The sequence below is a fragment of the Geobacter sp. OR-1 genome, assembly GCF_000813145.1.
Classification (GTDB): Bacteria; Desulfobacterota; Desulfuromonadia; order Geobacterales; family DSM-12255; genus Geoanaerobacter.
The window spans coordinates 173,015-230,125 of record NZ_BAZF01000001.1 but is presented as its reverse complement, the minus strand read 5'-3'; the positions used below and the strand labels follow the sequence as shown (position 1 = coordinate 230,125).

54 protein-coding genes, 2 pseudogenes and 2 riboswitches (2 of these 58 only partly in view) are annotated in these 57,111 nt (G+C 56.8%); of the genes and pseudogenes, 34 read left to right on the top strand and 22 right to left on the bottom strand.

Annotated features, from left to right (window positions below):
• The 3 genes in view from OR1_RS00955 to OR1_RS00945 are tightly spaced (at most 56 nt apart) and all read right to left on the bottom strand, a layout consistent with a single transcriptional unit that may run on beyond the window.
• A protein-coding gene (locus OR1_RS00955) for a glycosyltransferase family A protein (protein WP_041969391.1) crosses the window boundary here: on the bottom strand, positions 1-646 show its 5' portion. The gene continues 332 nt to the left of window position 1, outside the view; the window shows 646 of its 978 coding nt (coding positions 1-646); it begins with the start codon at positions 644-646; the stop codon falls past the left edge of the window.
• A complete protein-coding gene (locus OR1_RS20500) occupies positions 643-1,767 on the bottom strand; it encodes a glycosyltransferase family 10 domain-containing protein (RefSeq protein WP_052440178.1) in 1,125 nt (374 codons plus the stop codon). The genes OR1_RS00955 and OR1_RS20500 overlap by 4 nt, the downstream gene beginning before the upstream one ends.
• Positions 1,768-1,823: 56 nt before the next feature.
• Complete coding sequence (locus OR1_RS00945; RefSeq protein ID WP_041969390.1) at positions 1,824-2,987, bottom strand: glycosyltransferase family 4 protein; 1,164 nt, start codon at positions 2,985-2,987, stop codon at positions 1,824-1,826.
• Positions 2,988-3,213: 226 nt separating this feature from the next.
• On the opposite strand from OR1_RS00945, the gene waaC (OR1_RS00940) reads away from it, so the two are divergent.
• From waaC (OR1_RS00940) to OR1_RS00860, 17 genes are all read left to right on the top strand, one after another.
• Positions 3,214-4,290 (top strand): lipopolysaccharide heptosyltransferase I, encoded by a 1,077-nt coding sequence (gene waaC / locus OR1_RS00940; RefSeq protein WP_237754189.1) that lies wholly within the window; start codon positions 3,214-3,216, stop codon positions 4,288-4,290.
• Positions 4,287-5,300 (top strand): lipopolysaccharide heptosyltransferase I, encoded by a 1,014-nt coding sequence (gene waaC, locus OR1_RS00935; protein WP_041969389.1) that lies wholly within the window; start codon positions 4,287-4,289, stop codon positions 5,298-5,300. Before waaC (OR1_RS00940) ends, waaC (OR1_RS00935) begins: the two co-directional genes overlap by 4 nt.
• Entirely contained in the window at positions 5,297-6,256 is a 960-nt protein-coding gene (locus OR1_RS00930) for a hypothetical protein (protein WP_041969388.1), read from the top strand. The genes waaC (OR1_RS00935) and OR1_RS00930 overlap by 4 nt, the downstream gene beginning before the upstream one ends.
• Positions 6,249-7,715: a D-glycero-beta-D-manno-heptose-7-phosphate kinase gene (gene rfaE1 / locus OR1_RS00925; RefSeq protein ID WP_041969387.1), complete on the top strand. Its 1,467-nt coding sequence runs from the start codon at positions 6,249-6,251 to the stop codon at positions 7,713-7,715. The genes OR1_RS00930 and rfaE1 overlap by 8 nt, the downstream gene beginning before the upstream one ends.
• A gap of 83 nt (positions 7,716-7,798) precedes the next feature.
• Positions 7,799-8,155 (top strand): hypothetical protein, encoded by a 357-nt coding sequence (locus OR1_RS21895; protein ID WP_152609768.1) that lies wholly within the window; start codon positions 7,799-7,801, stop codon positions 8,153-8,155.
• Between the two features lie 129 nt (positions 8,156-8,284).
• The gene (locus OR1_RS00910) at positions 8,285-9,397 is read left to right on the top strand and encodes a TolC family protein (RefSeq protein WP_272946182.1); all 1,113 of its coding nucleotides are present in this window, start codon (positions 8,285-8,287) and stop codon (positions 9,395-9,397) included.
• Positions 9,285-9,572, top strand: a complete 288-nt coding sequence (locus tag OR1_RS22975; protein WP_272946183.1) for a TolC family protein — start codon at positions 9,285-9,287, stop codon at positions 9,570-9,572. The genes OR1_RS00910 and OR1_RS22975 overlap by 113 nt, the downstream gene beginning before the upstream one ends.
• Positions 9,573-9,668: 96 nt before the next feature.
• A complete protein-coding gene (locus OR1_RS00905; protein ID WP_082002743.1) occupies positions 9,669-11,006 on the top strand; it encodes an efflux RND transporter periplasmic adaptor subunit in 1,338 nt (445 codons plus the stop codon).
• Entirely contained in the window at positions 11,006-14,110 is a 3,105-nt protein-coding gene (locus OR1_RS00900) for an efflux RND transporter permease subunit (protein WP_041969384.1), read from the top strand. Before OR1_RS00905 ends, OR1_RS00900 begins: the two co-directional genes overlap by 1 nt.
• A gap of 49 nt (positions 14,111-14,159) precedes the next feature.
• Positions 14,160-14,501 (top strand): P-II family nitrogen regulator, encoded by a 342-nt coding sequence (locus OR1_RS00895; protein ID WP_041969383.1) that lies wholly within the window; start codon positions 14,160-14,162, stop codon positions 14,499-14,501.
• 67 nt (positions 14,502-14,568) lie between these two features.
• Positions 14,569-15,162, top strand: a complete 594-nt coding sequence (locus OR1_RS00890; RefSeq protein WP_041969382.1) for a hypothetical protein — start codon at positions 14,569-14,571, stop codon at positions 15,160-15,162.
• 336 nt (positions 15,163-15,498) lie between these two features.
• Positions 15,499-16,308 carry a transporter gene (locus OR1_RS00885; protein WP_041969381.1) on the top strand — a complete coding sequence of 270 codons (810 nt, stop codon included), beginning with the start codon at positions 15,499-15,501 and terminating at the stop codon, positions 16,306-16,308.
• Between the two features lie 215 nt (positions 16,309-16,523).
• Positions 16,524-17,759, top strand: a complete 1,236-nt coding sequence (locus tag OR1_RS00880; protein ID WP_052440177.1) for an alginate export family protein — start codon at positions 16,524-16,526, stop codon at positions 17,757-17,759.
• Positions 17,760-17,876: 117 nt separating this feature from the next.
• The gene (gene lpxC / locus OR1_RS00875; protein WP_041969380.1) at positions 17,877-18,704 is read left to right on the top strand and encodes a UDP-3-O-acyl-N-acetylglucosamine deacetylase; all 828 of its coding nucleotides are present in this window, start codon (positions 17,877-17,879) and stop codon (positions 18,702-18,704) included.
• 30 nt (positions 18,705-18,734) lie between these two features.
• Positions 18,735-19,031, top strand: coding sequence for an HNH endonuclease (locus OR1_RS00870; RefSeq protein WP_041969379.1), 297 nt, complete (start codon positions 18,735-18,737; stop codon positions 19,029-19,031).
• The gene (locus OR1_RS00865; protein ID WP_041969378.1) at positions 19,028-19,663 is read left to right on the top strand and encodes an HAD family hydrolase; all 636 of its coding nucleotides are present in this window, start codon (positions 19,028-19,030) and stop codon (positions 19,661-19,663) included. The genes OR1_RS00870 and OR1_RS00865 overlap by 4 nt, the downstream gene beginning before the upstream one ends.
• 100 nt (positions 19,664-19,763) lie before the next feature.
• Positions 19,764-20,369, top strand: a complete 606-nt coding sequence (locus OR1_RS00860) for a transglutaminase family protein (protein WP_041969377.1) — start codon at positions 19,764-19,766, stop codon at positions 20,367-20,369.
• A gap of 190 nt (positions 20,370-20,559) precedes the next feature.
• On the opposite strand, the gene OR1_RS00855 is transcribed toward OR1_RS00860, so the two are convergent.
• Complete coding sequence (locus OR1_RS00855) at positions 20,560-22,671, bottom strand: bacteriohemerythrin (protein ID WP_052440176.1); 2,112 nt, start codon at positions 22,669-22,671, stop codon at positions 20,560-20,562.
• 327 nt (positions 22,672-22,998) lie between these two features.
• Positions 22,999-23,958 (bottom strand): 6-phosphofructokinase, encoded by a 960-nt coding sequence (gene pfkA / locus OR1_RS00850; protein WP_041969376.1) that lies wholly within the window; start codon positions 23,956-23,958, stop codon positions 22,999-23,001.
• Positions 23,959-24,091: 133 nt separating this feature from the next.
• Here pfkA and OR1_RS00845 point away from each other — a divergent pair, with 133 nt between their 5' ends.
• On the top strand, positions 24,092-24,922 hold the full coding sequence (locus OR1_RS00845; RefSeq protein WP_041969375.1) for a PstS family phosphate ABC transporter substrate-binding protein: 831 nt from the start codon (positions 24,092-24,094) through the stop codon (positions 24,920-24,922).
• Positions 24,919-27,087: a bifunctional diguanylate cyclase/phosphodiesterase gene (locus tag OR1_RS00840; RefSeq protein ID WP_041969374.1), complete on the top strand. Its 2,169-nt coding sequence runs from the start codon at positions 24,919-24,921 to the stop codon at positions 27,085-27,087. Before OR1_RS00845 ends, OR1_RS00840 begins: the two co-directional genes overlap by 4 nt.
• A gap of 54 nt (positions 27,088-27,141) precedes the next feature.
• Here OR1_RS00840 and OR1_RS00835 read toward each other — a convergent pair whose 3' ends face one another.
• From OR1_RS00835 to OR1_RS00825, 3 genes are all read right to left on the bottom strand, one after another.
• Complete coding sequence (locus tag OR1_RS00835; protein WP_082002741.1) at positions 27,142-27,735, bottom strand: cytochrome c3 family protein; 594 nt, start codon at positions 27,733-27,735, stop codon at positions 27,142-27,144.
• A 60-nt stretch (positions 27,736-27,795) separates the two neighbouring features.
• Positions 27,796-27,872: riboswitch (cyclic di-GMP riboswitch) on the bottom strand.
• A 107-nt stretch (positions 27,873-27,979) separates the two neighbouring features.
• A riboswitch (cyclic di-GMP riboswitch) is annotated at positions 27,980-28,056 on the bottom strand.
• A 73-nt stretch (positions 28,057-28,129) separates the two neighbouring features.
• Positions 28,130-29,497 (bottom strand): replication-associated recombination protein A, encoded by a 1,368-nt coding sequence (locus OR1_RS00830; protein ID WP_041969372.1) that lies wholly within the window; start codon positions 29,495-29,497, stop codon positions 28,130-28,132.
• 14 nt (positions 29,498-29,511) lie between these two features.
• Positions 29,512-32,022, bottom strand: a complete 2,511-nt coding sequence (locus OR1_RS00825) for a glycogen/starch/alpha-glucan phosphorylase (protein WP_193377079.1) — start codon at positions 32,020-32,022, stop codon at positions 29,512-29,514.
• 166 nt (positions 32,023-32,188) lie between these two features.
• On the opposite strand from OR1_RS00825, the gene OR1_RS00820 reads away from it, so the two are divergent.
• The 3 genes from OR1_RS00820 (at position 32,189) to OR1_RS00810 (ending at position 35,304) form a co-directional block, all read left to right on the top strand.
• Complete coding sequence (locus OR1_RS00820) at positions 32,189-33,046, top strand: NAD(+)/NADH kinase (RefSeq protein ID WP_041969370.1); 858 nt, start codon at positions 32,189-32,191, stop codon at positions 33,044-33,046.
• Between the two features lie 145 nt (positions 33,047-33,191).
• Entirely contained in the window at positions 33,192-34,874 is a 1,683-nt protein-coding gene (gene recN / locus OR1_RS00815) for a DNA repair protein RecN (protein WP_041969369.1), read from the top strand.
• Entirely contained in the window at positions 34,852-35,304 is a 453-nt protein-coding gene (locus tag OR1_RS00810; RefSeq protein WP_041969368.1) for an N-acetyltransferase, read from the top strand. Before recN ends, OR1_RS00810 begins: the two co-directional genes overlap by 23 nt.
• Here the strand turns inward: OR1_RS00810 and OR1_RS00805 are convergent.
• Genes OR1_RS00805 through OR1_RS00795 form a run of 3 tightly spaced genes read right to left on the bottom strand, consistent with a single transcriptional unit; the run spans position 35,288 to position 36,312 of the window.
• Entirely contained in the window at positions 35,288-35,599 is a 312-nt protein-coding gene (locus OR1_RS00805) for a hypothetical protein (protein WP_041969367.1), read from the bottom strand. The two genes, OR1_RS00810 and OR1_RS00805, sit on opposite strands and share 17 nt — an antisense overlap.
• 25 nt (positions 35,600-35,624) lie before the next feature.
• Positions 35,625-35,831, bottom strand: coding sequence for a hypothetical protein (locus tag OR1_RS00800; protein ID WP_041969365.1), 207 nt, complete (start codon positions 35,829-35,831; stop codon positions 35,625-35,627).
• A gap of 43 nt (positions 35,832-35,874) precedes the next feature.
• Positions 35,875-36,312, bottom strand: coding sequence for a hypothetical protein (locus OR1_RS00795; protein WP_041969364.1), 438 nt, complete (start codon positions 36,310-36,312; stop codon positions 35,875-35,877).
• A gap of 471 nt (positions 36,313-36,783) precedes the next feature.
• Between OR1_RS00795 and OR1_RS20495 the strand changes: the two genes are divergently transcribed.
• A complete protein-coding gene (locus tag OR1_RS20495) occupies positions 36,784-38,358 on the top strand; it encodes a diguanylate cyclase (RefSeq protein ID WP_160295189.1) in 1,575 nt (524 codons plus the stop codon).
• A gap of 32 nt (positions 38,359-38,390) precedes the next feature.
• Here the strand turns inward: OR1_RS20495 and OR1_RS00785 are convergent, their stop codons facing one another.
• The 3 genes from OR1_RS00785 to OR1_RS00775 all read right to left on the bottom strand — a co-directional run bounded on the left by OR1_RS00785 (position 38,391) and on the right by OR1_RS00775 (position 39,500).
• A complete protein-coding gene (locus OR1_RS00785) occupies positions 38,391-38,723 on the bottom strand; it encodes a hypothetical protein (protein WP_041969362.1) in 333 nt (110 codons plus the stop codon).
• A gap of 184 nt (positions 38,724-38,907) precedes the next feature.
• A complete protein-coding gene (locus tag OR1_RS00780; protein ID WP_041969361.1) occupies positions 38,908-39,228 on the bottom strand; it encodes a type II toxin-antitoxin system RelE/ParE family toxin in 321 nt (106 codons plus the stop codon).
• Entirely contained in the window at positions 39,225-39,500 is a 276-nt protein-coding gene (locus tag OR1_RS00775; protein ID WP_041969360.1) for a type II toxin-antitoxin system Phd/YefM family antitoxin, read from the bottom strand. Before OR1_RS00775 ends, OR1_RS00780 begins: the two co-directional genes overlap by 4 nt.
• A gap of 181 nt (positions 39,501-39,681) precedes the next feature.
• Between OR1_RS00775 and OR1_RS23135 the strand changes: the two genes are divergently transcribed.
• The gene (locus OR1_RS23135) at positions 39,682-39,870 is read left to right on the top strand and encodes a type II toxin-antitoxin system HicA family toxin (protein ID WP_041969546.1); all 189 of its coding nucleotides are present in this window, start codon (positions 39,682-39,684) and stop codon (positions 39,868-39,870) included.
• Between the two features lies 1 nt (position 39,871).
• Entirely contained in the window at positions 39,872-40,273 is a 402-nt protein-coding gene (locus OR1_RS00765; protein WP_041969358.1) for a type II toxin-antitoxin system HicB family antitoxin, read from the top strand.
• An 8-nt stretch (positions 40,274-40,281) separates the two neighbouring features.
• Here OR1_RS00765 and OR1_RS00760 read toward each other — a convergent pair whose 3' ends face one another.
• Together OR1_RS00760 and OR1_RS00755 are read right to left on the bottom strand one after the other, a co-directional pair.
• A complete protein-coding gene (locus OR1_RS00760; protein ID WP_202812023.1) occupies positions 40,282-40,605 on the bottom strand; it encodes a hypothetical protein in 324 nt (107 codons plus the stop codon).
• Between the two features lie 177 nt (positions 40,606-40,782).
• Positions 40,783-41,760, bottom strand: a complete 978-nt coding sequence (locus OR1_RS00755; protein WP_052440174.1) for a hypothetical protein — start codon at positions 41,758-41,760, stop codon at positions 40,783-40,785.
• Here OR1_RS00755 and OR1_RS00750 point away from each other — a divergent pair.
• The 4 genes from OR1_RS00750 to OR1_RS00735 all read left to right on the top strand — a co-directional run bounded on the left by OR1_RS00750 (position 41,750) and on the right by OR1_RS00735 (position 43,198).
• Positions 41,750-42,031 (top strand): hypothetical protein, encoded by a 282-nt coding sequence (locus tag OR1_RS00750; protein ID WP_082002739.1) that lies wholly within the window; start codon positions 41,750-41,752, stop codon positions 42,029-42,031. The genes OR1_RS00755 and OR1_RS00750 overlap by 11 nt on opposite strands.
• A 29-nt stretch (positions 42,032-42,060) precedes the next feature.
• Complete coding sequence (locus OR1_RS00745; protein WP_041969355.1) at positions 42,061-42,594, top strand: hypothetical protein; 534 nt, start codon at positions 42,061-42,063, stop codon at positions 42,592-42,594.
• Between the two features lie 61 nt (positions 42,595-42,655).
• Positions 42,656-42,883, top strand: a complete 228-nt coding sequence (locus tag OR1_RS00740) for a hypothetical protein (protein ID WP_152609766.1) — start codon at positions 42,656-42,658, stop codon at positions 42,881-42,883.
• 36 nt (positions 42,884-42,919) lie between these two features.
• A complete protein-coding gene (locus OR1_RS00735) occupies positions 42,920-43,198 on the top strand; it encodes a hypothetical protein (protein ID WP_041969352.1) in 279 nt (92 codons plus the stop codon).
• 536 nt (positions 43,199-43,734) lie between these two features.
• On the opposite strand, the gene OR1_RS00730 is transcribed toward OR1_RS00735, so the two are convergent.
• Complete coding sequence (locus OR1_RS00730) at positions 43,735-44,088, bottom strand: hypothetical protein (RefSeq protein WP_041969351.1); 354 nt, start codon at positions 44,086-44,088, stop codon at positions 43,735-43,737.
• 170 nt (positions 44,089-44,258) lie between these two features.
• Here OR1_RS00730 and OR1_RS21320 point away from each other — a divergent pair.
• The 5 genes and pseudogenes from OR1_RS21320 to OR1_RS00710 form a co-directional block, all read left to right on the top strand.
• A pseudogene (locus OR1_RS21320) lies at positions 44,259-44,375 on the top strand (integron integrase); the annotation flags it as partial.
• Between the two features lie 124 nt (positions 44,376-44,499).
• The gene (locus OR1_RS00725) at positions 44,500-45,837 is read left to right on the top strand and encodes a TldD/PmbA family protein (RefSeq protein WP_041969349.1); all 1,338 of its coding nucleotides are present in this window, start codon (positions 44,500-44,502) and stop codon (positions 45,835-45,837) included.
• Positions 45,834-46,858: pseudogene (gene ltaE, locus OR1_RS00720) on the top strand (low-specificity L-threonine aldolase). Before OR1_RS00725 ends, ltaE begins: the two are co-directional and overlap by 4 nt.
• A gap of 143 nt (positions 46,859-47,001) precedes the next feature.
• Positions 47,002-47,280, top strand: a complete 279-nt coding sequence (locus OR1_RS00715) for a DUF2442 domain-containing protein (RefSeq protein WP_041969347.1) — start codon at positions 47,002-47,004, stop codon at positions 47,278-47,280.
• A gap of 41 nt (positions 47,281-47,321) precedes the next feature.
• Positions 47,322-50,000, top strand: coding sequence for an MMPL family transporter (locus OR1_RS00710; protein ID WP_041969345.1), 2,679 nt, complete (start codon positions 47,322-47,324; stop codon positions 49,998-50,000).
• A 41-nt stretch (positions 50,001-50,041) separates the two neighbouring features.
• Here OR1_RS00710 and OR1_RS00705 read toward each other — a convergent pair whose 3' ends face one another.
• From OR1_RS00705 to OR1_RS00685, 5 genes are all read right to left on the bottom strand, one after another.
• Positions 50,042-50,548, bottom strand: coding sequence for a TlpA disulfide reductase family protein (locus OR1_RS00705; RefSeq protein ID WP_041969344.1), 507 nt, complete (start codon positions 50,546-50,548; stop codon positions 50,042-50,044).
• Complete coding sequence (locus OR1_RS00700; protein WP_041969342.1) at positions 50,545-53,811, bottom strand: efflux RND transporter permease subunit; 3,267 nt, start codon at positions 53,809-53,811, stop codon at positions 50,545-50,547. Before OR1_RS00700 ends, OR1_RS00705 begins: the two co-directional genes overlap by 4 nt.
• Positions 53,808-55,376 (bottom strand): efflux RND transporter periplasmic adaptor subunit, encoded by a 1,569-nt coding sequence (locus OR1_RS00695; RefSeq protein ID WP_041969341.1) that lies wholly within the window; start codon positions 55,374-55,376, stop codon positions 53,808-53,810. Before OR1_RS00695 ends, OR1_RS00700 begins: the two co-directional genes overlap by 4 nt.
• A 59-nt stretch (positions 55,377-55,435) precedes the next feature.
• Positions 55,436-55,915, bottom strand: a complete 480-nt coding sequence (locus OR1_RS00690; RefSeq protein ID WP_041969340.1) for a hypothetical protein — start codon at positions 55,913-55,915, stop codon at positions 55,436-55,438.
• Positions 55,916-56,082: 167 nt separating this feature from the next.
• On the bottom strand, positions 56,083-57,111 hold the end of the coding sequence (locus OR1_RS00685; protein ID WP_041969338.1) for a multicopper oxidase family protein. The gene runs 1,335 nt beyond the window's last position; only the last 1,029 of its 2,364 coding nucleotides appear in the window; the start codon falls outside the window, past its right edge; it ends in the stop codon at positions 56,083-56,085.

The window sequence follows — 57,111 nt, the reverse complement described above, 5'->3', positions numbered from 1 at the left end:
CCTGTTTGTCATGGCTCCGGTATTTCACATATCGATCGAGCATGACCAGGGCGCTGCCGGCCTTGGCCGCATCGATCACGAACGGGCGGTCAGCGATCTTGCCGTAGGTCTCATATTCGAATCGCCCTTGCCGCAGGACATCGGTGCGATAGACCGCCGAGCAGAACGGCATCGGGAACCCGCCATACAGAAGTGCTGCCAGCTGTCGCGCCGTCAGGTTGCGGTAACGGTCGGACCGTACCCGTTCCCACCCCACGTTCTCCGGATCCCGGTGCACGCGCATGGCCGACACTGCCACCGTGGCGTGCGGTTCATTGACAAGCGCCGCGGACAGGTCGCGCAGATAGTCCGGATGCAGGAGATCATCGTCATGGAACAGCATGGTCCAGGGTCCGCGGGCCATGTCCTGCAGATCAGACCAGCATGCGCGCGGATCATTCGAGCCCCGGCAGACCAGTTCCACTCCGCGCCCTGCAAACGACCGTACCACCTGCGCCGTGTCATCGCTGCTGCCGTTGTCGAGCACGCAGATCCGGCTAGCCGGATGCGACTGGGCCAGCAGCGACTCGATCGTGGCAGCGAGGAGTGGCGCCCGGTTGTAGGTGAGGACCAGGACCTCGATAGCGCAGGGGGTAGTGCCGCTCATTCGGTCGGTGCCTTTCCAGCGGCAAGCGCCACGACCCACTCGGCGAAACCCTCGTAGGTATGGCGTTGGCCGGCCGGAGAGCGGAGGAACTCCTGGCCAGAAGCTATCATTGCCCCGGCCTCGGACTCGGTCACCTGCTCCAGGTAGGCGGCGATCGCCTCGGTAGAACTGAATGTCCGAGCATCGATAAACGCCTCGCCTGGCAACTGCTCGGCAATATCCGGAGCGCCCAGATACACCGGAATCGAGGCTCCTACCAGGGCGTCGATCGGTTTTTCGGTCACATAGCCCGGGTACTCAGTGTTTTCAAAGGCAATGGTGAACTTGTAGCGGCTCAGAAGCTCGTGCTTTTCCCCGCATGGCCCCTTGAATACTGCATGAATCGCGGCGAGCCGCGCGGCCTGGTGTGGCGGCAAGTTCCCGGTGTCGTCCCAGCCGCGGCCGAAGACCTCGACCTGGCCGCGCCTGCCGAGAACATTGAGGAGCTCGAGCCGCGTATCATGCAGCTGTAACCGTTTGCAGGACTGATAGGTCGGGGAGAGCCGTTTCCGGATGCCGTGCCGCACGATGCGCAGCACATCCTTCGTGCTTTCCACCTGCGCCCATTTTTGTTCGCACCAATACTTGTTCGCCGCAACCAGCACGGCGTGCCGGCGTTGTTGCCACGGCACCGGTGAGGGGAATTGGCCGCGCCAGTAACTCGGGAACCAAAGCCGCCAGTGGCGGGCATCCCGTAGCGCCGGCGCCCGTTCGAAGATTCCCCGCGGCCCGATGCAGTGGCTGAACCTTACGCCTGAGCGGATCAGGCGGTCAACGCTGCGGTATGCCACGAGCGGGGATTCGAGCATGGTGAGAACCGACGGCACTGCGCCCAGACGGCAGAGTTCCCGGCCATGGCGAGCGTCCATTTCCTGGATCACATGGACATCGGCTGCCCGCCATTCGCCGGACTGCACCCGCTGCAGAGCCACATCGCCGGATGCCACCTCGATCCCAAGTTCCGTCTGGCGCTCGTAGAGACTGGTCATCCATGACGAACCCAGGAACTGCTGCGACCAGTTGCGGTCGCTGAGACGGTCGAGATGGAACTGGCCGATATCGGCGCAGACAGCGATTTTCATAACCCCTTCAGGGTTGCGGCACTATTCATGACTGCTTCTTCCGCGGATAAGGTGTTTCATCTGTTTTCGAGAAACTGCTCGTAGTACTGGTTCAATCTCTCGACCAGCCGTTCCCAGTCATGGCCGGAAGCGGTCTCTGCCGCAGCTTTGGCCATCCGGTCACGCCTTGACTGGTCCAAGAGCTGCAGGATCGCATTGGCAGCGGTGTCGCTGTCTTCCGGCGCCGAGGTGATATAGCCGTTTGTCCCGTTGACCACCAGGTCTTTTGCCCCGACATTGGGGGAGAGCAGCACCGGCAAACCGGCGGCCATCGCCTCCAGCACCACCATGCCGAAGGTATCGAACCTGGAGAGCATGACAAAGGCGTCGGCTCCCCGGTAATACCGCTCGATGCAGGCTGTCCGGGGGCCGGCGAACACGATGTCGCTTGCTACGCCGTTGCTGGCGGCAATGGCACGGTATTTGGCCTCATTCCCCCGACCGACGACCAGCAGGCGGATCGCTGCTCCCGGCCGGGCCGCTTTTGCCTTTGCCAGGGCGGCGATGATCGTGTCCAGCCCCTTGACCTCGAAGTTCATCCCGACAAAGAGCAGCAGGAAGTCGTCCGCCCCGATGCCATGCCCGGCGCGGACCTCTTTACGGCAGGAATCGCGGTCCGGGCTGTTGAAGCGCTCAAACTCCACCCCTGGATGCATCAACTCCCAGCTGCCGGGGAGCTGGCCGTAACAGTCGCGGAATTTGTCGGTCGCAATGGCAGATACCGGCAGAAACAGGCTGCTGCCGCCGTTTTTCAGCATCTGCCGTTCGATCGCGATCGCTCCCCGGTCCGACAGGCTGGGAAACCGCTTCTTCCGGACCTCGCGCACCCAGAACTCATGCGGGGTGCCGTGCAGGGAGACGATGTCGGCACGGAAAATCCGCTCATGGGTGTGGATCAGGTCAAAGCTGCCACGCTCGATCATCCGTTGTGCGAACCAGGGGAAGACATAAGGGCGCAGGGATCGCGGAAAGCTGATGAACGGGACCTTGTGGAATTTTACCGGTGAGCCGGGCGCCGTTTCCCATCGATTGGCAAAGACATGGAATTCGTAGCGCCCCTGGCGTGCCAGCCGCTCGGTAACCTCGAAAACAAACCGCTCCCCGCCGCCGACCAGGCCGTATTTCGGAACCACGACCGCGATTCTCGGTTTTTCGCCATATGAATTGAGGATAGTGCCCATAAAATTGAGGCCTTATAAATACACGCGCTGTGGCGGCAAGTCAATCTTATTGCACGGTCCCGGTAGCGGTTCCATGGGGTAACTCCCTGGATTGGCACGGTTTGTCGCCGGCCGAAACGAGTAACTTGGCAAGAAGCGCCCGGTTCTGATATAGTTGGCACCCTGCAGTTTTCGGAAGAGGTTCAACGCTCCGTTGCTGCTGGCATTATCGATGGTCGGAAAGATCGTGAAACATCCTAAGGTATTGATCGTAAAAATGAGCGCCCTCGGCGATGTGGTGCACGCCCTGGCGGTGCTGGATTATCTGCACCAGGTCCGCCCCGGTATCGAGATCGGGTGGGTGGTCGAGGAACGGTTCCGGGAGTTGCTGGAGGGGAATCCGCTGCTGGCCCATCTCCATCTGATCCGGACCAGGGAGTGGAAAAAGCGGCCGTTGGCCCTCAAAAACTGGCGTGAGGCGAGCCGGCTCCGCGAAGAGATCATGGCCTGCGAATATGATATCGCCTTTGATCTGCAGACCAACACCAAGAGCGGCATCGTTGCCTGGCTTTCCGGGGCGCCGCGCCGGGTGGGGGTTGCGCCGGATCAGGCCCGGGAACCGCTGAACCGCTATTTCATGACCTCGTCGGTTGCAATAAGAAGGCAGGACTACCACGTGACGGACCGGTGCCTGCGGATCGTCTCTTCGGCATTCGGCCGCGATTACAGCGGGATGCAGTTCTCGACCGATATTCATACAGGGGTCGAGGAGGAGCGGGAGGCCGAGGCGTACCTGGCAACCCTTGGTGACGGCTTCGTGGTCCTGATTCATCCGGGCACCACCTGGGGAACCAAGATGTGGCACGAGAGCGGGTGGATCGAGCTGGGACAGAAGGTGCTTGGAGAGTTCAGCGACAGCTCCATCCTGCTGTCGTCGGCCGGAGAAGCAGAACGAGCCATGGCGGAACGGGTTGCCGCCGGGATCGGGGGGCAGACCAGGGTTCTCCCGGCCATGTCGCTGAAACGGCTGGCCGCAATCATGCGCAAGGTCGATCTGGTCGTTGGGTGTGACAGCGGGCCGGTCCATATGGCCGCGGCAGTCGGCACCCCGACGCTTTCGCTTTACCGGGCCACGGACGGCCGGCGTACCGGCCCGCGCGGCGAATCGCATCTTACGGTGCAGTCGCCGCTCAAATGCACCGACTGCCTGAACAAGCAGTGTGATAGCGATCAGGATTGCCGTTCGAGTATTTCGGTCGACACGATGATCGCAGGGGTGCGAAAACTGTTGCTGCGAACCGCATCTCCCGGGCCGCAGGCATGAAGATCGCCATTGTCCGGCTCTCGTCGCTGGGAGACATCGTCTTCTGCATGGCGTCGCTCCAGCTGATCCGGAGCCGGTTCCCGGACGCGGAGATCACCTGGGTGGCGGACGCCAAGTTTGCCGACATCCTTGATTACAATCCGGATATCCAACGGGTGGTCAAGCTCGGTCTGAAAGGGCTGAAAGGGCGCTTCACCTGGGGCGCGTTCCGGGGGGAACTGCGAAAACTGCAGGGCCTCGGCCCGTTTGACCTGGTGATCGACATGCACGGGATGCTGAAGTCGGCCCTGGTCTCCAGGATGCTTGGCGGACCGGTTACCGGGCTGCACCCGGCCGTTGCCAAGGAGCCGCTGGCAACGCTAGCCTACGGGCGGCGCGTGCGGGTTCCAGATGATCTTATCGGCGTCGGCAGGTATGCAACTCTGACCGCCGCTGCCCTCGGTTTCGAGGTGACGCCGGAGGAGCTGGCAAACCGCTCGCCATACCTGTTTGCAGGTGAGGATGATCAGGCGTTTGTCAGGCAATATTTCTCTGGTCCCGCCCCCCATCTGCTGCTGGTGGCCGGGACCAGCATCGGTTACAAGAACTACCCGGCCGGCTCTTTTGCCGCGGTCGCGCAAGGGGTGAATGCCAAGGTGCTTATCTGCCACGGCAACGACCGGGAAGAGGAGACGGCCAGGGAGATTGCTCGACAGGCGTCTAATGCCGCGCTTCTTCCCAGGCTGACCATCAACCGGCTCAAGGCGGCCATCGGGCAGGCAGACCTGGTCATCGGCGGGGATACGGGGCCGACCCATATCGCCTGGGGGATGAACGTCCCGTCCATCGCCCTGTTCGGCGCCACGCCGGCCAACTGCATAATTCCGACGGACCGGAACCGGGTCATTGCCTCTGGCCGCAATCACGGCAGACCGGACCCGGCCGACCTTTCGGTACAGAACATCCCCCCTGCCGATGTTGTAGCGCTGGCACGGGAACTTCTGGCAAAATACTCACTGGAGCACCAATGAAACCGAAGCGTATCGATCTTTCCGGGGTCAGGACCTACCCCCTTTCCGAGCGGAAAAACAAGACAGTCATGACCCGGGACAAGTCCGGCGAGATTAGGGGCGGGATGACCGTTGCCGAGCTTCTCGCCGCCATGCCTGACCAGCTCGGGTCCCAGGCGCTCAATGGGGTCATAGACGCCATCGTTGCGGCGCGGCAGAAGGGGAAGCCGGTCATAATGGCCATGGGCGCCCATGTCATCAAATGCGGCCTGCAGCCGGTGCTGAAAAGCCTGGTCGAGGCCGGCGCCATCACCGCCTTTGCCTTGAACGGCGCCGGTTCGATCCATGACTACGAGATCTCACTCATCGGTGAGACCAGCGAGGATGTCGGTGCGGTCCTGCATGCCGGGCTGTTCGGCATGGCCGAGGAGACTGGCCGCGACATCAACGGTGCGCTGAAAGAAGGGGTGGCGGCCGGGTTGGGGTACGGCGAGGCGGTCGGCAGGTTCATCAATGCCCACAAAAATCCCCATCGGGACTGGAGTCTCCTGGCGCTCTGCGAGGAGCGCGGGGTACCGGTCACGGTCCATGTCGCAGTCGGCACCGACATCATCCATCAGCATGCCGCGGCAGACGGCGCCGTCATCGGCGAGGCGAGTTTCCGGGATTTCCGGCTCCTGACCGCCATCGTAGCGGAACTGGGGGACGGCGGCGTCTATCTCAACGTCGGGAGCGCGGTGCTGCTGCCGGAGGTGTTCCTCAAGGCGCTTTCCATAGCCCAGAACCTGGGGCATCACGTGGACAACTTCACCACGGTCAACATGGATATGCAGCAGCATTACCGCCCCCTGCAGAACGTGGTCAAGCGCCCCACGGCAGGCAAGAGCATGGGGTACACCATCACCGGGCACCACGAGATCATGCTGCCGCTGCTGGCCGCCGGAGTATTGGATAGAATCGGAGGTAACCGTGGATAGACGAGCGGTCGAATCGCTGTTTGCCGGCGCAGGGGAGATCCGGGCCCTGGTAATCGGGGATCTGATGCTGGACGAATATCTCTGGGGGGTTACGGATCGGATTTCGCCCGAGGCGCCGGTGCAGGTGGTGGACGTCAAGCGGGAGGAGTTGCGGCTCGGCGGCGCCGGGAACGTCGTCAACAACCTGGTGGCCCTGGGGTGCCGGGTGACGGCCTGCAGCATCATCGGCGACGACGAGAACGGCCGGCTGCTGCTGGACGAGTTTGCCGCCAGGGGGGTCGATACTGCCGGCGTGTTCGTCGATCCGGCGCGCAAGACCAGCAAGAAGACCCGGGTCGTTGCCTCCAACCAGCAGATCGTCAGGATCGACCGGGAGACGCGCGGGGCAATCAGCAGCGAGAGTGAGCGCCGGCTCGTGGAGTTCATCCGGAGCGCCGCCGGGGAATGCCGGGTCATCCTGGTCTCCGACTACCTGAAAGGGGTGCTGACTCCCGGCGTCCTAGGGGCTCTGGCCGATTTCGGCAGGGAGGCCGGCATTCCGGTGGTGGTTGACCCCAAGGGGACCGATTACGGCCGGTACAGCGGCGTTACCATCCTGACCCCGAACCGCAAGGAGGCCGAAGCAGCCACCGGGATCGCAATTACCGATGACGGGTCTCTTTGCACCGCTGCCCGGCAGCTGCTCGATGGCGCCGCCCTGGACGCGCTGCTGATCACCCGCAGCGAGCAGGGGATGTCGCTGTTCATGGGGGACGGCCGGACCGAGCATATCCCGACCGTTGCCCGCGAGGTCTTCGACGTCACCGGCGCCGGGGACACGGTGCTGGCAATGCTCGGCCTGGCTCTGGCCGGCGGCATGCCGTTCAGCGAGGCGGCGCGGCTCGCCAATGTCGCCGCCGGCATTGCAGTCGGCAAGGTCGGGACATCGACCGTCACCCCGGGCGAGATCATTGCCGAGGTCGGCAGGGGGCATCTCGACAGCGATGCCAAGATCAAGAACCTGGATGTCATGAAGAGGGTGGCCGGCGAGGCCAGGAACCGGGGCCAGCGGATAGTGTTCACCAACGGCTGCTTCGACCTGATCCATGTCGGCCATGTGAAATACCTGCAGAAGGCGAGATCACTCGGCGATCTGCTGGTGCTCGGGCTGAACAGCGATGCCTCGGTGCGGCGGCTAAAAGGGGAGAAGCGGCCGCTGATAAACCAGGACGAGCGGGCGCACCTGCTCGCAGCACTCGACTGCGTCGATTACGTCGTGATCTTCGACGAGGATACCCCGCTGCAGCTGATCGAGGCGGTCCGGCCTGATGTGCTGGTCAAGGGTGGCGACTACACCCGCGAAGGGGTAGTGGGTCACGAACAGGTGGAGTCGTGGGGCGGCCGGGTGGAACTGGTGGAGTTCGTGGACGGCCGGTCGACCAGCGGGATCATAGAGAAAATCGTGGAGCGGTACAGCTGAAAAATTAAAGTAAGTTGACAATCCGTTTGATACTCTAGTATCTTCACCGTATACGTCTGGACAGGGTTGGACCAATTCATTTCATGCACAAAGCCTTAATCGCACTGATCATAACCGTATTTGTCCTGAGTTCCGCTATCGGCAACCTTTGCTCCGACGTCCATGCCGGCTCGGTCTGCTCGCCTGCGGCAATCAGCGCCTGCGACGACAATGCTGATACCCCATCCGATAACGCGCCGGCTGATCCCGACCATGACGATCACTCCGACGGCGGTCATTGCGACGACTGCTGCGGCTGCTCATGCAACAGATCCGCTGTCAACAACCTCATCTCTCTCAAGTACTCACCCCTGGTAGTATCCCTTTCATGTATTGAGCCTGTGTCACAGTTTCCTGAAGTGTTTCTTCCAAAGTTTGTTCCGCCTGAAAGTCTCTCCTGATCAAAAGTGAGGCCTAACTGCGCCTTGTGCCGGGGACGAGCTCCGTTCTCCGGCAGAGCGTGCCTACTTTGCCTCGATCCATCCATCTTCATCGCAATCAAGAACCAATGTCAGAAGGAGGTTATTCCCTTGGGAACAACTGCATTTGCACGGGGGGCTTTGCTCCTGGTGCTCGGAAGCGGGTCTGTTTTATCGTCAACACCGGTGCTGGCAGAGGAGCAGACGCTGTCACTCTCCCGGGTCATCGAATATTCGCTGCAAAATAATGGCGACCTCAAAGCCTTTCGCGAGGGAAAAGGTATCCGTGATAGCGGTAAGGTCAGGGCGGGACTATTGCCGAATCCAACGTTCGATTTGGAAGCAGGCACCGGCGCCTTGACCGGCAGCAGCGATGAGAGCAGCCTGTCCATCGGGGTGTCCCAGGAGTTTCTCCTTGCCGCTAAAAGGGAGAAGCGCCGGCTAGTCGCTGATCACGAGCTGGAGATCTATCGCTGGCAGCTGGCCGACCGGGAACGGCTGATCCGCGCAGAGGTGCAGGCGGCATTCTATGATGTCATTCTGGCCGAACAACGGATCGCCTTGGCAGACCGCGCCATCGCACTCAATCGCCAGCTTCTGGATGTGACCAGGGAGCGGCTGGCTGCCGGGGATATACCGGAACTGGAGATGAACCTGGTAAAGGTCGAGCTGGCGCGGAGCGAAGGGGCCAGAATCGATGTTGCGAGGGCACTGAATCAGAATCGGGCGAAGCTCCTGTCGTTTATGGGGGTCCCGATCGGGGAGCAATATACGCTTTCCGGAAAACTCGAGTCCGCACCAATCCTGACAAAAACAGCGGCCAGCCTGAAGGAACTCGCTCTCAGTCAGCGCCCCGACCTGAAGGCGCTGGAAGCGGAAAAATACAGGGGCGAAGCAGAGATCGCCCTGGCCCGGGCCGAGGGGGTTCCAAACCTCACAGCCGGGGTGGCGGTCAGGCGCGATACGACAGCCATGGAGATCGGCGGGGCGGAGGGGAAGGATACGGCCTACACCATCGGTTTGAAGCTGTCGATCCCCATTCCCCTGTTCGACAGAAACCAGGCCGGGGTGCAGGAAGCCCAAGCAAGACGGAGCAGCGTTGAAACCCCGTTTGCTGGCCGCCGGCAGGGATGTCGAACGGGAGATCGAAACTGCCTGCGCCAACCTTCAGAACAGCGAAAAAATCCTGTCCCTGTACACGACCAGTATTATCCCCCAACTTGAAGAAAACCTGCAGCTGACCCGGGAAGCCTATAGTCTTGGCGAGGTCGGCATTCTGGCCGTCATCCAGGAGCAGAAAAAATTCTTCGAGATCAATGAAGGTTATCTGTCGGCGCTGCATGACCGGCAGACAGCCATGGTCAGGCTGGAGGCGGCGGTGGGGAGCGCGTTGGAATAATGAACTCGTAGGGGCGCTGCTTGCCGCGCCCAATGTTTTGAGCCGGGCGCAGCAAGCAGCGCCCCTACAGAATCGTCAACAACATCGGAGGCATCAGTGAACAAAAAGTCAATCATCATCGGACTCGTCCTGGCAGTCGCGCTGGGCGGTGGCCTTTACTATCGCTCTACCCAGACCGAAAGAGGCGGGACTGAGCATGCGGAACATAAGGAAGCCGGTCACAAGGAAGAAAAGGGCGGCGAACATGGCGAACACAAGGGCGAGAAAGAAGGGGATGCAGGCCACTCCGAGCATGGCGAGGCGGGGTGTGTCGAGATGACTGCCGAGGTGCAGAAACAGAATGGTGTGGTTGTCGTTTCGGCAAAAAAACAGAGGCTGGCAGGCGTCATTAGCGTTACCGGCAAAGTTGAGGCCAATGCCGACCGGATCGCCCATGTTTCACCACGTATCAGCGGCAAGATCGTCAGCGTCAAGGCTTCTCTGGGTGACAGCGTGGCTGCCGGACAATCCCTGGCGACCCTGGACAGCGTTGAACTGGGCGAGGCCCTCAACCGTTACCAGCAGTCCAGGACCAAACTGGCCCTGGCCCAGTCCAACATGGACCGGATCAAGGCCCTGGTGGAGAAGAAGATTGCGGCACGCAAGGATATCCTCCAGGCCGAGACCGATTACAAGACCAGCCAGACCGAGCTGCATACCGACGAGGAACGGCTGTCGATGTATGGCGTCGCGCCGGCCGAGCTTAAAGGCGATGGCCGCAAAAAGCCGCTGCTGCCGGTCCGCTCCCCCATCAGTGGCATCATCACCGAGAAGCACGCCATTGTCGGCGAACTTGCCGACCCATCCAAGAGCCTCTATACCGTGGCCGACCTCTCTTCGGTCTGGGTCATGGTTGACATCAACGAAAAAGACCTGGCCAAGGTGCACAAGGGGCAGGCGGCAACCGTTACGGTCGGCGCCTTTCCCGACCAGAAACTGAAAGGGCGCATCACCTACATCGCCGACCTGGTCAACGAGGCGACCCGCACGGTCAAGGCAAGGGTCGAGGTCGCCAATCCCGGGAGAAAATTGAAGCCGGAGATGTTCGCCACGGTCGAACTGGCGCTGGCCGCTGATGCGCCGCCGGTCCTGGCCGTTCCCGAAGATGCGGTACAGGATCTGGATGGCAAGAAGGTGATCTTTGTCGCGGAAAGCGCAGCCGAGTTTGCGGTCCGCCAGGTTCAGCCGGGCCGGTTGGCAAGCGGCATGGTCGAGATTGCTTCCGGCCTGAAGGAGGGGGAGCGCTACGCCGTCAAAGGCGCGTTCATTCTCAAATCGGAACTGAAGAAGGGCGAAGTTGTCGGTGATACCTGCGGGAGTGAAAAAAAACTGACGAATGATGCCATTGCTCCATTCCAGCTGTTTTTCTATTTCAGAACAGAAGCGAGGTATTGATGCTAGAGAAACTGATTGCCTATACCTTACGGCAGAAGGGGATGATCCTATTCCTGTCGCTGCTGATAATTGCGTTCGGATTATACTCGTATCTGCGCTTGCCGATTGACGCCTTTCCGGATGTCACCAACATCCAGGTCGAAGTGGTAAGCCACGCCGATGGCCTGTCGGCAATAGAGATCGAGCGGAACGTGACCTACCCGATCGAGATGGCGATGCGCGGCCTGCCGGATATCGAACAGTTGCGTTCGGTCACCAAGTTCGGCCTGTCGATTGTCACCATCGTCTTCAAGGACAATGTGGATATCTATTTTGCGCGGCAGCTGGTGTTCGAGCGGTTGGCAGAGGCGCGGGAAAAGGTTCCCAAGGGGGTCGAGGTCGCCATGGGGCCGATCGGCACTGCCATGGGGGAGATCTACCAGTACACCCTCGAAGGAAAGATGCCGCAAGATCCGCAAGCCAAGCTGGCTTGGCTGACCGATCTGCGCACAATCCAGGAGTGGATCGTCACCCCGCAGTTGAAGAGCGTCGCCGGAGTGAACGAGATCAACTCCTTTGGCGGTTATTTCAAGCAGTATCAGGTGATAGTGGCCCCGGAGAAGCTGCTGAAGTACGGGATAACCGTTGATGATGTCTATTCCGCCATCGGCAGCAACAACGAAAATGTCGGCGGCAATCTCCTGGAGCGGGGCACTGACCAGTACATTGTCCGCGGGGTCGGTCTGATAAAGGATGTCAGCGACATCGAAAGCATTGTCCTCAAATCCGCAGGCGGCAGTCCGACGTATATCCGCGACGTGGCACAGGTGAAGGTCGGCGAGGCGGTTCGGATGGGCGCGGCCATGAAGGACGGCAAGGATGAGTGTGTCGGCGGCATCGTCATGATGCTGCGGGGCGAAAACAGCCGCGACGTTGTGCGGAGGGTCGCGGCAAAAGTCAAAGAGATGAATGAAAACAACGTGCTTCCCGAAGGGATCAAACTGGTTCCCTATTACGACCGGAGCGACATTGTGAAGGCGAGCGTCAACACGGTCAACAAGGCGCTGCTGGAAGGCTCCATCCTGGTGCTGATCGTGCTGTATCTGCTCTTGAACAGTTTCCGGGGGAGTGTTGTCGTTCTCATCGCATTACCGCTATCGCTTCTGGCCACCTTCATCGTGATGAAACTGGCCGGCATCACCGCCAACCTGATGTCGCTCGGCGGACTGACGATCTCCATCGGCATGATCATCGATACGACCATCATCCAGGTGGAAAACGTCCAGCGCCATCTGAGCGAAGAGGGGGGGCGGCATCCGAAATTGCTGACCGTGCTGAAAGCGGTCATGGAAGTCCGGAAACCGAGCATCTTCGGCGAGCTGATCATTGCCCTGACCTTTGTCCCGATTCTATCCCTGGAAGGTATCGAAGGAAAGATGTTCAGCCCGCTGGCCATAACCGTGGCGATTGCCCTGCTGGCGTCGCTGTTCCTGTCGATATTCGTCATCCCGGTCCTCTGCATTTTATTCCTGAAACCGCACCCGGAAAAAGAGAGCTTTATCATGCGGCATGCCAGCAGGCTCTACCTGCCGCTGCTGGACTATGCCATGAACAGAAAGCAGATAGTGCTGGGTGTTGCCGCTATGCTGCTGGTTGTTTCGCTCTTTCTGGTAACCCGGCTGGGAACGGAGTTCATCCCGATCATGGATGAAGGCTCGTTCGACATGGATGTTGCCATGCTCCCCGGTGTCTCCCTGGCCAAGGCCATGGAAGTAAACCAGATGGCTGCTGCCAGGCTGAAGCAGTTTCCGGAACTTGATACTATCGTGGGGCGGACCGGCCAGACCGGGGTCGCCCTGGATACCAGGGGTTCGGACAAGACCGGCTATGTGGGGATATTCAAGCCGAAGAGCGAATGGAAACGGGACATATCGAAAGAAGAGCTGACCAACGAAATGCGCAAGTCCCTGGAATCGGTCGCCGGGATCACCTTCGGCTTCAGCCAGCCGATCCAGTGCCGGATCGACGAACTCGTTGCCGGTACCCGGGCCCAGTTGATCCTCAAACTCTTTGGCGAAGATATAGACGTGCTCAGCGAAAAATCGGCCGAGATCGCCAGGGTGCTCGCCACCGTAAAGGGGGGGACCGACCTGAATGCGGAAAAGGTAACTGGCCAGCCGTACCTGACCGTAAACATCGACCGGTCGCGAATTGCCCGGTATGGCCTCAATATCAGCGATGTCCAGAAGGTGATCGAAATTGCGGTTGCCGGCAAAGCGGCATCGCAGCTGTTTGAGGAAAACCGCAGCTTTGACATCTCGGTCCGTCTGCCGGAAGAGAAAAGGAATTCCCTGGAAGCGATCAGGAATCTGCTGATCACCACCAAGACCGGGATCAATGTGCCGCTCGAACAGCTGGCAGAGGTGAAGATGATCGAGGGGCCGGCCCAGATCAGCCGCCAGGACGGGGTGAGACGGATCGGGATCGAGATGAACATCACCGGCAGGGATATCGGCAGTTTCGTCAGCGAGGCCAAGCAGAAGATCAGGGCGCAGGTCAAGCTGCCGGCCGGGTATTACCTCACCTGGGGGGGGCAGTTCGAGAATCAGCAGCGGGCCATGAACAAACTGATGATCATCGGACCGGTCGCCATCGGCTTGATCCTGCTGCTTCTCTACATTACCTTCAGATCGATCCGGCTGGCGCTGCTGGTCATTTCCAACCTGCCGTTTGCCTTGATCGGCGGGGTCTTTGCCCTTTTCATCTCCGGCCAATATCTGTCGGTTCCGGCGTCGGTCGGGTTTGTCGTCCTGTTCGGCGTTGCCGTGCTGAACGGGCTGGTCCTGGTCTCACGCATTGCGCAACTGCGTGACGAGGGGCTCGGCCTGGAAGAGGCGATCAGGAAGGGAAGCCTGGACCGGTTGCGTCCGGTAATGATGACTGCATCCATCGCGATCTTCAGTCTGATACCGATGCTTCTTGCAGGTGGAGCCGGGTCTGAGATCCAAAAGCCGTTGGCGACCGTCGTGGTTGGTGGTTTGGTAACATCGACCTTGCTTACTCTGCTGATCATCCCGTCGGTGTACGGCTGGTTTGAAAAGAGAAAAATCGAGGAAGAGATGTAATTGCATTGCATTACATTGCGGGATCACAACAAAGGTTAGGGAGAGTTCCATGAAAGAGATAAAAGCCATTATAAGACCTGCGAAATTACTGGAAGTAACCGAGGAGCTTCATGAAATTGACGGGCTGCCGGGTGTGACGATCTCGGAGATCAAAGGATTTGGCAAAAGCAGGGCCAGAAATGCCGCAGATAAAGTCATGTATGAGATGGTGGAATTCATTCCGCGGATTCAACTGGAAGTCGTTGTCGATGACGAGATGGTTGACGATGTTGTCAACGTGATTCAGAAATATGCCCATACCGGTAATACCGGTGACGGAAAAATATTCGTCTCAACGATTGATGAGATAATTAAGATCAGAACAAATGAGCGGGGCAAAGATGCAATTTGAACATTGCGCCCTATCTCAAGTTCGGCCTTTGGTTAAACATATTGCGACATCGGACAAGGAGAAGAAAATGAAAAAGGTAATGACGCTCTGTGCAATTACTCTCTGCATCCCGATTTTTGCAGGCTGCGCAACCAGCCTCTGCAAGCAGGCAGCGACAAGCAGCCGTAGCGATGTATTCATTGAGGTCAGTGACAGTACGCCGGTCGCGGCAGGGGAGTCGGAGCTGAGCATGTCTGCAAGCCTGAAAACCCACAGGGAATTTGATTGCCCGATCAATCCGGAGCATTCTCACGGTACGCCGGACTACAGGCTGCTGATCAATATCGATGGCCAGGCGCTTCCCATAACCGGGGAGTTTAAGGAGGAAAACCTTACCGGTTCCAGTATCGGCGATCCGGAGAGTGGCATTGGCATCAGGTACACCTTCAGGAAGAGGTTACGTCTCTCAGCCGGTCAACACCGGCTGATCGTCAGCCTCCCGGATGACGGCATTGCCGTAACCAGAGATATCCAGCTTGATGCAAAGTCCGTCAACAGTCTCGGTATTGAACCGGTCTATAATTTAAGATCCGGTGCCCGGCGTTCGGCAGCTCTCCCTGCCGCATGCTTCAATGAGGGGATCAAATCAATCAGGCTTAACTTGAATGGCCGGGAGATTTAGGGTTGCTGATTCTTCCCGAAACAAAATGTTGCATCCGAGCGGCAGAAAGTTCCCTGGTCACTTCTGGCCGTTTATGCCGTTCACCTGAGCGTACTGGTCATTTTATCGGTGCCATCATCGGTTAATTCGTAAGGGGGCGATTTAAGCCTCCTTTTTATTGCACTTTGTCTGGAGCGCAGAATAGAAATTGACAAACCGTAAATTGATAATTATTATCAATTTCAATTTACGGCACTAGAGGGACAGCTACGCTTTTACATGTAGTTTTCGCCGATGATTTCAACATGTTTATTAAAGTTAGATGCCCAAGCTAAATTAACCACATAGGAGGGATTCATGAAGTTGTCTAAAGCGCTGCCCTGTTTGATTCTCGCTGGCTTGTTGCTCGCAAGCAAACCCGGATTCGCGGAAGAGGTGAAGAAGATTCAGGACAACTCTTTCTTGCTGGAAGAGGCTTACAATCAGGAGGACGGCGTCATACAACACATTCAGGTCTTTCAGTACATGAAGAAATCCAAAGACTGGCTGTATTCATTCACCCAGGAGTGGCCCGTTCCAAAACAGGCGAATCAATTATCGTATGTCATCCCGGTAAATCATCTGCATGAGGGGGACGGTACAGGCATCGGCGACGTACTTCTGAATTATCGTTATCAAGCGATAATGCAGGACAGAATTGCATTGGCTCCCCGTTTTTCGCTCATTCTACCAACCGGCGATTACAAAAAGGGACTTGGCACCGACACGGTAGGATACCAGGTGAACATGCCGCTGAGCGTGGAGCTTTCCGACAAACTGGTGACCCATTGGAACATGGGGGCGACCTATACCCCTCGCGCCAAGGATGCTGCCGGTGACAAGGCGAATGTCCGCAGTTTCAACTATGGAGCCAGTCTTATTTACCTGATGAATGAGAACTTTAACCTGATGCTGGAAACGGCCGGAACCAGCACGGAAACATCCCGGGTAAATGGTATGAAGACAACCGAAAGCACGTTTTTTATCAACCCCGGGGTGCGTTTCGCAATAAACTGCAAGTCAGGTCTGCAGATTGTTCCGGGGCTCTCAGTGCCAATCGGTGTTGGCCCTTCGGAAGGCGAATACGGAGGGTTACTTTACCTTTCCTTTGAACATCCATTGTTTTAATACGGTCATGCCTGGTTGATGGAGGGAGGTAGCCAGAAGGCAATCTCCTTTCTTTGTGCTGGTTAAAAATGAGGGAATCAATGAACTGTTTTATCCGGCATTTGGTCTGTTTTTTCATAATAAGCTGCTTCTCAACGCCATTGTGGGCGGGGACGGGTGAAGATTCAATCCAGGAGCAGGCAGCTGGAAGTCATTTGCCGGGCAAGGAGATTGAAATGTTGCCGGCTGAATCGGAAGAGCCGGCTTTCCTCTACAAAATCGGCTTGTCCGGATTTGGCAGAGGGGAGGCTGCCGGTAACTTCTCTCTGTCTGATGCAGCCTTTGTGGGTGATCATGGCGAAGGACGCTTCATTTATCGGATAATGCCATATCTGTATTGGCACCCTACCGACTATTTTAATCTCCATGTCGAAGGGCAGGGGTTTGGCTTTGCCGGCGGCGCTAACCAGGACTCCGATAAATATTCCCTTTATCAGGGGTTCGCTGATGTCAGATGGCCGGGAAGTGAAATCCTGTCGGTGAGACTCGGCAGACAGGAGTTCAATTACGGCAGCGGCTTCATTCTCGGCAATGATGAGTTTAATGACGGGCTCTCGTTCGATGCCGTGCAATTGCGGATCAAACCGATTGATCCGATCAAAATCGATCTACTTGCTGGTTCGTATGCGAAGCCGTTATCCAACGGAGTCGACGGAAACCTGGCCGGAATCTATGCTACCTATTCTTTGTCATCTGGAAATGATATTGAAGCGTACTTTTTCCGGGATACCGGCTCAGAAAATCACAGATCCGGTGAAAAGCTGTATGTCTGGGGTAGCCGGTTCACGGTCAGGAATGAGCCGATTTCAGTCGAATTTGAACCTGTTTACGAGTCTGGCCTGCAATTCAACGAAAATACGGGTGGCTACGATAGAATCAGCGCTTATGGCGGCCATTTCGATTTGAATGTCGAGTCGGCATTACAAGGCTTCAAGAACACGTTTATTTTGAGTTACGCCTATGGTTCCGGGAGCAGGGACGCGGCTAATGGCTCCAGATTCAACAGGGAATTCCGTAATCCCAACAATTATGCGTCATTCCTTGAGTACATAAGCGTTGTGGGAGACCTGTCGGGAATTGATGCCGGAGATCACCATGCCAGCGGCCTGCAGGTTTATACTCTTGGCTGGGGGGTCGACCTGTCCAAGAGGTTCAACTTTGCAATCACTGGTCACTATTATCAGGCCAACAACGTTGAAGAAGGATTCAGCCGCAATCTTGGCCTGGAAACGAATTACCGGCTCACCTGGAATGTTCTGGACAGCCTGTCTGTTATCCTTTCCTACGACCGTTTCTTTACCGGCGGTTTTTTCCGTGATGCCGGCGCCAGCGGCGATGTTGACATCTGCTACCTTATGGCACAATTCGACATCTCTTCCGCAAAGCCTGTGAAGGGGAACCTGCCGAAATAACAGCAGAGATTGAGGCTGCAATAACGGGCAAAGTCGGACAGGCTACTGCCGGCACGGTAATAAATTCTTGCCGCCGGCACCTTGACGCGCCGCTGCTTCTGTGCCATAAACAGCATCATGATAAAGCGCCAGACGACAATCAACAGGATCTTCAAGATTACCGGCATCGGGCTACACAGCGGGAAGGATGTCACGCTGGAATTCCTCCCGCGGCGTGAGCCCGGGATCGCGTTTGTCAGCAATGGCAGCCTCATCCCGGCGCGCTACGACCATGTTGCCGATACCCGGCTCTCAACGCAGATCGCCTCTGAAAGCGCTTCCATTGCCACCATTGAGCATCTGATGGCGGCTTTTTATTTTGCCGGGGTTACCAACTGCCTGATTTATATCGACGGTCCGGAAATCCCGATCCTGGACGGTTCGGCCTGGGAGTTTTACCACGAGATGTGGCGTGCCGGGGTGTATGAATTTCCGGAAACCGGGGTTTACCTCCAGGTGCTGAAGCCGGTGGAGGTCCGCAATAACGATGCCTGGATCCGGGTCAAGCCGCTCAATACCCTGGATATTACCATGTCCATTGATTTCCGGGAGCCTGTTGGTAAGCAGAAGAAGCGGGTGACGGATGTTGAAAACGCCTTTTCCATTATAAACTCCCGCACCTTTGGCTTCCTTGAAGAACTTGAGGCGATCCAGAGAGCAGGTCTGGCAAAGGGGGCGTCCCTTGACAATGCTGTGGCTATCGGCGAGGACAGCATCGTAAATCCTGATGGCTTGCGTTACAAGAAGGAGCTGGTAAACCACAAGATCCTCGACTGTATCGGCGATCTCTATACCAGCGGCTATAGAATCCTGGGCAAGGTCGAGGCGTTCAAGACCGGTCATTACCTGAACAACCTCCTGCTACGCGAGATATTCGCGTCTTCCGATAACTACGCAATCTATTGAAATAAATATCTCAGTACCGTTGGTTTTCAAGTGCCATTCATAATCGAAGTAACCGAACAGGATATCCGCCGGGAGAAGGACAAGGCGCGCGAGCTGCGGAAAACCCGCTGGTGGCAGAACATAATTGCCAAAGGGGTCTGTCACTGGTGCGGCGAGAGCTTTCCGAAAGAGGAACTCACCATGGACCATGTGGTTCCGATTACGCGCGGCGGCTCGAGCAGCCGCGGGAACCTGGTGCCTGCCTGCAAGGAGTGCAACAGCCGGAAGAAATACCTCCTGCCCCTGGAGTGGGAGGAATGGCTTAACAGTGCAAAGGATGAAAAATGAGGGGTGGAATAAGCACAAAGCCCTATAAAGCGGTGATTTACGACTGCGACGGGGTAATGTTCGACTCCTTTGACGCCAACCTGAGGTTTTACCAGCGGATCATGGCGATCATGGGGCGCCAGCCCCTGGACACCGCGGATTCTGAGCATATGCGGGTGCTGCACACCTTTGCCAACAGGGAGGTTCTTGCGTATTTCTTTCCCGAACCGGCCGAGTTCATGGCTGCGGTGGCAGCGGCGGCAGCCATTGATTACCGGGAACTGGTGCCGTTCATGATCATGGAAGAGGGGTTTCGCGAGACTCTCGATCAACTGAGCGGAAAGGTGGCGCTGGCGGTCTGCACCAACCGCTCCACCTCAATGGACATGGTGCTCGAATCTTTCGGCCTGACCGGGTATTTCGGCTGCGTGATGACCGCCAGCAAGGTCTCCAGGCCGAAACCGCATCCTGAGCCACTTTTCAAGGTGCTGGACCATTACGGCATCGCTCCTGACGAGGCGCTGTTCGTGGGGGACTCCGAGGTGGACCGCATGGCTGCGGAGTCCGCCGGGGTCCCATTTATCGCCTACAAAGCCGGTTTCCCGGCCGTTGCCCGCATAGACCGTCATATCGATATCCTGTCATTTCTATAGTTAGCTTCATTAAAGCGTATTAGCTCTTGCCTTAATTTTCTTAGAGGCCTATAATCCCCTCTGCCCCCATGTATATACGGCATGGTCGGGCGGAGGGGTTATGCAAAGAAGATTCATTCTCCTGATCGCAGTTGCGCTGGCATTTTGTTGCGGTTTTTTCGCGGCTGAGCGCAAGAAAACCTCCGAAGCTTCATTCCACGACATGATTGTGTATCACCCCACGTCGCTTACCGGCCTGATCACCCCGAAGGACAAGCGGATCCGGAGCCTTGCCGCCCAGCTGAAGACCCCGGAAAACGCCTATGCCTATGTCCGCGACCGGATCGTCAATGACGCATCTCTGCCGGCTGCTTCTGCCGGAGAGATCCTGGCCGAAGGCAAGGCCAGCTGTATCGGCAAGGCAGTGCTGCTCTGCACCCTCTACCGTGCCATGGGAGTGCCGGCAAAGGAGGTCAGGGTAGTTACCGGCGAAGTGGATTATCCGGACGGCATCGTGGATCATGCCTGGGTCGAGACCGAGCTCGGCGGGGTCTGCATCCAGCAGGATGCGTCCAACCTGCTGGGGTTGTTCATGTTCGATCAGTTCAAGGACGTCCTTTACACCCGCACCTTTATCCGCAAGGAAGGGTATGCCTTCAACGACAAGCATTTTGCCGTTATTTCCCGCCTCAACCAGCTGAAAGGTTCCGGCCACCCGGCGATGTAACCTGCCTGACAAAATCCCCTGTTATTTTTGCTGGTTCACTGGCCATGCTGGGCTCTCTTGTGGATCTTCCTGATGGCTGGTGTGATTTACATCTGTTTCATGCAAGTTGTCTGGCTCCACGGAAAAAAAGACAGGCACCGGCAATGAGTTGCAGGTGCCTGTGTCGTAAGACTCCACGCCGGCGCGGACCTTATGCAACTCCCTTTGCGTTGAAGAAGTCGCCGTACTTCTTGTCGGTCTTGAGGATATGGGTCATGAGCCAATCGCTGAGCAGGTTCATGATCTGGGATGGGGATATCTTGTGCTCGTGATAGTCCCGGATCACCTCGCCCACCTTGCTGATGAAGGTGTCGTGCACCTGTTTGTGTTCCTGGAACGTGGGATAGCCGTGTTTCTCCATGAGACGCTCCTCCTCGGCGAAGTGTTCCTTGCAGTAAGCGGCCAGCGCCTGGAGTATCTCCTGGATCACCGCTTCCGTCTTGCCGTGCTGGAGGGCATCGTTCAATTGGCCGATCATGCCGATCAGCTTCTTGTGGGCTTCATCGAAACTGGAAACCTGGACCGTCATCCAGTTGTTCCATTTGATTATGGTCTGGAACCGGTTGACAGAACTGATCATCTCCTCTGCCAGACGGTTGAGTTGAGCGGCGGCGTCTGCCATGCCGCCCGCCTGGCCGCATTCCTTGGTGGCTTCATTCGTGATGCACTCAATGCTTGAACTGATCTCATTTGTCGTGGTGGTTTGCTCTGCCGCTGCTGTGGCAATCTGGTTGATCTGGCTCGTCACCTGTTCCACCTGGCTGCGGATCTGCTCAAGCGACGCCCCCGACCGTGACGCCTCCTGGGTACCTTCCTCCACCCGGTGGACCCCCTGGTTCATGGTCTCCACCGCTTCACAGGTCTCCTCACGGATGGCCGTAATCATGGCGGTTATCTCCTTGGTGGCTTTGGTAGTTCGCTCCGCCAGGGCGCGCACCTCGTCGGCCACCACCGCGAAGCCCCGCCCCTGCTCCCCGGCACGTGCGGCCTCGATGGCTGCATTGAGGGCCAAAAGGTTCGTCTGGTCGGCGATATCCTGGATGGTGCCGATGATGTCGCCGATCTGGTCGGACTTAGCCCCCAGGTTAGCCACCGTGGCCGCCGTGGCATGGACCTGCTCGGAAATCTGATTCATGACGGAGATCGTGTGCTGCACCACCGAGACACCCTCGTTGGAAAAGGTGGTGGTCAATTCGGAGGCATCCGCCGCTGAAACGCAGTTGTTGGCGATGACCGTAGCGGTGGCGGCCATCTCCTCGCCAGCAGTGGCAATGGCTGCGGCGTTTGCGGCGACCTGCTCGGAGCTGTGTGCCATCTCTCCGGCGCGCTGCTTGATGTCGAACGACGCTTGCGCCACGTTGCTGGCACTGTTGCGGATCGCTCCGATGACCTGTTGGAGGTTGTCGAGGAAGCCATTGAAGACCCCCGCCAAGACCCCCGATTCATCGTGCCGCGAGGTTTCGATACGTTGCGTCAGGTCTGCGTGACCGGCCGTCATGTCCTTCAGTTGCTTGATAACCGCATTCAGGGGTCTGGTGATGCCGACTCCCACGGATGCGGCCAGCGCAAGCATAAACAGCAGCATGACAGCGGTGGCGCCGTATACCCGCCATCGGACCGCAGCCACTTCTTCCGTGATGTAGTCCACATAGACGCCGCTGCCCAGGACCCACCCCCATGGTTTGTACTGCTTCACATAAGAAATCTTCTTGAACGGCTCATTGGTCACACCGCCGCTTGCTTGCGGTTTCGGCCATTCGTAGATTACGAAACCGTGCCCCATACGTGAGCAGACCTCGTTGAAGGCGACAAACAGATTCTTGTTGTCCAGTTTCCGGAACGGGCCGGTCAACCCCTCACACATGCCCGTTGCCTTGTTGAACCTCGGATCGTCCAGCTTCCTTCCGTCAAGGCTTGGCACTGTGGGATGCATGATCATCGTGGGAATCGGTGTGGATGGGTCGTTGATCCAGAGGTACTCCTTCTGCTCATACCGCATCCTTGATATGCTGCTTGCCGCACTCTTCTGGGCGGTTTCCAGGGTCATCCTGCCGGACCTGGCCTCTGCGTCGTGCCACTCAACGATGCCCATGCCCAGTTCAACAATGTGCCGGATGGCTTTCTGGTTTCCTTCCAGGATCTTATTTTCGATAAACGGAATGGCCAGCAGCTCCACGCACACCATAATCACAATTGCCGTAACGACCGGGATGGCCATGATCTTGGGCATGATGTTCCAGTCTCTGTAACGCTTGAGGGGCATAAACAGTCTCCATGGGTGGGGATATGCAGGTATGGCTTATATGTGTAGAATACTACCAAGATTAAATAATGCAAATGTTGTGGCAGGGGGGTAGGGGCTGGACGAGTGGGAGGGGCATCGACATTTTTCCCAATCAGCCGGTAACTTGAATTCGATCTTGAGCTTGTGATTGCGGTAAAGGCTTCAGCTATCGTTTGCCGATGTCGTCCCAGGTCCTGAAGCGAGGCAACTCACCAGGTGAGGAAAAATCCGATCCATTGCTTTTGCCATGACTCTATCAAATGCCGCGAGTCTCCAATCGGGAACGGGCAAGGTGTAAGGGGGCGCTTATATCCCCAACACCTCTGCCAGCCGCAGCATTTCGTCCTGGGGGCGCTTTTCCCCCTTGATCACGTCCTCGATCGGCACCGCCAGGACGGTGTTGCAGGAAAGCCCGACCATCATGCCGTGCTGGCCCGCGACCAGCAGCTCAACCGCTTTTTTGCCGAACCTGCTCGCAATGAGCCGGTCGAAGACCGTCGGTGCACCGCCGCGCTGGTAGTGTCCCAGTACCGTAACCCGCGTCTCGAACCCCACGGCATCCTTGACCGCGTCGGCAATATCCTGGGCCTTGCCCGCCCCCTCGGCAAGGATGATGATGGCATTATCCCGCCCCTCTTCGTACCTGGCCCGCAACTGCTGACAGATATCGGACAGGTCGAATTCCCTTTCCGGGACCAGGGCAAACTCGGCGCCGGTAGCTATGGCGGCAATGCTGGCCAGGTAGCCCGAGTGCCTCCCCATCACCTCGATCACGAAGGCCCGGGCATGGGAGCTGGCGGTGTCCTTGATGCAGTCGACTGCGTACAATATGTTGTTCAGGGCAGTATCAACACCCAGGGACATGTCGGTATAGGGGATGTCGTTATCGATGCTGGCAGGAATCCCGACCACCGGGAGCCCTTTCCTGCTCAGGGCCAGCGCTCCAGTCAGCGAGCCGTCGCCGCCGAGAACCACCAGTCCGTCCACTTCGAGCGCCTTCAGGTTGTCAAGCGCCTGCTGCTGTCCTTCGGGGGTCTTGAATTCCAGAGAGCGGGCCGACTGGAGGAATGTTCCCCCACGGTGCAGGATGCCCGAGACCGCCTTGGTGTCCAGAGGGATACAGTCCCCCTTCATGAGCCCCAGATATCCCTTGCGAAAACCGACAATATCGATATTCATCCGGATTGCGGTCCGCACCGCGCTCCTGATGCAGGCGTTCATCCCCGAGCAGTCGCCGCCGCTGGTAAGTATTCCGATCTTTTTCATTCTTCCCCCCTGTAAACGGATGCAAACCTGATGAGGATTTTACCGGCAACCGCGCTGATTGCAACCGTTCAATTTTCCCACTAAGATACCGATATGAAATATGTTATGAAAAAATCTTTATAACGAGGTTGATATGACGGTGATAAGAGCGATACTGACAGTAATATTGATCTTCGGGGCGTTCCGAACCGCGGAAGCTGCGGATGTCATTCGGATCAACGGGTCAGGGAGCGCGCTGGACATGATGACGCCTATTGTCGCCGCCTACCGGAAGGCTAATCCAAAGGTCGAAATACGGATGGCCAAGCCGCTTGGCAGCTCTGGTGCTATCAAGGCCCTGCTGGCGGGTGTTCTGGACATAGTTGTCAGCAGCAAGCCCCTGAAGCCCGAGGAGGCCCACCAGGGAGCAGTTGGCCGCGAATACGGCAAAACGCCGCTGCTGTTCGTGACCAACATGGATGTGAAAAAGGACAACATCACCTTGCAGGAGCTGAAAGATATCTATAAGGGGAATACGATCACCTGGCCCGACGGCAAGCCGCTTCGACTCATCCTCAGGCCCGAGGGGGATATTGACACGCAGATCATCCGGGGACTGTCCAGCGGCCTCGATGCCGCAGTCAGCGCGGCCACGAAGCGGAGAGGGATGGTAATCGCCGTTACAGATCCCGATCTGGTCGAAACCGTTGCGAAAACATCCGGGGCGCTCGGTGCTGCCTCTCTCAGCACAATGCTGGTGACCAAACCCAGGCTCAACCCGCTCTCCTTTAACGGAACCAGGGCAAGCACTACGGCTCTTGCCGCCGGCAGTTATCCCCTGGCCAAAGAGATACGGTTTATCACAACTTCCCGGACCTCTGCGGCAGCGGCAAAATTCCTCGCATTTGTCTACTCGGCCAAGGGACGGGCCATTGCGGAAAAGTCCGGCGTACTTCTTGATCCTTCGGTAAAGGGAGCAAAGTGAAAAACCCCCGCTCCATAGTTCGGGTTACTTCAATCATTGCCGGCGTATTTGCGGCATTTGTCGCCATCATCATCCCGTTGGGGCATTTTGCGGTTTCTTATCAGTTTCTGCTGGGGAGCCTCGATGCTCAGGCCGATCTCAGTTCCAGAACTATCAGCAGGATTGTCAGTGACAACCCGGGTATGTGGAAGTTCGAACAGGTCCGCCTTGCCGAACTGCTGGAACTGCGCCCGTTGCAGAACATCCCGGAACAGCGCCGGATTATCGACCTCTCCGGAAATGTGATTGCCGAAAGCGTGGACCGGCTCCTTCCCCCGATTGCCAGCATGAGCCACGATATTTACGACGCCGGGCAGATGGTCGGCAGGGTGGAGATCTGCCGGTCGCTGTATCCGATTCTCTCCCAGACCGTGATCCTGGCCATGGTCTCGATGGCCCTGGGAGTCGTTGTCTTCATAACGGTCCGGACGGTCCCGCTGCGCGCAGTCAGGAATGCCTACTCTTCTATGCAGGAAAGCGAAGCCCGCTACCGCTCGCTGTATGAATCGATGAACGAAGGGGTTGCCCTGCACAGGATCGAACCGGGCAATGCTGCCTTCACGGTAATTGACATGAATGCGGCGGCGGAACTGATTCTGGGAGTCAAGCGGGACCATGCCATAGGGAGCGATGGCGCTGCGATTTTCGGGGAAAAGATCAACGCCCATCTGCCGGATATCATTGCCGCTGCCGGGCGTTCCGAAACGTTCTCGTTCGAGTACCAGCTGGAGTCGATAACAAGGGTGCTCAATATTTCGATCTTTTTCCCGGGCCGGGACAGTTTTGCCACTCTGATAGAGGATGTTACGGACAAGAAGAAGTCTGAGGAACAGATCAGGAGACTAGCCTATTACGATGTCCTCACCGGCCTCCCCAACCGGCAGCTGCTGCAGGACCGCCTCGATCAGGCCCTGGCGCGCTCGGCCAGGGAAAACGGCAAGCTGGCCCTGATGTTCATCGACCTCGACCGGTTCAAGTTCATCAACGACACCATGGGGCATGCCTATGGCGATCTCCTGCTGGTGCAGGTTTCGCTCCGGCTGCGCGACTGTATCCGGAGCACCGATACCATTGCCCGGCTGGGGGGTGACGAGTTCGTCATCCTCCTTTCCTACATGGGAGAGGAGTTGAATGCGGCGCATGTTGCCCAGCACATTCTGGAACAGGCTGCCATGCCGTACGACCTGGGTACCAGGGTCGTCACCACAACGGCCAGTATCGGGATAACGATATTCCCGGACGACGGGCTCAACGGCCAGACCCTTCTCAGTTCCGCGGACATGGCGATGTATGCGGCAAAGGAGCGGGGGAGAAACATGTACAACTTCTTCTCCCCCGAGATGAACCGCAAGGCGCATGAGCGGATGGCACTGGAAACCAACCTTATGATGGCGCTCGAACGGAACGAGTTTTATCTGGAGTACCAGCCGATCATAAATGTCAAAACCGGCATGGTCGTTGCCGTCGAGGCCCTGGTAAGATGGGATCATCCGGAACTCGGCCGGACCATGCCCGGCGCGTTCATCCCGGTGGCTGAAGAGTCCGGTCTGATCGTCGCGTTGGGGGATTGGGTGCTCAGGACCGCCTGCGGCAGGATCAAGGCATGGACTGAGGCCGGAATCCGGCCGGTGCGGATCTCGGTGAACGTTTCCGGCATCCAGTTCCGGCAGACCAATTTTGTGGAACAGGTGGCCAAGGTTTTGGCGGAAACCGGCGTGAATCCCAACCTGGTGGAGCTGGAGCTTACCGAGACATCTCTGATGGAGAATGCGGATTCGACCGTGAAGAGCCTGTTCAGTCTCAAGGAACTCGATGTCGGGATCGCCCTCGACGATTTTGGCACCGGCTACTCTTCTCTGGCATATCTCAAGAATTTCCCGATCGACCGGGTCAAAATCGACCGGTCGTTCATCAAGGATGTCTGCGAAACCCCTGATGACAGGGCGATAGTGGAGGCGATCATTGCCCTGGCCCGAAGTCTCAACCTGTTCATCATTGCCGAGGGGGTGGAGACCTCCGAGCAGTTGGCCTTTCTCCAGGCTCGTGATTGCGATGAGATCCAGGGGTTCTACTTTTTCAGACCGATGCCCGAAGAGAAACTGCTGGAACTGCTGACATCGAAATGACTTGCCCGGTAAACGGTGGACAGGCTCCCGTTTTAGAGAGCCTGTCCGGCATCATCACAGGATGTGGCACGTGAAGCAGAGAGAAGCGTTGGCAGCTGCAACCGACAGGTTGTAACGTTGGGCGTTCAGCGGGTTGTGGCAGGTTACGCAGGCGATTTTCCCATTGATTAAAATCATGCTGGACGGAAGCGCATTGGCCTTGCGCAGGTTCGGGATTATCGAGCTGGCACGGATGTAATCGGTCCCGATCGCGTGGGTTACGGAAATGGCCGCCATCCCCGGATGATTCTTGTCTTTGATGTCGTCGGCGGCATTACGCCCCTTTTGTTCATGGCAGGATATGCACTCCTTGGAATTGTCGTCAAGTTCTCTGGGGTTGTCTGATGATCCAAATGTCCAGGTACTTTCACCTTTGGCAAGATTCTCCATCCTGATCCGCGCAATAAGCTCCATTTCCTGTCTCATGGCCAGGTATTCGGCCTTTTCCGACGGGGCCTCCAGGTAGACCTGATAATCGCACCCGGGTTTTTCCCCTTCTGCCGTGGCGGCGGAGCATTCCAGGCTGCTCATCAAAAGGAGCGTTGCTACTCCTGCCGACCGCGCTATTTTTTTCAAGCAATTTCTGATTCCGATGTTGTTACTCACCATGAATAGACCCTCCGTGGCCCCGGTGCTGAAATAAATAAGCCGGGGCCAAAATTATGATATTTCGGCAACCCGGCTGTCTCGGTGAGACCCAGTAGGCTTTCCGCCCCATCCTCGCGGATGGTTAAGTATTATCGTCTATCAGGTGAAAATGACTTTATCTCTTGTGCAATAAGACCGAGTTACCCTATTTCGATTATCACCCCCTTCAGTTCATAAAAAAAGCCGGGCTGCCGAATGTGGATATTTCGGCAACCCGGCTGTCTCGGTGAGACCCTATAGGCTTTCCGCCCCATCCTCGCGGATGGTTGAGTAGTATCGATATCTGTTGCTGCTTCAGTGCTCGTGCAAGTATGCTTCTCATTAAACCGTAATGTCCGTCATGTCAAGAAAGAAATTACTTCTTCGGTGCTGACGGGGCGTCTTGCTTGCCTGAAGACTCTTCATCCGTGGCATTTTCCCCGAGACTCCTGAGCCACGCCATCCTCTCCTTGATGTTCTTTTCGTACCCACGCCCGGTCGGCTCGTAAAACCTTCTCCCGTGCAGCTGGTCCGGCAGATGCTCCTGCAAGGCATACCCTTCCTGAAAGTCATGCGCATACCGGTACCCCTTGTGATACCCCAGTTCCTTCATCAGACTGGTCGGAGCGTTCCTGACATGGAGCGGCACCGGCAGTGCGCCGCTCTTTCTGACCTCGGCCAGCGCAGCGTCTATCCCGAGATAGGAGGCGTTGGATTTCGGCGCCGTGGCCAGGTAGGTGACCGCCTGCCCCAGAATGATCCGCCCCTCCGGCATCCCCACCAGTTGGAACCCCTGCAATGCGGAAACCGCCACCTGGAGTGCCCGCGGATCGGCATTGCCGATATCCTCGCTGGCCAGGATCACCATCCGGCGCAGTATGAAGATCGGGTCCTCGCCGGCCTCGATCATCCGCGCCAGCCAATACAGGGCCGCATCCGGATCGCTCCCCCGCATCGACTTTATGAACGCGGAGATGACGTTGTAATGTTCCTCCCCCCCCTTGTCGTACAGCAGGGCCTTTTTCTGCAGCGCCTCGCGGGCGGTTTCCAGGGTAATGCCGTCATTTTTGACCAGGCGGGCAGCGGTTTCCAGGGTATTGAGCGCGATGCGGGCATCGCCGCCGGACTGCGCGGCGATGAACGCCAGCGCTTCATCGGTTGCGGTCACCCCTGAAGCGCCGAGCCCCCGCTCCGGGTCACCAAGCGCCTGCCGGAGGATCGCACCGATTTCGGCGTCGCTGAGAGGATTGAGAACCAGAACCTTGCATCGTGACAGGAGCGGCGCGATCACCTCGAATGAAGGATTTTCGGTAGTTGCACCAATGATGGTGAAGATGCCGCGTTCCACATACGGCAGGAATGCGTCCTGCTGCGCCTTGTTGAACCGGTGGATCTCGTCGACAAAAAGGATGGTCCGTTTGGCATGGTACTTAAGCTCGTCTTCGGCTTCCTTGAGGACCTCGCGGATCTCCTTGACACCGGTAAGGATTGCGGAGAAAAAGATGAAGTGGGCACTGGTGGCGTTGGCGATCACCCTGGCAAGGGTGGTCTTGCCCGAACCTGGTGGCCCCCAGAGGATCAGAGACGGCACCTGGTCGGATTCGATCAGGCTCCGGAGCATCTTGCCCGGTCCGAGCAGGTGTTCCTGTCCTACGTATTCATCCAGGGTACGGGGGCGCATCCGCTCGGCCAGCGGGGCGTTTCTTACGGTGTCATTTTCTGTGGCAGAGGAAAAGAGATCCATTCAGCAGGCACCGTTCACTTGGTCCGGTCCTTGTGGTCGATGCAAAGACCTTCATGCAGGCAGTGCTGTACCGTGGCTTCAACCGCCAGGGTCTTGACGTCCCAGATCTCCTCGGCGTATTCGGCGATGGTCCGGTCGCTGGAGAATTTCCCCATGCAGGCCGTGTTGATGATAGATTTGGCAGCCCAGGCCTGCCGGTCGCGATACAGGTCGCTCACCCGGTCCTGGCAGGCGACGTAAGAACTGTAATCGGCGAGCAGCATGTAGTTGTCGCCCTGGTTGAGCAGCGAATCCGCAATCGGTTTGAACTGGTCGTGATTGTCGGGCGAGAAGGCGCCACCGGAGATCATGTCGATCACCTTTTTCAATTCCGGGTTGCGGAGGTAGTAATCCCTCGGGTTGTACCCCCTGGTGCGGAGATCCTGCACCTCCGGGGTGGTGAGCCCGAAAATGAACATGTTGTCCCGGCCGATCTCCTCCATCATCTCGATGTTGGCCCCGTCCAGGGTGCCGATGGTGAGTGCCCCGTTGAGGGCGAATTTCATGTTGCCGGTCCCGGATGCCTCGGTTCCGGCGGTCGAGATCTGCTCGGAGAGGTCGGCGGCCGGGAAGATCTTTTCTGCAAGCGATACGCCGTAATTGGCCAGGAAGACAACCTTGAGCCGGTCCCTGACATCCGGGTCATTGTTGACGACATGACCGACACAGTTGATCAGGTTGATGATCAACTTGGCGATGTAATACGACGGTGCTGCCTTGCCGCTGAATATGAACGTTCTGGGGACGATGTCGATATCCGGATTGTCCTTGATCCGGTTATACATGGTGATGATATGGAGCACGTTCAGCAGCTGTCGCTTGTATTCGTGGATCCGCTTCACCTGGCAGTCGAAGAGCGAGTCCTCGTCCACCTTGATACAGTTATGGCGGGCAATGTAGCTCGCCAGCTGCTGCTTGTTCGTCTTTTTGACCGCCTGCCATCGGCCGACAAAGTCCGGATCTTCGGCAAGGGGGATCAGATTCCGGAGTTCATACAGGTCGGTTATCCACCCTTCACCCAGTTTTTCGCTGATAAGATCCGACAGCAGCGGATTGGATTTCTTGAGCCAGCGGCGCTGGGTGATGCCGTTGGTCTTGTTGTTGAACCGCTCCGGGTACATCTCGAAAAAATCGCGGAACAGGTTTGTTTTCAGGATCTCGGAATGAAGGGCGGCAACGCCGTTGACCGAATGGCTGGCAACGATGCAGAGATTCGCCATCCTGACCTTCCGCTCCCAGTTCTCTTCGATCAGCGACATCCGCTCCAGTTTGCCGGTATCACCCGGGAACCGCAGCCGGACCTCTTCCAGAAACCGGTTGTTGATCTCGTAGATGATCAGCAGGTGTCTGGGGAGGATCTGCTCGAAAAACCAGATCGGCCACTTTTCCAGCGCCTCGGGCAGAATGGTGTGGTTGGTGTAGGCAAAGATGCGGTTGGTTATCGACCAGGCATCCGCCCATTCGAGCCCCTCAAGGTCGATGAGGACCCGCATCAGTTCCGGGATTGCCAGGGCGGGGTGGGTGTCGTTGAGCTGGATTGCGACCTTGTCGGGGAGCAGGCGCAGATCGGAGTGCATCTTCTTGAACCGGTAGATGACATCGTGGACAGTGGCTGAGGCCAGAAAATACTCCTGCTTGAACCGTAGCTCCTTTCCTTCGATGACATTGTCGGCAGGGTAGAGGACCTTGGAGATGTTCTCGGACAGCATCTTTTTTTCCACTGCCCGGATGTAGTTTCCCTCGTTGAAAAATTTCAGGTCGAATTCGCGGCTCGACTTGGCGCTCCAGAGCCGCATGGTGTTGACCGTCGTGTTCCGGTAGCCGGGGATCGGGGTGTCATAGGCCATTGCCATGACCTCTTCGGTGTCCACCCAGTTTTGCTCGGTGCGCCCCTCGCGGTTGGTAGTGGTAACCACCCTTCCGTAGAATTTTACCGGGTGCAGGTGCTCCTGGCGGTCCATTTCCCAGGGGTTCCGATAACGGAGCCAGTTGTCGGGGCGCTCCACCTGCGCGCCATCGATAATCTTCTGGCGGAAGATGCCGTATTCGTAACGGATGCCATAACCGTATGCCGGTATCGACATGGTTGCCATGGAGTCCAGAAAACAGGCGGCCAGTCTCCCCAGACCGCCGTTGCCGAGCCCGGCGTCCTGTTCGTCGTCCACGATCATGTCGAAATCGTACCCCAGGTTGGTCATCGCTTCTTTGAACTCATCGTAGAGCCCCAGGTTTATCAGGCTGTTCTCCAGGGTCCTTCCCATCAGAAACTCCATGGAGATATAGTAGACGCGCTTCTGGTCGCTGTTATAGTAGGCCTGCTGCGTGTCCAGCCACCGTTCGACCATCCGGTCCCGCACTGCATAGGCAAGGGCGTTGTAGATGTCGTATCTGACAGCGGAATACTTGTCCTTACCGAGGGTGTATTCCAGATGTTCCAGAAATGACTTGATCGTCAGCATCATGCTGTCGAGTTCGGCTGATTCCATGGGCTCCTGCGGGAGTTCCGACATGTGATGACCTCTGCTTGTTGAATTGAGGCAGATGAAGCGACCGGTGGATACATTATAGCCTCTGTCTCCGGAATTTCCATTGGACAGTAAAAATGAACTCTGATATTAATTTTTCATAAGTGTTATTTGCACGGGAGAAAGAATGAAACGGGTTGCCATTATTGCCAAAGTCCACGATCCCCGCTGTCAGGGGGTGGCCGGCGAACTGATCGAGTGGCTCTCCGCCCAGGGGGTAGAGCCGTTGGTCGAGGCTCACCTGGCGCGCCATCTGCTTTATCCCAACGGGATCGAATCGGCCCGTTTTCCGGAACTTGCCGATCTGGTGGTGGTGCTTGGGGGAGACGGCACCCTGATCTCCGCGGCCCGGCTGATCGGCGGCCGGAATATCCCGATTCTCGGGGTCAACCTCGGCAGCCTCGGTTTCCTTACCGAAATCACCGTGCCCGAGCTGTACCCGATGCTTTCCGACTGCCTCCGGGGTAAGTTCAAGCTGTCCGAGCGGATGATGCTCGATTGCACGATTGAGCGGGGCGGGGCCGAGATCGCCTGCCATCAGGTCCTGAACGACGTGGTGATCAACAAGGGCGCCCTGGCCAGGATCGTCGACCTTGATACCAGGGTCGACAGCCACTACCTGACGACTTTCAAGGCCGACGGTCTCATAATTTCGACGCCGACCGGCTCCACCGGCTATTCGTTGTCGGCTGGCGGGGCGATAATCCATCCGTCGCTCAACTGCATTGCCATAACGCCGATCTGCCCGCATACCCTTACCAACCGTCCCATCGTCGTTGGGAACGACTCCCTGGTAAGCATCATGGTCTCTTCCCTGGATGACGAGGATGTCTATCTGACCCTGGACGGCCAGGTAGGGGTGGAACTGAAGAGCGGCGACCTGATCCATGTGCGCCGCGCCCGGCACTACTCGCACCTCGTCATGTCAAACAAGCGGGATTTTTTCGAGGTGTTACGCACCAAACTCAAATGGGGCGAAAGATGATTCGCGATGAAAAACACCCATCTGCGGTGTTGTCTGCGTCGCTCGTCGCTGCGGCGTACTGATGTACGCCTCACTCCTCGCTCCTTGACGCCTTGCATCCGGGCATTTTTGATCGCGAATCAAATATGGTATATCCAAATAAACTATGCTGACCGACCTTAACATCAAGAACATCGCCATCATCGATTCCCTGCATGTCTCGTTCGGGGCCGGGCTCAATATCCTGACCGGCGAGACCGGGGCTGGGAAGTCGATCATCATCGATGCCGTAGAGCTGCTGCTCGGCGGCCGCGCCTCGGCGGAGCTGATCCGGGCCGGGGCCGATGAGGCGACGGTGGAGGCGGTTTTCGACCTCTCGGAGAGTCCGGATCTCGATGCCATGCTGGCCGAGGCCGGCATCGAGGCGAACGGCGAACTGCTGGTCAAGCGTGTTGTCGCGGCCAGCGGCAGGAACCGGGTCTTCATCGGCGGCAGCCTTTCCACCGCGGCTCTCCTGGGTGAGGTCTCCCGGAGGCTGATCAATATCTACGGCCAGCACGAATCGCAGACCCTGCTGCGGCCGGAAAACCATCTCCTGATGCTGGACGGCTTTGCCGGGTCTGACCCGCTCAGGGCCGAATTCAGCGCCCTCTATGCGGAATACCGGCATACAGCGGACCAGCTGAAGGCTCTGGAAGAGGGGGAACGGGACCGGGAACACCGGATCGACCTGCTCTCTTTCCAGCTGGATGAGATCACCAAGGCGTCGCTGCAGAGCGACGAAGAGGAAGAGCTTGAGGCCGAGCGCACGATCCTGACCCATAGCGGCAAATTGTTCAGTGCCAGCCGCGGCGGTTACGAGACGGTTTATGCCGGTGAAGGGGCGCTTTTGGGCCAGTTGCGCCGTACCATTGCCGCCATTTGCGACGCGGAACCGTTCGACCCGGCCCTGGTGCCGCTGCGCGAATCACTGGACGACGCCTATGCGCGGCTGGAGGATGTAGCGCTCGCCCTGCGCGATTATTCGGCCCGGATCGAGTCCGATCCGGACCGCCTGGCCCAGGTTGATGACCGGCTCGATCTGATCAGCCGGCTGAAGCGGAAATACGGCGCTACCCTGGCCGAGGTCCTCGACTATGGCGAGCAGGTGGGGCAGGAGCTGGCATTGCTCCGGAATTCGGCGGAAGCGCGGGGCGGGCTGGAAGAGCGGCTGGCCGAGCTTTCCGGTAAGATGACGCAAGCCGGTCTGCGGCTCTCTGAGGCAAGGCGGGCGGCAGCGCTACGGCTGGCCGAGGCGATGAAGCGTGAGCTTGCCGAACTCTCCATGCCGAACGCCCAGTTCGAGGTCGCCATGGAACCGTTGGCCGATCCGAGGCCGACCGGCCTTGATCGGGTCGAATTCCTGTTTTCCCCCAACCCGGGCGAGCCGCCGCGGCCCCTGGCCCGCGTGGCTTCCGGCGGTGAGCTTTCCCGCCTGATGTTGGCGCTTAAACAGCTTCACCCGGAAAGCGACGTGCCGACGCTCGTTTTCGACGAGGTCGACACCGGCATCGGCGGCGCCACTTCGGCACAGGTCGGCCGAAAGCTCAAGCATGTGGCCGTTGGCCAGCAGGTGCTCTGCATCACCCATCTGCCGCAGGTGGCGGCATTTGCGGACAGCCATTTCCGGGTGGAAAAGCTCCAGGAGAGCGGCAGAACTATCACCAGGATGGTCCTGCTGGAAGGGGAAGAACGAGTAAACGAGATGGCCCGCATGCTCGGCGGCGTCAGTATTACCGATACTACGAGGGGCCATGCCCGGGAACTGATCAAGGAGGCCGAACTTCATGCTGCGCAAGGCACAAATTAGCGATATCAAACCGATCCAGAAACTGCTGGCCCATTATGCCGGTAAGGGTGACATGCTGTCCCGTTCCCTTTCCGAGCTGTATGAATCGATGCGCGACTTCTACGTGGTCGAGGAGGATGGCGTGCTGCTCGGCGCCTCCGCACTGCATGTGGTCTGGGAAGATCTGGCCGAGGTGCGTTCCGTAGCAGTCTCAGAGGAGGCGGGCCGCAAGGGGGTAGGGACGCAGGTGGTGCAGGCCTGTATCGACGAGGCCAGGGCGATCGGGCTGAAACGGGTCTTCTGCCTCACCTACAAGCCGGATTTCTTTGCCCGGTTCGGGTTCCGGATCGTGGACAAGTCCGAACTGCCGCACAAGGTCTGGGGCGACTGCATCAAGTGCGCTAAGTTCCCCGACTGCGATGAGATCGCCATGCTCATGGAGCTGGAGTGACCGGTGCGCCGAGATCCACGGTTCCACTCGCCTGGACATCGATATCGGTGCTGCCTGAGCCCCCGAATGAAGAAATAAACCACTTTCCCTTCAGTTGTTTCATGACGACAAATCCGTATGATTCCGGCATATCTGCCCAGCTGTAGGCGACGTCAAGTGTTGCCTCGTCCCCTTTCATCGATCCGTCTGCAACTCTGTGGCTCTTGGGGCTTCCCAACAGAAAGACGACCCCTTGAGACATCTCCTTGTTCTTAAGGCACTGGGCCAGGGCTTCGCCATCACCATCGGTTATCAATTTGCAGATCTGCGCATGATCTTTTTTAATACACAGCGTCGATCAATGCCATATACGCCTTGCCAGGCTCGCCCCCTCCCTCAGGAAGCCGCGTGCCCCCTTTGTATGGATCTCTGAATTCATGACCGGCAGGGTTTTGCCCCGCCGCCGCAATAATGGGATTGAAGCAGAATGTCACGGTGGTCATCATGATCGCAAAAAACAAACGGGGAGCAAGCCGGGTCATGTTCATGGTTTTCCCTCCTGTTTGGGATCTGGTTGTAGCCTGATCCGGGCTAGACCTCTCTGAGGTTCCCGGCATCAGGTTCATCAGGAGGGGTGAAGCCATGGAAGAAGTTGTTCGTCAGCAGCTTTTCTTCCTTGGCAACGGCATATATCGCGTAACAGGTAACGTGCAGGTAGCACGCATAAACGTTATCCGCCCCGAAAATGGAACCGAAGATCCCCTTCTTGCTTGCCTTGGGCTTCTTTACCTCGCGCCACCTCGTATATTGCTTTGTTTTCGGGGAAACGCCGATAAAACGGTCGAGCCGTCCGACATGCCTTCCCTGTTCTATTTTGATATCGAATTTTCCCGGGCCCCCGACCCGGTTAATCAACTTGCCCAGGATCCCCCCGGACTCCTTCAGCTCCTCCCTGGTATGATGCTCGGGTACACAATATATGACCTTGTACCCGCCTTTGATCTCTCCGTCGCATGCAAAACAGTTCATGTTTCCCTCCTCGGAACAATCCTTTAACCCTTGCAGTTAACGTGTTGATCTCATCTTGCACATTGTCGGCTCCTGAATTACGGAATTCACAGGGGCCTGGTTATCGATTTTCCTTGGATTTTCGTATGATTTTACATTGTTAAGGATATCCAAGCCTGATGGTTTGTCAAATGGGTACGGCCTGAGACCGATCAGCGACTTCGTGTCGCGACAACGTGGGAGAGCGCAGCTGCTTATGTTGATGGCACATTTTCGTAGTGTTTCTTAACGCATCGTTTTTTCGGCTAAATTTGTCGTCTTTTCAGAGGTATCTTCAGTTTTCAGGTTTCTGGCCGAAAAACAACATATCCATGTGACGAATGATCAAGAAGCATATGGCGCTCATGCGAAGGTAATAACTCGCTCAACGTGATACCCATGGGCTTTTGCCCCCCATGGTCATTACCGCAGAACGTTAAGGCTATGTCAGACATGGATATGCAAACGCTCTCATTTGTCATCGCCGTCAATGGAATAGCGCTCGTCCTATTGGTGGCATTTATGGCCCTTTTCCGCCGCGATCGGGGGCTTTCCATCTATGCGCTGTCGTTTTCCTCGGCAGTGGCGGGTGGGTTGCTCCTGATGTATTATGCGGGCGGGAAAAACCTATTGCTCGTCCTGATCTCCAACCACATGCTGCTTTTCTATCATCTTGGCATGTCGTGGGGATTGCGAACCTCTCTCGGCTTTGAACGCCCCTGGCCGCATCGTTTTTGGGCATACCAGATAGCATGGTCAGCTATCCTCGCCGTATCGATACTTGTACCGGTCCGCTTCTTCTTGCCGCCCCTGTTCGCGTCGGTGTTCATAATTATCGCCACCACGGAATTCATCCTTTGCCTGCGAAGATTGCCGCAAACCTTGCCCGCTTCCATCCGCCGCTTTGGCACTGCGGTTGCCTTGAGCTTTATTCTCTTTCACATCGTCCGCGTCATTCTGATCATAAACAATACCAGTCCTACGCCTCAGCTCATGGACAACAATATCCTGAATACATATACGCTGATGTTTTCCGCGTTCCATATGGTTCTCTGGGCTGGTGTCATCCTGATAATAGACAACGCCATGATCCTCGCGCAGCTGAAGGGGCAAAACCGGTTGCTTCAAGACCTGGCCACGACTGATGCGCTCACCGGACTTTTGAACCGGCATATGCTTGACGAGAAATTGGCCGTTGAGATCAAGCGTTCGGGGAGATACGGGATTCCACTTTCACTGGTAATGTTTGATCTGGATCATTTCAAGCAGATCAACGATACGCGGGGGCACCAAGTGGGCGATGAGGTATTGAAGTGCGTCGCATCCATATGCAAGTCCCAGTGCCGCGAACCCGACAACTTGTTCAGGTGGGGCGGAGAGGAGTTCCTCCTGATGGCTCCCCACACCGATCTCTCCGGCGCCGTGATCATTGCGGAAAAAATTCGGCAGGCTATCGCTTCTCATCAATTTCAGTGGGACGGATCAGTAACCGCGAGCTTCGGCGTAGCACAGTGGCGACCGCAGGACGGGTGCAACGACCTGTTTTTGCAAGTCGATCACGCATTGTACCGCGCCAAGAACACCGGGCGAAATCGCGTGGTCTCGTTCGGGCTCAACGATCATTTGCCAGTGGCTGCGATCAAAATTGAGTGGCAGGATTCCTGGTCATCTGGAAACGCCCTCATTGATAAGCAGCATCGCGTTCTCTTCGATATGTCGAACAATCTTCTGGATCTGAGCCTTTCTCAAGCCGACGCCCTCGAAATGAACAGCCGGCTTGATGAGCTTTTTACGCATATCAAAGGCCATTTCGCCGACGAGGAGCGGATTTTGGCTCAGGCAGGCTATCCAGAACTGGAACTCCACGCCCAGCTCCACAGTCAGCTTATGGAAGAATACCAGTATCTCAAGGCGTTGATGGACCGGGGAGATTGCCCTCCTGCCGCTCTCTTCGATTTCCTGGTGGGAAAAGTTGTAATCGAACATATCATGAAGTCGGATGTCCTTTTCTTCCCATATACGCGATAATTTCTCCGCAGGATGTAAGCCTCTCGCAACTTCTACTTGCCAATTTTCTCTTTGACATGAGGGTCGCCCCAGGCCCTTTGATTTTTCTTTATGACCTTCTGGACATTGACCACCGTGCTCCCTACCTTCAGAGTGCGCCCGCAGTCCTCTTCACACCACGCGGGTAACCCGACTTTGAGCCCGGCGGTGGATCTGACCTCCAATAACAGCTCGCCTCCCTTGCTGTCCTTGATCGTAACCACGTTTCCCTTGATGCTGGTAACCGTTCCCTCTATTCCCTTTTCGCTTTTATTCATCGCCAAGGCAGAGACGCTGACCGCGAGAATAGCCGCAGAGACTATCACCACAGATGACTTCTTTAACATTGTACGCTCCTTTCAGTTGTTATCCGATTGACACCCATTCCTCGATAACCTAGGGATACTCCCAGATTTTTCGCTAGGCCGCCACTGATTCACTGGGGAGTCCCTAGTTTTCCTCTATTGAGCAGTTCATGCGTGCGCGTGAACTGGCCATCCACTCAAATGGAACATTTATTCCGGAATTGTTTTACTCGCTTAACAATCTCAATCTGAAAAGCTTCTTCGCCAGATTATAGATATCATCTTTGGCTCCATCACGACGAATACCAATGGCAACGATTACTACAACAATATCGTTACCTCTAATCTGATAAATGATGCGGAAACGTTTTCCAACAGCCCTTATGCTGCGAAATCCTGCCAATTCACCCAGCAGTGTCTTGCCCTGCTTTTCTGGGTCTTCAGTCAGACGATCAATCACCGCTCCGATTTTCTCTCGGATGCGTCGGTCGGAAATATCTGACAAAAGCTTCAATGCTGTTGGTGTAAGCAGAATCTGCCACTTCACAGGTCAAGTTCCTGTTTGGCGTCCTCCCAGGAGATGAGTTTGCCGGAATCCATCTCTTGTATGCTCTGACGTAATTGGGGCATCAGTTCCGTGTCTCCCATAACTTCCAGCGTCTCCGAAATCGCTTCGTACAATTCCCACGGCAATACAGCCAAGACCGGTTTGCCACGGCGAGTGATTTCCAGAACATCAAGCTGTCCGTTGTGGATAAGAGTCTCTGGTAGAGACGTAAGCTGTTTTCGCGCTTCCATGATTGACAATATGTGTGGCATGGCAACCTCCTTATCTGTACTTATAAAGGTACATTTAGGCGTAAACATAGTCAAGGGTTGATTGTTTATCTCGATTTGTCTCAACTGAGAGTACACCAGCTTGGCTGGTGTTACACTTTGTTGAAAATCTCGATTAACTTTACCATTGACGCAGTGTGTATCAATGTGTATAAAATTACTCATGACCAGCAAAGAGATTATCAGGCGACTTGAAAATGAGGGCTGGTATAGTGCCGGTGGCAAAGGCGACCACCAGAAATTCAAGCACCCGTCAAAAGCTGGTCATGTTGTAGTGCCACATCCACGTAAAGACATCCCAACCGGAACCTTGCGGAACATTTATCGTCAAGCAGGTTGGGAATGGAGGTAAAATGTTATACCCCGCTTATGTTCATATTGGAGACGATAAATACGCCCATGGTGTAACTATCCCCGACTTTCCCGGCTGCTTCTCTGCCGCCGATGAGTGGGAGGATTTACCACACATGATCCAAGAGGCTGCAGAAGTCTATTTTGAAGGCGAGGATATACCTGTACCGGCACCAACATCATTGGAACAATTGGCTGCGAACCCCGAATATCAAGGTGGGGTCTGGCTCTTGGTAGACATTGATCTTGCCAAACTCAAAGTTAAAGCGAAGCGAGTCAATATCACCATGCCGGAAAATCTTTTGCATGAGATCGACCGTTATGCCGAGCAATACCATATGACTCGTTCCGGCCTGCTGGCCCAGGCTGCGGATCAATATATTCACCGCAAACAATCAGCTTAATATCATTATTACAGCTTACTCAGAGCGGCCTCGACAGTTTGCTTTACCCTCTTTTTTTGTATCTCTGGATCTTCTTTCTGGATGTACTCAACTGCTGATAAGTCGTCACCCCGTTTTCGATTCTGACGTGGTTCAAGTGCTTCGATGAGAATAGCCTCCAGTGCAGGAATAAGGATTTTTACCTGAAATGATTCTGGCAATTTACCAAGCGCGCCAGTATCCGATACTGGAAGAAGGCCAAACCAAGAGAAACGATTCCATCGAGCAGAGAAGCGGTCGAGAGTATGCAAACGCTTTAAATACGTTGTGCAATGGCATCCGATTAAATGCATTTGCAAAAACTCCTATTATCACCAAACCGGCAGCAATCTTTAATTGCTTAGATTCTTTAGAAGTCATATTGCTTTTGCTCCTGCGGCATATTTTCCTTAAATTTCTTTTTTGCACAACGTCACAAGGCGCACCGGCGAGCGTAGCGAAGACCGCGTGCCGCCGCGGGTTGGGCACTCTTACTTCTGCTTATTCCGCCTTAACCAGAACAGAACCGTAAGTAGCAAAACTACTAGAGCTGCTCCTGCTCCTATGTACACGTTGGACCGATACCATGGTTTTGGGATTGTTATTCGCTGCTTACTGTTGTCATTTAAAAAATTGAGAAGTGATCGATGCTTTTCCGTTACCTTGTTCCATGAAAATTGCGGGTTTTCCTTAAATTGACCGCTGCCATAGAACAGAGCATGTTCATACGGACCGGCAAAAGGATAACCGTAGGTTGCAAGCACCCTGTTTCTAAAATATTCCGACATGCATGCATTACTAACTGAAAAACCTGACTTATTGTTTCCAAGGACTTCTTCAAACAACTGGTCTGGACTCATTCTCGATAACTCTGTGAAAAACCTCTGAAAAACTATATCTGCTTCCGGTTTCAGATTTAACATGGTCCATGAAAGGGTGATGTCATTACCCTTTCTCTCTACCTTTTGCGGTGCAGGACTTATGCACTGAAGGTCTGCCATATCCCGTGCCGGCGTTGAAAGGAAGACGTCGACCCGCTCTATAACGCCCTTCCAGAGGGCTCCTGTTTTTAAGATATACCTGAAATCCATTCCTCCCATCGAGTCGACTGTGCCGCCTACGTTGTAGGTATGACGTATCGATTTCTTTTCACCGCTCTTGAAAGCAATTTCAGACGTGAAAACATGGGGATAATGCAGATCTTTAAGGTCTGGGTTTTGAATGCCTTTTTTGTACACTACCGGCACCTTAGTGCCGTCAACATAGGTAACAAAACCGGGATCAGGGGGAGATTCTTCTTCGTCTGCTTCTGCCAGTGATTGATCAAAAGGAAAGCCGATTTGCAGAACTGTATCAGGGCCGAAATTCTGGAAATTCAAGGTAACGTCAACATGCCAGGCAGAGAATGCCTTTATTGGAACTGAAACATACGCTCGTCGATGGGTTCGATATGAAATTATGAAAAGCATAGAGCGAGGAAATCGTGTGCTTGGTGTTCATATCAACGGGATAGCAGGCAAGGATCAGAAAACTAAGGCTCTCGGAAAAAATATTTTCGATTGGCTAGGTTTAGAAATCAGCGCGGACGGAAAAACAGGAACACCTACTGTTTGGAATGGCCAGAAATGGGTATATTTTTCAGATCTTGGAGCGTTCTCTATAAATGAGCAACCAGCTGAGAAAAGGGGCAAACATTATCAACTTTCACATTGGTTATCAGTATATGACTGGGTTATCTGAATAAAACATCGTGCTCGTGCCTGCAATCAATGTTCGACGGATCGCGGTTCAATTTCCCGACAATCGGAGACATCTATAGCGGAAAACATGAAGATTTTATCGTAACCATATTTATTCTCATCCTTCCTACCGGCCGGTCTGGAACATGGCAGACCGTGATTCATCTCAGGCCCGAAATGCCAAAGTGGCTTCCTATGTTTTCCATAATTGACGAGGTTTCAGGCAAGAGGTTGTCGGATATTCTGAAGTGCGAACATACAGATAGTAAGGAGTCCGGATATTTAGAAAACTACTCGCAGATTACCGAAGAGCATCTAACCGAATTCTTCAAAGTCCATCGAGAACTTATTGAACCATGGCTGATTGAATCTGTAGACAACCGTTCCGGCAAAGGCTGGTACATCCAAGAGCAAGAAGGTGGCTTCATTCGGAGCAAATCCTGGATAGTTGGCTATTATCCTGGAAATGATAAGCGCAAGTTCAAGAATGAGACTGAAGCATGTGGCTTTTTTGTGAAGAAGTGGGCAGAAGAGCTTCGGCATGTCATAGAGAATAACAGCTAACAAGGCGGCGGCAGACGGGCTCCGCTGACGCTCCGCCGCTGCGCCCCCACGACGTTGTGCAATGAAAAGGAATGAAATGCAAATCTTTGCCATTGTCATCGCGAGCCTACTTTTTGCCACCAACCTTGTCTTTGCCGTTGATCTGAAAAAACTAGAAAAGTACCAGTTGCAGGTTGATCGCATAGGCCCCATAACGGTTGGAATGACGGTTAACGAGGCTTCAGCAAAATCAGGAATAAATCTAAAAGAGACTGAACCATCAGATTCAGGAAACGAGGCTTGCTACTAAGTTTACCCTGGCGGAAAGTATGGCGACATCGGATTCATGATTGAAGAAGAACGAATTTCCCGAATAGACATCGAATCACGAAAAATCTCATCAGTTGGTGGTGTACGCGTCGGCGACACTGAAGAAGCGGTGAAAAAAGCATTTCCTGGAAAAGTGAATGAGCAGGTACACCCCTATATTGGAAAAGACGGGAAATACCTTATCGTAAAGACTAAGCCTGGGTTCGGGTACATTTTTGAGACTGAAAAAGGAAAGATCACAAGTTTCAGATCTGGCCGGTTCGACTCAGTGCAGTATATCGAAGGATGCAACTAAGGCACACAACACTCGGTTAGACCAGGCGGCAATAAAACCGCCGCTGGTTACCCTCAAGCCGTTGGGCAGCGAAAAATAAACAGTGAAATGCATTGAAGATGGGGGTTGTAATGCGCCAATTGTTTTTTGTATCAGTGCTGTTGCTTTCCCTTTTGCTACGAGATGGGAGGTGCGATGATTCTGTGGTCAGTGGCAATGGAATCAACGTTTTTCCTGTAAAGAGCACAGATATTCAACTTGTTTCTGAGACCATCAATCTCCGCTATGACTCCAAAAGACGACTTCTTTCGTCGATAAAATCGGCCGCTCTTTGACGAAAAACCTCAATGCATCTCCATCCCTCGTCAGGGATGTCATAGTTACATCGAATTATCTTTCGCTCTGGATAATTATGCATAGCTTGATTTATGTCCAACTCGTTAATCACCGGTTAGCGTGTGCCATATACATGTATATCGACCAATATAAATATAGATGGAAGTATCTACATATATATGGGGTGGTGCTATATACATCTATATGGTAAAGGCTTCAGCCTACTTATCAAACCCATCTACATCTATATATTTTTCCAGTGCAGTACCCACCACATTGCCGTAGCTAACAAACCATAGCTGCTTTTCAGGATTCCAACGCCCACCGGCCGCTTTTGCCTTGTTGCGGATTGCCATGTCCTTGGCATTTATCCGCAACGGCACCAGCGTGTCGTTTGTAAAGCGCGGAGGGGGCGGAGTCCAGTCACTTCGCTCAATGACTAGTTCTACGGTCTTCAGACGTTGTTTGGTTTCGGGATCATAACGAAATCTCACGCAAACCAATGCATCGCCGTATTTCTTCAATAGCGATTTGGTGCCGTGTTGTCCGGGTTTCAGAGTCAGTCGTGTTTTCACAGAGTTCCCATGGTAAAAAAATTTCGCCAACTATACGCAATTTTTGATAAAACTTAAATTAAAAATTCTAAGGAATTGCGATGATTCTTTGAATTGAACGCCTGATTTGCGTGGAAGCGGCCACTTGGTACGTCACCGTCAGCCAGGTTACTCTTCTTCCGCCATGCCCTTATGACAGCACCATCCAGACCAAGCTCGGTCATTCCAGCCTGAAGACGACCATGATCTACACCCACTGCGTGCCGGTGCGGACGATCAAGGAAGCAAAAAGCCCGCTGGATTTCTGATTCTGCCGAGCATTTTGTGCCGGTTGCCGGGGTTGAGTATTCCGTCAAGAAAGGCTATAGTCTCTTAGCCGGAGAGCCCTGATGGGCCGGTTTGAATCAATTAAGCGAGAGCAACGAGGGATATATGGAGCTGCAAAAGATCATCGACAATGTCGAAACGCTTCTCAAGGGGCGTGCGCTGGACGGGTGGGAGATCATGGCCGGGGCGTCGCGCAACCTGTCGATCGAGGTCAAGGACCAGAAGGTCGATACCTTCCGCTGTTCCGAGCCGGTCGGGGTCAGTGTCAGGCTGCTGCAGGGGGAGGGGCTCGGGTTCTCGTTTTCGACCAGCATGGAGCAGGCCGATCTCGTGCGGATGATCGACAACGCCCTGGTCGGCGCCGCTACCCAGACCCCGGACCGGTTCAACGGCCTGCCGCAGGCCATGCCGATTCCCAGGCTGGAGGGGCTGTTCGACTCAACCCTGGAAACGGTTCCCGAGGAGGCGAAGATTGCCCGGGGGATGGATCTGGAGCGGCTGACCCTGGCTAGCGATTCCCGATTGAAGCGGGTCCGCAAGAGCAGCTACGGCGAATCCGACTATGCGGTCGCCATCCGCAATTTCCTCGGCGTGTCCGGAGAGTACCGCGGCACCTCGGTATCTTCCAGCATTGCGGTCATTGCCGAGGCCGACGGCGATTCCCAGATGGGATGGGACTTCGGGTTCAGCAGCCGGTTCGACGGGGTGGACATCGAAGCCATTGCCGTTGAGGCCGCCCGCAAGGCCACGGCCCTGCTCGGGGCCGGCACCATCCCCACCATGCGCTGCCCGGCAGTGTTGGACAGCCATGTTGCCGGCGAGATCCTCGGCGTGCTGGCGCCGTCTTTCGTAGCCGAGAACGTCCAGAAAGGGCGGTCGATGCTGGCCGCCAAGCTGGGGGAGCGGCTCTTTTCACCGATCTTCCGGATACGCGACAACGGCATCCTCGATGGCGGCATGGCTACCACGCCGTTCGACGGCGAAGGGGTGGCGTCGCAGGATACCTTGCTGGTCGAGAACGGCCAGCTGCTGGGGTATCTGTACGACAGCTACTGCGCCCGCAAGGACGGCTGCGCCTCCACCGGCAATGCCAGCCGCGGCGGGGTCAAAGGGGCGCCGCACATGGGGGTCAGCAACTTCTACATCGAAAACGGACCGGCTCCGGCGAGCGAACTGCTGACCGGCATAACCCGCGGCATCCTGCTGGTGGATGTCATCGGCATGCACACCGCCAATGCAATCTCCGGCGATTTCTCGGTCGGCGCCAGCGGTTTCCTGATCGAGAACGGCAAAGTGACCAGTCCGGTCAAGGGGATCGCCATTTCCGGCAATATCATGGACCTGTTCGCCAAGGTCGATGCCGTGGGTGACGATCTCCGCTTTTACGGCTCCATCGCCTCGCCGTCGTTGTTGATCTCATCTCTGGACGTGAGCGGCACGTGAAACCGGTAGATCTCCGTAGCGATACCGTAACCCGGCCGACTGCGGCCATGCGCTCGGCCATGGCCGGGGCAGAGGTTGGTGACGACGTCTTCGGCGAGGACCCGACGGTCAACCGGCTGGAACGGCTGGCTGCCGAGATGCTCGGTAAGGAGGCGGCCCTGTTCGTCAGCAGCGGCACCCAGGGGAATCTGGTTGCTCTGCTTGCCCACTGCGGCGGGGGGACGAGTACATTGCCGGTGCCATGGCCCACTGCTATCGCTGGGAGGCGGGTGGCGCCGCGGTTTTCGGCAGCATTCAGCCCCAGCCGGTGGAGTTCGAGCCGGACGGCACCCTGGCCGTTGCCAAAGTGGAAGCAGTCATCAAGCCGGTTGACGACCACTACGCCCGGACCCGGCTGATCTGCCTGGAGAATACCCAGGCCGGCAAGCCGCTGCCGATGGCATATCTTCCGGAAATCCGCTCCCTGGCGCTCAGGCACGGTCTGGCGCTCCATATGGACGGGGCGCGGCTCTTCAACGCCTCGGTAGCGCAGGGTATACCGGTTTCGGCAATCGCCGGCCAGGTAGATTCGCTCAACGTCTGCCTTTCCAAAGGGCTCGGCGCGCCGGTCGGGTCGATCCTCTGCGGCAGCAGGGATTTCATCCGCGAGGCCAGGCACTGGCGGAAGATGGCCGGCGGCGGGATGCGCCAGGCCGGCATGCTGGCCGCTGCCGGGATTCATGCCCTGCAGCACCATATCGACCGGCTGGCCGAAGACCATTACAATGCAACCCTCCTGGCCGAAGGGTTAGCCGATATCGACGGCCTGAAGGTCGATACCGCCCCGGTCCGGACCAACATGGTATTCGTAAAGCTGACAGCAGCCGATCCCGCGGCCCTGGAGAGCCACCTGAAACAGAGCGGGGTGCTGGTCAGGGGAGGGCGGGTCATGAGGCTGGTGACCCACCTGGATATCGACCAAGCCGGCATTGTCCGCGCTGTCGAGGCGTTCAGGGGGTTCTTTGATTCAACCGCAGCGTGAGTTGTTACGGATGGTGGGTAAAGACCGGTTTCATGTGCGGCTCCGCTGTGGTATAGTTCGTAACAAAGGCGTTACCCCGGCTGATCTGCGGACTGTTGAGAGACTGGTATATGAGCACGCAGCCCTGTTGAAGGAGAAATGGAATGAGTTCCACGGCACGAAAAGATGAATTGACCGAGGCCGCCGCCATCCGGGCCTGGACGGAAAAAAGGACTGTTTTTGTCGAACTTACCGACGGCAGGATAATCGGTTTTCCCGCGGCACGATTCAAGTTGCTTGCTTCAGCCACTGACGAGCAACTGGCCGAGGTTTCCCTGCGTCTCAACGGTTATGCCCTGCGCTGGGAATCCCTGGACGAGGACATCACCGTCCCCGGCATAGTTGCCGGCAATTTCCAACTCCCGTACCTGGTAGGAGAATAGCCCCGCCCTGTCGTTAAATCCACCAAGAGAGAGCAATAACCTTGAAGCCATCATCACCCGGAAGGCTCTTTGCCTTCGTATCAACCTATCCCAGGGCGATCATCGTGGTCGCCCTTCTTCTTTCCGTCCTGTCGCTCCTGTACGCCAAGAGCAGCATGACCTTCCTCACCGGCCGCGATTCCCTGATGCCGAGCAATGCGCCGTTCCAGCGGGAATACTACGCCTACCGGGGCGAGTTCGGCGACCAGGAAGATATCGTGGTGGTCATCGAGTCCAGCGATGCCTCGCAGTCGCTTGCCTTTGGCGATGCCCTGTACAGCCGGCTGAACAAGACGCCCAGTGCCTACCGGGAGGTTTTCTACCCCGGCGGGCTGCCGTTCTTCAGGAAGAACGGGCTGCTGTTCATGCCGCTGGAAGAGATCCAGGGGCTGAGCAAGACCCTGACCCTGGCGGCACCGGTGCTGAAGGACCTGGCTGCGGCACCGTCGGTGCAGACCCTGTTCACGAGCATCACGACGCAGATCGATAGCTATCTCGCCCTGGCGCCCGATTCCCCTGAGGCGAAGCAGAGGCTGGCGAGCCTCTCCTTCATGCTGGCGAGCCTCGATACCGGCTTCAAGGGGTTTGACGGCAAGAACAGCACCCTGTCCATGGATTCGTTCCTGAAGGGGAGCGCTAGTGGCAAGCCGTCCATGCTGGAGAGCGTCGGCAAGCAGCAGGTGATCACCATCCTGCCGGTGAAGGACGAAACCAGCTTCGTGCCGGCGGAAAAGGCGATCAAAGCGATCCGTGCCGAGCTGACCGAACTCCTCAAACAACCGGAATTCAAGGGGGTCCAGGCCGGGCTGACCGGCGTTCCGGTGCTGGAATACGAGGAGATGGCGACCAGCCAGAAGGATATGGAGACCTCCACCTTTCTCTCCCTCGGCCTGACGGTGCTGCTCCTGCTGGTCGCGTTCCGCGGGGTGCTGAACGTGATTGCCGCCATGGTTTCCCTGCTGGTGGCGATCTCCCTGTCGCTTGGCTTCGCCACCCTGGCGGTCGGCCATCTCAATATTCTCTCCATGGCGTTTGCCGTGATGCTGATCGGCCTCGGGGTCGAATACGGCATCCAGGTGGTGCTCCGGTACCAGGAGGGGCTGAAGGCCGGGCTGCCGCATATCGAGGCGATTGATGGCGGGATCACGAAGAACATCCTGGCGATCATCATGGCCGGGGCCACGGTGGCGCTCGCCTTTGCCACCTTTGCCATGACCGATTTCAAGGGGATCGCGGAGCTGGGGATCATTGCCGCCGGCGGCATTGTCTTCTGCGTGCTCTGCACCTTCACCGTGCTCCCGGCAATACTGGTGCTGCTGGCGAAGTGGCGCAAACCCAAGCCTGCAACAACACGCAGCCTCGGAACTTTTGCCCATCCGGTGCTGGCCGCTCTCTTTTCCCGGCCCTGGCCGATCATTGCCGCCACGGTCGCGCTTTCGCTCCTCTGCGCCCTGCCGCTTATGCGGACCGGGTTCGATTACAACATGATGAACCTGCAGGCCAAGGGGCTGGATTCGGTCACTTACGCCTACAAGCTGATGCGGAGCCGCGAGAACTCCGGTTATTTCGGCGTGGCCATGGCCAAAGACCGCAGCGAAGCTCTGGATCTGACCCGCAGGCTGGAAAAGCTGCCGGCTGTTGATCACGTGGTGAGCGCTCTGAGCTTTGTGCCGGACGGCCAGGAGGCAAAGCTGGCCGAGATCGCGGCCCTGCGCAAGGTGATGGCAGAGGTGAAACCGGTGCCGTACGACGAGAACCTGAGTGTCATGGAGCTACCGGCAGTGTTCGAGGGGTTCCGCGACCGGGTCGAGAAGCTGAAGAACGCGCTGGAAGGGCGCAAGGCTGGCGAAGCGCCGGCAGTGGCCGCGTTCCTGAAGACCCTGGACAAGTTTTTCGGATCGCTGGAAAAGGAGAAGGACCGCAATGCCCTGGGTATGCTCCGGGAGTTCCAGGGGAGCATGTTCAGCCAGTTCCCGGCCAAGATCGGTGAGCTGAAGTCGAGCCTGGAGGCAGCTCCGCTGACTGACAGCGATGTGCCGCCGCAGCTGAAGGCCCGGTTCGTGGGTAAGACCGGCAAGCTGCTGCTACAGATTGCGCCGAAAAAGGAGATCTTTGACCGCGAGCCGCTGGCGGAATTCATCGCCCAGATCCGTTCGGTCTATCACCGGGTTACCGGCGAGCCGGTGAATGTCTTCGAGTCGATGACCATCCTGCGGGACGCGTATTTGCGGGCGTTCGGCTATGCCTTTGCCGGGATTGCGGTCATCCTGCTGGTCACATTCCGGAGCGTGAAGTTTGCCCTGCTCGGGCTGTTGCCGCTGTTCAGCGGGCTCTTGCTGATGATCGGCGGGATGTGGCTGGCCGGAATCAGGTTCAACGTGGCCAACATCATCGTCATGCCGCTCCTGCTGGGGGTAGGGGTCGATTCGGCCATCTACATCATCAACCGGTATCGCAACGAGGGGGAGACGCCGCTGCAGGTCGTGACCAGCAGCGCCGGGGTCGGGGTACTTCTGAACGCCCTGACGATCCTCTTCAGTTTCGGGGCGCTGATGGTGGCGCGGCACCAGGGGGTCTTCAGCATCGGCGCGGTCATGTCGCTCGGGATGACCGCGGTGGTGGCCGCCTTCCTGGTCTTTCTCCCGGCGTTGCTGGTTCTTGCCGACGCAAAAAGAAGGTAGCGGCCACGGCAACACAGCAGATTGGCCCCGCAGTAGTTTTGTCAGCTGTCCAGCAGGCTGGTGACGTACTTTCTGATCAGCTCGGGCGGGGTGCTGCCGATGATCTTGAACCGGATCGTGCCGTTCCGGTCCAGGATTATGGTGCGCGGGATACCGGCCGCATCGTAGAGCGCTACGCTTTTCTTCTCCGGGTCCAGCAACAGGCTGTAGCTGATGCCGGCCTCTCGGCTAAACTTCTCCACATCACTCTTCCCCTGGCCGATGTTTATCCCCACAACCTCGACCCCCCTGGGCTTAAGCTTCCGGTAGAGCGCATCCAGTGCCGGCAGATCCTCGCGGCACGAACTGCATCCGAGCGCCCATAAGAGGATGACCGTGATTCTGCCGCTGGTTGCTGCGGGGAGCCGGACGGAGTTGCCGCGCAGATCCCGGAACTGGCCGGCCGGGAGGGTCATGCCGATCTTCACCGCTCCCCAGGACTGGGCTACGCAGATCACTGTCAACATTGCCGCCGTTATGAGGATAATCTTGATTTTCAGGCGGTTCATCCGCTGTCTTCCCCCCGGTCCCTGATCTCGGACCGCCATTTCCAGTTGTCGTAGATCACCGGATAAACCAACAGTTCGAGCAGGAACGATGTGAATATGCCGCCGATCATCGGCGCCGCGATATGTTTCATGACATCGGCGCCGGTGCCGGTGGACCACATGATCGGCACGAGCCCGAGAAACATGGTTGCCGTGGTCATGAACTTGGGGCGGATCCTTTTCACTGCCCCCTCGATCACCGCTTCATGCAGATCGGCGCGGGAGCGGAGCCGCCCCTCGCGCCTGGCATGATCATAGGCCAGGTCGAGATAGAGCAGCATGAACACCCCGGTCTCGGCATCGACCCCCAGAAGCGCGATCAGGCCGACCCAGACCCCGACGCTCATGTGATAACCGAGCAGCCAGAGGAACAGAAAGGCGCCGATAGCGGAAAACGGCACTGCCAGCATGACGATGGCGGTCTTTGCGGTCGAACGGGTATTGAGCCAGAGAAGCCCCATGATCAGCACCAGGGTGACCGGAACCACCAGTTTCATCCGCTCCTTGACCCGCTGCATCGCCTCGTACTGGCCGCTCCAGCTGAAGGTGTAACCGGGCGGCAGTTCGATCTGTTTGCGGAGTCTGGGGTCGGCATCATCGATATACCCCTGTGGATCGCGGTCCGCCAGGTCGATGTAGACGTAACCGGTCAGCAGGCCGTCTTCGTTGCGGATCATTGATGGGCCGCTGGTGACGCCGACTTCGGCCAGTTCGCCCAGCGGCACCTGGCGTTTCCCCCCTTCAACCGGGACCAGCACCCGCCTTAGCGTCTGCAGGTCGCTGCGGAAATCCCGCTGGTACCGGACATTGACCGAGTACCGCTCCCGCCCCTTGATGGCGGTAGTGACGTTGTCCCCGCCGATGGCGCTTTGCACCACCCCCTGCGCCTCGTCCATGGAGAGGCCGTACCGGGCCAGCTCATCCCGGTTCCAGGTGATGTCGAGGAAATAACCGCCGCCGGTACGTTCCGCAAACACGCTGCGGGTCCCTTTGACCTTCCCCAGGATACTTTCCACCTGGGTGCCGATCTGCTCGATCTCGGTCAGGTTGGCGCCGCTGATCTTGATCCCGAGCGGGGTACGGATGCCGGTGGTGAGCATGTCGATCCGCCCTTTGATCGGCATGGTCCAGGCGTTGGAGAGTCCGGGGAGCTTCAGCGCCTCGTTCATTTCGGCAATCAGCTCGTCACGACTGATCCGGTCCGATGTCAGGGGCCGCAGGACCGGCTTGAGCCAGCCGGGCGCCCAGCCCGAATACCAGGTCTCCCTTGGCCGCCATTGATCCCTTGGCTTGAGCGTAATGATTGTTTCCAGCATCGAGAGCGGCGCCGGATCGGTCGAGGTCTCGGCACGGCCGGCCTTGCCGAGCACCCGCTCCACTTCCGGGAACCGGGCAATGATCCGGTCGGTGATCCCGAGGAGTTTCTGGGCCTCGCCCACGGAAATCCCGGGCATGGTGGTCGGCATGTAGAAGAGGGTTCCCTCGTCGAGCTGCGGCATGAATTCGCTGCCAAGCCGCATGGCAACCGGTATCGTGGCCAGCATGGCGGCCAGTGTGGCAGCGATGACAAAGGTGCCGTTACGCAGCCCCCACCGGGCAACCGGTTCATAAACGCGGATCAGGAAGCTGCTGAGCGGGTGTTCCTGCTCGGGCCTGAACGGCGCGTTGGTGAATCTGTTGATGATCCTGGCGATGACGAGGGGACGGATATTTACCTGGCGGGTATGGGTGAGCATGACCCGCAGTGCCGGGTCGAGGGTTATGGTCAGGAAAGCGGCAACGGCCATGGCCAGTGTCTTGGTGCAGGCGAGCGGTTTGAACAGCCTCCCTTCCTGCGCCTCCAGCGCAAAGACCGGCAGAAAGGCCACGGCAATCACCAGCAGGGCAAAAAAGCTCGGCCCGCCGACCTCCTTGATGGCGGCAATGACAATGTACTGCTGGTCGCCGACCCGTCCGCCTGCCTCCCAGGCTTCGAGCTTCTTGTGGGTCTGCTCCACCACGACGATGGCGGCATCGACCAGGGCGCCGATGGCAATGGCGATCCCGCCGAGGGACATGATGTTGGCCGTAACTCCCATCATCTTGAGCGGTATGAAGGAGATCAGGACGGCAAGCGGGATGGTGATGGCAGGAATGAGTGCGCTCGGCGGATGCCGGAGGAACAGGAAGATCACCAGCATGACAGTGACGATTACTTCGAGCAGGGTCGATTTGAGCGTGGCAATGGCTCGCAGGATCAGATCGGACCGGTCGTAGACCGGAAGTATCTTTAACCCTTCCGGGAGCCCCGGGCCGATCTCCGCGATCTTCTTCTTGACCCGGTCGATCACCTCTAGGGCATTGCTTCCCTCGCGCATGACCACTATTCCGGAAACCACATCGCCGGTGCCGTTCAGGTCGGCAACGCCGCGCCGGATATCCGGGCCGACAGTCACGGTGCCGAGATCACGGACCCTGATCGGGGTGCCGGTATCGCTGACCGAAACGACGATGGCGCCGAACTCCTCTGTGGATCGGGCATAGCCGCGCCCCCGCACCATGTACTCGGTGCCTCCGAACTCGATCAGCCGGCCGCCGGTTTCGCTGTTGCCGGTCCGGACCGCATCGGCCACCCTGTTTATCGACAGACCGTACAGCTGGAGCCGGTTCGGATCGACATTGACCTGATACTGCCGGCTAAAGCCGCCGATTGGCGCGACTTCGGCAACTCCGGGGACCGACTTCAGATAGTAGCGGAGGTACCAGTCCTGGTACGAGCGGATATCGGCCAGGCTCCTGGAGCCGGTGGTATCGACCAGTGCATACTGGTAGACCCAGCCGAGGCCGGTGGCGTCCGGTCCGAGTTCCGTCTTTACCCCCTGCGGCAGTCGGGAGATGGTTCCTGACAGGTATTCTTGGGTCCGTGACCTGGCCCAGTAGATGTCGGTACCTTCCTCGAAAATGACATAGACGAACGAATAACCGAAGTCCGAGAATCCCCGGACCGTCTTGACCCTGGGTGCGCCGGTCATGGCCGAGACGATCGGGTAGGTGACCTGATCCTCGATGATGTCAGGGCTGCGGTCCCAGCGGGAGTAGATGATTACCTGCGTGTCGGAGAGGTCGGGGATGGCGTCGACCGGAAGGTGATGCATGGACCACCAGCCGCAGATCGCGGCCAGGATCGCCACTACCAGGACAGGAAACCGGTTGCGGGCCGAGAATTCGATGATCCGTTCGATCATTTTATTCCGCCGTGCATCTCGTGTCCGGAGTGGTCCGATTCCGCTGCAGGGGATACCGCTTGCTGTTTATCCTGCGTGGTGTGATCGGAATGCCCCATGGCCTTGTTTGGCTGAGTCGTTGGTTTGGCGCCGGAATTTGCCTTGACCAAAGCCGGCTTTGGCCCGGCCGGCTTCCGGAATTTGCCCAGGCATTCTTCCGAACAGAAGTAGAGCGCCTTGCCGCCTGATTCAATCACCAGCCCCTTGGTGCGGGCCTTTGCTTCGTCAACATACATGCTGCAGACCGGGTCCTGCCTGGGGGTGCCCGATATTCCCGACGCAGCGGCCTTCATCCGGCTCTCGGAATCCAGCAGGAAAGTACCGGAAATCGCTATCCGCTCCCCTTCCTTCAGCCCCGAAACGATCTCGACCCGGTTGCCAAGGTGTTGTCCGGTCTCGACCTCGCGCGGTTCGAAGATCCCGGCACTTTTTTCCACGAACACCGTCTTTTTCAAGCCGGAATCAAGCAGTGCCTCGCTGGGCACCGAGAGCATGGGTGAGGAAGTGACTGGCAGTTCGACATCAACGTACATTTCCGGCCGGAGCAGGTAGCCCGGATTGTCGAGTTCCAGCCGCACCTTGAGGGTCCGGCTGGCCGGGTCGAAGATTGGCGGCACATTGCTGACTTTGGCCATGAAATTACGGTTTCGATTAGGTATGGATACCTTCACCGGTGTGCCTGGCACCAGCTTGTCCGCCTCGCTTCCGTAAGTGTCGGCCAATACCCAGACCTTTGAGAGGTCGGCAATCCGGAAAAATTCCGTTCCTGCTTCGAATTTCAGGCCCGGGTATACATTGCGGGCAATGACGAGTCCTTCAGCAGGAGCCGCGACACGGATATTCTCGGTCGGCTGGCGGGTCTTCGCTATTTCGTCGATCTGCAGATCGCTCATCCCCAGATTCCGCAAGGTGTTACGATAGTTGTGCAGGCTCATGTTATTGACGTCCATCTGATTGACCGAATTTTTCCCCTGGGCTGCCATGGAACGATCGAGAGAGCCAAGGGCAAATATGTAGGACTGGACAGCGGCAAGAAAATCAGGGGCGTAGAACGAGAGCAGCGTTTCGTTCTTGCCGACCCTGTCGCCGGTGGTTGCCTTACCGATGCGCTGCACCCAGCCGGAAACCGAAGCGGTCAAACGGTACACCTTTCGCTCGTCAGGGAAGACGCGTCCCGGAACCCGAAGAAAATGGGTTCCGCCTGATCGCTCAACCGCTGCCACAATTACCCCGATTGCCTGCTGTTTTTCCGGGCTGACCTGGACATTTCCCGGAGGGATTGCTCCGGAAGACGTGCCACCGCCAACTGACCCGTTGTCATAGACCGGCTCCAGCTGCATGCCGCAATCGGGCGCAATGCCGGGCTTGTCGGACTTGTAGGAAGGGTGCATCGGATCGATATAGTAGAGGATCTTGCGGGAAGCGGATGATTTCTGGGGCCGCGTCTGGAAGCTGACCCATGCGCCGGCCAGGAAAGCCAGAAAGGCGCAGACTGCAACAAAAATGATAACGGTGCGGGTTTTCATGGCATTTCCTAGTCGGGAGTTTGAGGGAGTTCAGCAGTCACCGGTTATGCCTCGCCCGGTTATTTGGCACATCCCCGGCCAATGTCATCATAAGTGGTATTCGTCTCAACGTTCAACCAGACAGGCGTAAGTAATTCCACAAGATCTGTAACAGCAGTCTTGTTGCAGAGCGGGTATTTTTTTAAAAACGCTGTCATTTCATTGATATAAAAATTTACGCCCTTGTTCTGGATTTGCTGCCACCCGCGTGTGTCGTCATATATCCTGTCAATGTTGCTGTTTATAATATTGCTGCACTCAGTATAGATATTGGTCTTGTTATCGATATAAGTGTTGCTGCCGGTTGTCTTGGTGTAGTTGATGGTGCTCTTGATTCCTTCGGAAACTCCTGAATTCATGCCGGCAAGGTAGCCATTGATATATTGTTTGATAATGATCTCTTTCGTATCAACCGGCAATTTGTCCCAAGGAGCCAGATTGGCTGCATAAGAGGTCGAACCGGCAATAATGAGTGCGCATGCTACGAGAGCTGTTTTCATGATATTCTCCAAGTCTCCAGTCTTTGCATTCATCAGCGTTAATTGTCATTATACCTGAAAAAGATGAAAGTAAAATTCGCCGGACTTGTCTATCCTGACATGACAAAGCCCCGTGGCGTTCCCACGGGGCTTTGCTGCAGCAGGAACTGCTTGATTAGTCGGGCGGGTTACGCCTTGACTACCAACGGCCGCATCATGTCGTGTTCCTCGTGTTCGAGGATGTGGCAGTGCCATGCATATTCATGGTCGCCGGTCCGCAGGCTCGGCGGTGTGGGAACCACGCTGCCGTCGGCTTTCGTGATCGCCGGCAAAGAGATTTCCATGATGACCGTGATCACTTCGCCGGGGTTCATTCTGCAGGTCTCTTTCCATCCCGACTCGTTGGGATCTGGCGCTCGTGCCGGTTCTCCGGTGAAGTTGAAGCGATCAAAGTTGTCCGTAAAGTAATTGCCTGTATTTAAAAGTGTAGCGAACGGAGTCAGAACATTTACCGGCTGTCGTTTCAGGATCTGGACATTCACCAGGTGGAAGTGCATCGGGTGAACGTCGGCAGTAAGGTTGGCAATCTGCCAGATCTCCCGCACGCTCGGCTTGCCGTTCAGGTTGATTACTTCTGTGGCCTGGTTTTCATACGCCTGACCATACCCGCCATTAGGCTGTAGAGCATCCGTGCCGACCTGTTGCTGCAAGCGGCCCCAAGCGTCGAAGTTTTCGTTCAGGCTCAGACGGCGGATCTTGATCGGGCTCCCGTCCGGATTGGTTAGAGCCGGGAGCAGGGTAAGGTCGGGAACGCCGGCCGCGTTGTTCGGGACGACTAGCGGGTCGTTCCAGGTGTGGCCGCCAACCGCAGGCATTGTTTCGAACTTGGTGCCGTTGGTGATGGCAAGTGGAGAGTCGGCCGGCAATGAGAGCGGTTTCGACACGTTGAAACGCATCAGCACGCGGGTATTGGGGCCAAAGCCCTTCGCGGTCTTGCTGTTTACCGGGTTGCCGTTGGCCAACCCCGGGAAGTAGTCGTTGCGCGGGTCGCCACCGGGGAACGGCGCCGGGGCATCGTTGTAAAGGACGACTTTCTGGCCGGCAGCGGCGGAGAAGTCAACTATCAGGTCGTGCCGTTCGGCACATCCGACGATGAGGCTCCCCTGGCCGACCGGATTGAGCAGGTTGATGGCCGAATTCAGGGAAAACGGCACGTT

What these genes read in the sequence shown, in the direction of transcription:
- OR1_RS20500 (WP_052440178.1), bottom strand. Translation starts at nt 1,767, where the DNA reads ATGAAAATCGCTGTCTGCGCCGATATCGGCCAGTTCCATCTCGACCGT.
- OR1_RS00945 (WP_041969390.1), bottom strand. Translation starts at nt 2,987, where the DNA reads ATGGGCACTATCCTCAATTCATATGGCGAAAAACCGAGAATCGCGGTC.
- waaC (WP_041969389.1), top strand. Translation starts at nt 4,287, where the DNA reads ATGAAGATCGCCATTGTCCGGCTCTCGTCGCTGGGAGACATCGTCTTC.
- OR1_RS00930 (WP_041969388.1), top strand. Translation starts at nt 5,297, where the DNA reads ATGAAACCGAAGCGTATCGATCTTTCCGGGGTCAGGACCTACCCCCTT.
- OR1_RS21895 (WP_152609768.1), top strand. Translation starts at nt 7,799, where the DNA reads ATGCACAAAGCCTTAATCGCACTGATCATAACCGTATTTGTCCTGAGT.
- OR1_RS00900 (WP_041969384.1), top strand. Translation starts at nt 11,006, where the DNA reads ATGCTAGAGAAACTGATTGCCTATACCTTACGGCAGAAGGGGATGATC.
- OR1_RS00895 (WP_041969383.1), top strand. Translation starts at nt 14,160, where the DNA reads ATGAAAGAGATAAAAGCCATTATAAGACCTGCGAAATTACTGGAAGTA.
- OR1_RS00890 (WP_041969382.1), top strand. Translation starts at nt 14,569, where the DNA reads ATGAAAAAGGTAATGACGCTCTGTGCAATTACTCTCTGCATCCCGATT.
- OR1_RS00885 (WP_041969381.1), top strand. Translation starts at nt 15,499, where the DNA reads ATGAAGTTGTCTAAAGCGCTGCCCTGTTTGATTCTCGCTGGCTTGTTG.
- OR1_RS00880 (WP_052440177.1), top strand. Translation starts at nt 16,524, where the DNA reads ATGTTGCCGGCTGAATCGGAAGAGCCGGCTTTCCTCTACAAAATCGGC.
- lpxC (WP_041969380.1), top strand. Translation starts at nt 17,877, where the DNA reads ATGATAAAGCGCCAGACGACAATCAACAGGATCTTCAAGATTACCGGC.
- OR1_RS00865 (WP_041969378.1), top strand. Translation starts at nt 19,028, where the DNA reads ATGAGGGGTGGAATAAGCACAAAGCCCTATAAAGCGGTGATTTACGAC.
- OR1_RS00860 (WP_041969377.1), top strand. Translation starts at nt 19,764, where the DNA reads ATGCAAAGAAGATTCATTCTCCTGATCGCAGTTGCGCTGGCATTTTGT.
- OR1_RS00855 (WP_052440176.1), bottom strand. Translation starts at nt 22,671, where the DNA reads ATGCCCCTCAAGCGTTACAGAGACTGGAACATCATGCCCAAGATCATG.
- pfkA (WP_041969376.1), bottom strand. Translation starts at nt 23,958, where the DNA reads ATGAAAAAGATCGGAATACTTACCAGCGGCGGCGACTGCTCGGGGATG.
- OR1_RS00845 (WP_041969375.1), top strand. Translation starts at nt 24,092, where the DNA reads ATGACGGTGATAAGAGCGATACTGACAGTAATATTGATCTTCGGGGCG.
- OR1_RS00835 (WP_082002741.1), bottom strand. Translation starts at nt 27,735, where the DNA reads ATGGTGAGTAACAACATCGGAATCAGAAATTGCTTGAAAAAAATAGCG.
- OR1_RS00830 (WP_041969372.1), bottom strand. Translation starts at nt 29,497, where the DNA reads ATGGATCTCTTTTCCTCTGCCACAGAAAATGACACCGTAAGAAACGCC.
- OR1_RS00825 (WP_193377079.1), bottom strand. Translation starts at nt 32,022, where the DNA reads ATGGAATCAGCCGAACTCGACAGCATGATGCTGACGATCAAGTCATTT.
- OR1_RS00820 (WP_041969370.1), top strand. Translation starts at nt 32,189, where the DNA reads ATGAAACGGGTTGCCATTATTGCCAAAGTCCACGATCCCCGCTGTCAG.
- recN (WP_041969369.1), top strand. Translation starts at nt 33,192, where the DNA reads ATGCTGACCGACCTTAACATCAAGAACATCGCCATCATCGATTCCCTG.
- OR1_RS00810 (WP_041969368.1), top strand. Translation starts at nt 34,852, where the DNA reads ATGCTGCGCAAGGCACAAATTAGCGATATCAAACCGATCCAGAAACTG.
- OR1_RS00800 (WP_041969365.1), bottom strand. Translation starts at nt 35,831, where the DNA reads ATGAACATGACCCGGCTTGCTCCCCGTTTGTTTTTTGCGATCATGATG.
- OR1_RS00795 (WP_041969364.1), bottom strand. Translation starts at nt 36,312, where the DNA reads ATGAACTGTTTTGCATGCGACGGAGAGATCAAAGGCGGGTACAAGGTC.
- OR1_RS20495 (WP_160295189.1), top strand. Translation starts at nt 36,784, where the DNA reads ATGGATATGCAAACGCTCTCATTTGTCATCGCCGTCAATGGAATAGCG.
- OR1_RS00785 (WP_041969362.1), bottom strand. Translation starts at nt 38,723, where the DNA reads ATGTTAAAGAAGTCATCTGTGGTGATAGTCTCTGCGGCTATTCTCGCG.
- OR1_RS00775 (WP_041969360.1), bottom strand. Translation starts at nt 39,500, where the DNA reads ATGCCACACATATTGTCAATCATGGAAGCGCGAAAACAGCTTACGTCT.
- OR1_RS23135 (WP_041969546.1), top strand. Translation starts at nt 39,682, where the DNA reads ATGACCAGCAAAGAGATTATCAGGCGACTTGAAAATGAGGGCTGGTAT.
- OR1_RS00765 (WP_041969358.1), top strand. Translation starts at nt 39,872, where the DNA reads ATGTTATACCCCGCTTATGTTCATATTGGAGACGATAAATACGCCCAT.
- OR1_RS00760 (WP_202812023.1), bottom strand. Translation starts at nt 40,605, where the DNA reads ATGCATTTAATCGGATGCCATTGCACAACGTATTTAAAGCGTTTGCAT.
- OR1_RS00750 (WP_082002739.1), top strand. Translation starts at nt 41,750, where the DNA reads ATGAAAAGCATAGAGCGAGGAAATCGTGTGCTTGGTGTTCATATCAAC.
- OR1_RS00755 (WP_052440174.1), bottom strand. Translation starts at nt 41,760, where the DNA reads ATGCTTTTCATAATTTCATATCGAACCCATCGACGAGCGTATGTTTCA.
- OR1_RS00745 (WP_041969355.1), top strand. Translation starts at nt 42,061, where the DNA reads ATGTTCGACGGATCGCGGTTCAATTTCCCGACAATCGGAGACATCTAT.
- OR1_RS00740 (WP_152609766.1), top strand. Translation starts at nt 42,656, where the DNA reads ATGAAAAGGAATGAAATGCAAATCTTTGCCATTGTCATCGCGAGCCTA.
- OR1_RS00735 (WP_041969352.1), top strand. Translation starts at nt 42,920, where the DNA reads ATGATTGAAGAAGAACGAATTTCCCGAATAGACATCGAATCACGAAAA.
- OR1_RS00725 (WP_041969349.1), top strand. Translation starts at nt 44,500, where the DNA reads ATGGAGCTGCAAAAGATCATCGACAATGTCGAAACGCTTCTCAAGGGG.
- OR1_RS00715 (WP_041969347.1), top strand. Translation starts at nt 47,002, where the DNA reads ATGAGTTCCACGGCACGAAAAGATGAATTGACCGAGGCCGCCGCCATC.
- OR1_RS00705 (WP_041969344.1), bottom strand. Translation starts at nt 50,548, where the DNA reads ATGAACCGCCTGAAAATCAAGATTATCCTCATAACGGCGGCAATGTTG.
- OR1_RS00700 (WP_041969342.1), bottom strand. Translation starts at nt 53,811, where the DNA reads ATGATCGAACGGATCATCGAATTCTCGGCCCGCAACCGGTTTCCTGTC.
- OR1_RS00695 (WP_041969341.1), bottom strand. Translation starts at nt 55,376, where the DNA reads ATGAAAACCCGCACCGTTATCATTTTTGTTGCAGTCTGCGCCTTTCTG.
- OR1_RS00690 (WP_041969340.1), bottom strand. Translation starts at nt 55,915, where the DNA reads ATGAAAACAGCTCTCGTAGCATGCGCACTCATTATTGCCGGTTCGACC.